The sequence below is a fragment of the Streptomyces sp. NPDC058650 genome (genome assembly GCF_042717315.1).
GTDB lineage: Bacteria > Actinomycetota > Actinomycetes > Streptomycetales > Streptomycetaceae > Streptomyces.
On the sequence record NZ_JBHXRL010000030.1, the window covers coordinates 1 to 57,671 of the forward strand.

Annotated in this window: 45 protein-coding genes and 3 pseudogenes (1 of these 48 running past the window's edge); 31 read left to right on the forward strand and 17 right to left on the reverse strand. The window is 70.1% G+C overall.

The window, feature by feature from the left end:
• Positions 1-221 precede the first annotated feature (221 nt).
• Positions 222-986 (forward strand): MerR family transcriptional regulator, encoded by a 765-nt coding sequence (locus ACFWWU_RS34600; protein ID WP_384152397.1) that lies wholly within the window; start codon positions 222-224, stop codon positions 984-986.
• 29 nt (positions 987-1,015) lie between these two features.
• Here the strand turns inward: ACFWWU_RS34600 and ACFWWU_RS34605 are convergent.
• Positions 1,016-1,295, reverse strand: a pseudogene (locus ACFWWU_RS34605) (IS5/IS1182 family transposase); the annotation flags it as partial.
• A 185-nt stretch (positions 1,296-1,480) separates the two neighbouring features.
• Complete coding sequence (locus tag ACFWWU_RS34610; RefSeq protein ID WP_384152239.1) at positions 1,481-2,713, reverse strand: lipase; 1,233 nt, start codon at positions 2,711-2,713, stop codon at positions 1,481-1,483.
• A gap of 501 nt (positions 2,714-3,214) precedes the next feature.
• Between ACFWWU_RS34610 and ACFWWU_RS34615 the strand changes: the two genes are divergently transcribed.
• Positions 3,215-4,003, forward strand: a complete 789-nt coding sequence (locus ACFWWU_RS34615) for a class E sortase (RefSeq protein ID WP_384152242.1) — start codon at positions 3,215-3,217, stop codon at positions 4,001-4,003.
• A 353-nt stretch (positions 4,004-4,356) separates the two neighbouring features.
• Positions 4,357-4,575 carry a hypothetical protein gene (locus ACFWWU_RS34620; protein ID WP_384152245.1) on the forward strand — a complete coding sequence of 73 codons (219 nt, stop codon included), beginning with the start codon at positions 4,357-4,359 and terminating at the stop codon, positions 4,573-4,575.
• Here ACFWWU_RS34620 and ACFWWU_RS34625 read toward each other — a convergent pair.
• The gene (locus ACFWWU_RS34625) at positions 4,572-5,630 is read right to left on the reverse strand and encodes a phosphotransferase family protein (RefSeq protein ID WP_384152248.1); all 1,059 of its coding nucleotides are present in this window, start codon (positions 5,628-5,630) and stop codon (positions 4,572-4,574) included. The genes ACFWWU_RS34620 and ACFWWU_RS34625 overlap by 4 nt on opposite strands.
• Positions 5,631-5,898: 268 nt before the next feature.
• Between ACFWWU_RS34625 and ACFWWU_RS34630 the strand changes: the two genes are divergently transcribed.
• The 3 genes from ACFWWU_RS34630 to ACFWWU_RS34640 all read left to right on the forward strand — a co-directional run bounded on the left by ACFWWU_RS34630 (position 5,899) and on the right by ACFWWU_RS34640 (position 9,427).
• The gene (locus tag ACFWWU_RS34630; RefSeq protein ID WP_384152251.1) at positions 5,899-6,135 is read left to right on the forward strand and encodes a hypothetical protein; all 237 of its coding nucleotides are present in this window, start codon (positions 5,899-5,901) and stop codon (positions 6,133-6,135) included.
• A gap of 252 nt (positions 6,136-6,387) precedes the next feature.
• Positions 6,388-6,546: a hypothetical protein gene (locus ACFWWU_RS34635; protein WP_384152254.1), complete on the forward strand. Its 159-nt coding sequence runs from the start codon at positions 6,388-6,390 to the stop codon at positions 6,544-6,546.
• Between the two features lie 10 nt (positions 6,547-6,556).
• A complete protein-coding gene (locus ACFWWU_RS34640) occupies positions 6,557-9,427 on the forward strand; it encodes a bifunctional serine/threonine protein kinase/MFS transporter (protein ID WP_384152256.1) in 2,871 nt (956 codons plus the stop codon).
• A gap of 320 nt (positions 9,428-9,747) precedes the next feature.
• Here the strand turns inward: ACFWWU_RS34640 and ACFWWU_RS34645 are convergent, their stop codons facing one another.
• The 3 genes from ACFWWU_RS34645 to ACFWWU_RS34655 all read right to left on the reverse strand — a co-directional run bounded on the left by ACFWWU_RS34645 (position 9,748) and on the right by ACFWWU_RS34655 (position 12,008).
• Complete coding sequence (locus ACFWWU_RS34645; protein WP_384152259.1) at positions 9,748-10,140, reverse strand: DoxX family protein; 393 nt, start codon at positions 10,138-10,140, stop codon at positions 9,748-9,750.
• A gap of 70 nt (positions 10,141-10,210) precedes the next feature.
• Positions 10,211-11,101: an NAD(P)-dependent oxidoreductase gene (locus ACFWWU_RS34650; protein WP_384152262.1), complete on the reverse strand. Its 891-nt coding sequence runs from the start codon at positions 11,099-11,101 to the stop codon at positions 10,211-10,213.
• Positions 11,094-12,008 (reverse strand): NAD(P)-dependent oxidoreductase, encoded by a 915-nt coding sequence (locus tag ACFWWU_RS34655; RefSeq protein ID WP_384152265.1) that lies wholly within the window; start codon positions 12,006-12,008, stop codon positions 11,094-11,096. The genes ACFWWU_RS34650 and ACFWWU_RS34655 overlap by 8 nt, the downstream gene beginning before the upstream one ends.
• A 131-nt stretch (positions 12,009-12,139) precedes the next feature.
• On the opposite strand from ACFWWU_RS34655, the gene ACFWWU_RS34660 reads away from it, so the two are divergent.
• From ACFWWU_RS34660 to ACFWWU_RS34675, 4 genes and pseudogenes are all read left to right on the forward strand, one after another.
• Positions 12,140-15,262: a BTAD domain-containing putative transcriptional regulator gene (locus ACFWWU_RS34660; RefSeq protein WP_384152268.1), complete on the forward strand. Its 3,123-nt coding sequence runs from the start codon at positions 12,140-12,142 to the stop codon at positions 15,260-15,262.
• A gap of 219 nt (positions 15,263-15,481) precedes the next feature.
• Positions 15,482-15,700 (forward strand): hypothetical protein, encoded by a 219-nt coding sequence (locus ACFWWU_RS34665; RefSeq protein ID WP_384152270.1) that lies wholly within the window; start codon positions 15,482-15,484, stop codon positions 15,698-15,700.
• 106 nt (positions 15,701-15,806) lie between these two features.
• Positions 15,807-17,609 carry an ABC transporter ATP-binding protein gene (locus tag ACFWWU_RS34670; RefSeq protein ID WP_384152273.1) on the forward strand — a complete coding sequence of 601 codons (1,803 nt, stop codon included), beginning with the start codon at positions 15,807-15,809 and terminating at the stop codon, positions 17,607-17,609.
• A gap of 64 nt (positions 17,610-17,673) precedes the next feature.
• A pseudogene (locus tag ACFWWU_RS34675) lies at positions 17,674-17,796 on the forward strand (SigE family RNA polymerase sigma factor); the annotation flags it as partial.
• A gap of 172 nt (positions 17,797-17,968) precedes the next feature.
• Here the strand turns inward: ACFWWU_RS34675 and ACFWWU_RS34680 are convergent.
• Together ACFWWU_RS34680 and ACFWWU_RS34685 are read right to left on the reverse strand one after the other, a co-directional pair.
• Complete coding sequence (locus ACFWWU_RS34680; protein ID WP_384152276.1) at positions 17,969-19,219, reverse strand: DUF418 domain-containing protein; 1,251 nt, start codon at positions 19,217-19,219, stop codon at positions 17,969-17,971.
• Positions 19,220-19,399: 180 nt separating this feature from the next.
• Positions 19,400-19,939 (reverse strand): hypothetical protein, encoded by a 540-nt coding sequence (locus tag ACFWWU_RS34685; protein WP_384152279.1) that lies wholly within the window; start codon positions 19,937-19,939, stop codon positions 19,400-19,402.
• A gap of 376 nt (positions 19,940-20,315) precedes the next feature.
• Between ACFWWU_RS34685 and ACFWWU_RS34690 the strand changes: the two genes are divergently transcribed.
• Both ACFWWU_RS34690 and ACFWWU_RS34695 read left to right on the forward strand, forming a co-directional pair.
• The gene (locus ACFWWU_RS34690; protein WP_384152400.1) at positions 20,316-20,942 is read left to right on the forward strand and encodes a response regulator; all 627 of its coding nucleotides are present in this window, start codon (positions 20,316-20,318) and stop codon (positions 20,940-20,942) included.
• Positions 20,939-22,060 (forward strand): sensor histidine kinase, encoded by a 1,122-nt coding sequence (locus ACFWWU_RS34695; RefSeq protein ID WP_384152282.1) that lies wholly within the window; start codon positions 20,939-20,941, stop codon positions 22,058-22,060. The genes ACFWWU_RS34690 and ACFWWU_RS34695 overlap by 4 nt, the downstream gene beginning before the upstream one ends.
• A 347-nt stretch (positions 22,061-22,407) precedes the next feature.
• On the opposite strand, the gene ACFWWU_RS34700 is transcribed toward ACFWWU_RS34695, so the two are convergent.
• The 9 genes from ACFWWU_RS34700 to ACFWWU_RS34740 form a co-directional block, all read right to left on the reverse strand.
• A complete protein-coding gene (locus tag ACFWWU_RS34700) occupies positions 22,408-23,889 on the reverse strand; it encodes a non-reducing end alpha-L-arabinofuranosidase family hydrolase (protein WP_384152285.1) in 1,482 nt (493 codons plus the stop codon).
• On the reverse strand, positions 23,889-24,632 hold the full coding sequence (locus ACFWWU_RS34705) for a cupin domain-containing protein (protein WP_384152403.1): 744 nt from the start codon (positions 24,630-24,632) through the stop codon (positions 23,889-23,891). Before ACFWWU_RS34705 ends, ACFWWU_RS34700 begins: the two co-directional genes overlap by 1 nt.
• The gene (locus ACFWWU_RS34710; RefSeq protein ID WP_384152287.1) at positions 24,629-25,489 is read right to left on the reverse strand and encodes a PmoA family protein; all 861 of its coding nucleotides are present in this window, start codon (positions 25,487-25,489) and stop codon (positions 24,629-24,631) included. Before ACFWWU_RS34710 ends, ACFWWU_RS34705 begins: the two co-directional genes overlap by 4 nt.
• Positions 25,486-26,532 (reverse strand): Gfo/Idh/MocA family protein, encoded by a 1,047-nt coding sequence (locus ACFWWU_RS34715; protein ID WP_384152290.1) that lies wholly within the window; start codon positions 26,530-26,532, stop codon positions 25,486-25,488. The genes ACFWWU_RS34710 and ACFWWU_RS34715 overlap by 4 nt, the downstream gene beginning before the upstream one ends.
• The gene (locus ACFWWU_RS34720; RefSeq protein ID WP_384152293.1) at positions 26,529-27,587 is read right to left on the reverse strand and encodes an endo-1,4-beta-xylanase; all 1,059 of its coding nucleotides are present in this window, start codon (positions 27,585-27,587) and stop codon (positions 26,529-26,531) included. Before ACFWWU_RS34720 ends, ACFWWU_RS34715 begins: the two co-directional genes overlap by 4 nt.
• A gap of 26 nt (positions 27,588-27,613) precedes the next feature.
• Complete coding sequence (locus ACFWWU_RS34725; RefSeq protein WP_384152296.1) at positions 27,614-28,999, reverse strand: glycoside hydrolase; 1,386 nt, start codon at positions 28,997-28,999, stop codon at positions 27,614-27,616.
• 69 nt (positions 29,000-29,068) lie between these two features.
• On the reverse strand, positions 29,069-29,899 hold the full coding sequence (locus tag ACFWWU_RS34730; protein ID WP_384152299.1) for a carbohydrate ABC transporter permease: 831 nt from the start codon (positions 29,897-29,899) through the stop codon (positions 29,069-29,071).
• Positions 29,896-30,792 (reverse strand): carbohydrate ABC transporter permease, encoded by an 897-nt coding sequence (locus tag ACFWWU_RS34735; protein WP_384152406.1) that lies wholly within the window; start codon positions 30,790-30,792, stop codon positions 29,896-29,898. The genes ACFWWU_RS34730 and ACFWWU_RS34735 overlap by 4 nt, the downstream gene beginning before the upstream one ends.
• 97 nt (positions 30,793-30,889) lie before the next feature.
• Positions 30,890-32,182, reverse strand: coding sequence for an extracellular solute-binding protein (locus tag ACFWWU_RS34740; protein WP_384152302.1), 1,293 nt, complete (start codon positions 32,180-32,182; stop codon positions 30,890-30,892).
• A 261-nt stretch (positions 32,183-32,443) separates the two neighbouring features.
• Between ACFWWU_RS34740 and ACFWWU_RS34745 the strand changes: the two genes are divergently transcribed.
• The 19 genes and pseudogenes from ACFWWU_RS34745 to ACFWWU_RS34835 form a co-directional block, all read left to right on the forward strand.
• Positions 32,444-33,457, forward strand: a complete 1,014-nt coding sequence (locus ACFWWU_RS34745; protein ID WP_384152305.1) for a LacI family DNA-binding transcriptional regulator — start codon at positions 32,444-32,446, stop codon at positions 33,455-33,457.
• A 9-nt stretch (positions 33,458-33,466) separates the two neighbouring features.
• Positions 33,467-35,686 carry a glycoside hydrolase family 3 N-terminal domain-containing protein gene (locus ACFWWU_RS34750; RefSeq protein WP_384152308.1) on the forward strand — a complete coding sequence of 740 codons (2,220 nt, stop codon included), beginning with the start codon at positions 33,467-33,469 and terminating at the stop codon, positions 35,684-35,686.
• Positions 35,683-35,886 (forward strand): annotated as a pseudogene (locus ACFWWU_RS34755) (family 43 glycosylhydrolase); the annotation flags it as partial. The gene ACFWWU_RS34750 and the pseudogene ACFWWU_RS34755, both read left to right, overlap by 4 nt.
• A gap of 563 nt (positions 35,887-36,449) precedes the next feature.
• On the forward strand, positions 36,450-37,898 hold the full coding sequence (locus tag ACFWWU_RS34760) for an endo-1,4-beta-xylanase (protein ID WP_384152311.1): 1,449 nt from the start codon (positions 36,450-36,452) through the stop codon (positions 37,896-37,898).
• Between the two features lie 95 nt (positions 37,899-37,993).
• Positions 37,994-39,295: an RICIN domain-containing protein gene (locus tag ACFWWU_RS34765; RefSeq protein WP_384152409.1), complete on the forward strand. Its 1,302-nt coding sequence runs from the start codon at positions 37,994-37,996 to the stop codon at positions 39,293-39,295.
• A 435-nt stretch (positions 39,296-39,730) separates the two neighbouring features.
• Positions 39,731-40,747, forward strand: coding sequence for a zinc-binding dehydrogenase (locus ACFWWU_RS34770; protein ID WP_384152314.1), 1,017 nt, complete (start codon positions 39,731-39,733; stop codon positions 40,745-40,747).
• A 242-nt stretch (positions 40,748-40,989) separates the two neighbouring features.
• Positions 40,990-42,072 carry an aldose epimerase family protein gene (locus ACFWWU_RS34775; RefSeq protein WP_384152317.1) on the forward strand — a complete coding sequence of 361 codons (1,083 nt, stop codon included), beginning with the start codon at positions 40,990-40,992 and terminating at the stop codon, positions 42,070-42,072.
• 529 nt (positions 42,073-42,601) lie between these two features.
• The gene (locus tag ACFWWU_RS34780; protein ID WP_384152320.1) at positions 42,602-43,603 is read left to right on the forward strand and encodes an ABC transporter substrate-binding protein; all 1,002 of its coding nucleotides are present in this window, start codon (positions 42,602-42,604) and stop codon (positions 43,601-43,603) included.
• A 70-nt stretch (positions 43,604-43,673) separates the two neighbouring features.
• Complete coding sequence (locus tag ACFWWU_RS34785) at positions 43,674-45,236, forward strand: sugar ABC transporter ATP-binding protein (protein ID WP_384152323.1); 1,563 nt, start codon at positions 43,674-43,676, stop codon at positions 45,234-45,236.
• Positions 45,233-46,348 (forward strand): ABC transporter permease, encoded by a 1,116-nt coding sequence (locus ACFWWU_RS34790; protein WP_384152326.1) that lies wholly within the window; start codon positions 45,233-45,235, stop codon positions 46,346-46,348. The genes ACFWWU_RS34785 and ACFWWU_RS34790 overlap by 4 nt, the downstream gene beginning before the upstream one ends.
• Positions 46,345-47,352 carry a galactofuranose ABC transporter, permease protein YjfF gene (gene yjfF, locus ACFWWU_RS34795; RefSeq protein ID WP_384152329.1) on the forward strand — a complete coding sequence of 336 codons (1,008 nt, stop codon included), beginning with the start codon at positions 46,345-46,347 and terminating at the stop codon, positions 47,350-47,352. Before ACFWWU_RS34790 ends, yjfF begins: the two co-directional genes overlap by 4 nt.
• 135 nt (positions 47,353-47,487) lie before the next feature.
• The gene (locus tag ACFWWU_RS34800; protein ID WP_384152332.1) at positions 47,488-48,570 is read left to right on the forward strand and encodes an aldose epimerase family protein; all 1,083 of its coding nucleotides are present in this window, start codon (positions 47,488-47,490) and stop codon (positions 48,568-48,570) included.
• 133 nt (positions 48,571-48,703) lie between these two features.
• The gene (locus ACFWWU_RS34805; protein ID WP_384152335.1) at positions 48,704-49,750 is read left to right on the forward strand and encodes a LacI family DNA-binding transcriptional regulator; all 1,047 of its coding nucleotides are present in this window, start codon (positions 48,704-48,706) and stop codon (positions 49,748-49,750) included.
• A 346-nt stretch (positions 49,751-50,096) separates the two neighbouring features.
• Entirely contained in the window at positions 50,097-51,803 is a 1,707-nt protein-coding gene (gene araB, locus ACFWWU_RS34810; protein ID WP_384152338.1) for a ribulokinase, read from the forward strand.
• 70 nt (positions 51,804-51,873) lie between these two features.
• Positions 51,874-53,382, forward strand: coding sequence for an L-arabinose isomerase (araA, locus tag ACFWWU_RS34815; protein ID WP_384152341.1), 1,509 nt, complete (start codon positions 51,874-51,876; stop codon positions 53,380-53,382).
• A gap of 40 nt (positions 53,383-53,422) precedes the next feature.
• On the forward strand, positions 53,423-54,172 hold the full coding sequence (gene araD, locus ACFWWU_RS34820; RefSeq protein WP_384152343.1) for an L-ribulose-5-phosphate 4-epimerase AraD: 750 nt from the start codon (positions 53,423-53,425) through the stop codon (positions 54,170-54,172).
• Positions 54,173-54,256: 84 nt separating this feature from the next.
• Positions 54,257-55,825, forward strand: coding sequence for an RICIN domain-containing protein (locus tag ACFWWU_RS34825; RefSeq protein WP_384152346.1), 1,569 nt, complete (start codon positions 54,257-54,259; stop codon positions 55,823-55,825).
• 212 nt (positions 55,826-56,037) lie between these two features.
• Complete coding sequence (locus ACFWWU_RS34830) at positions 56,038-57,144, forward strand: ricin-type beta-trefoil lectin domain protein (RefSeq protein WP_384152349.1); 1,107 nt, start codon at positions 56,038-56,040, stop codon at positions 57,142-57,144.
• A gap of 345 nt (positions 57,145-57,489) precedes the next feature.
• On the forward strand, positions 57,490-57,671 hold the start of the coding sequence (locus ACFWWU_RS34835) for a beta-galactosidase (protein ID WP_384152352.1). Its footprint extends 1,804 nt past the window's final position; 182 of the gene's 1,986 nt are visible here — the first part of the coding sequence; it begins with the start codon at positions 57,490-57,492; its stop codon lies off the right edge, out of view.

A 57,671-nucleotide genomic window follows, 5' to 3' on the forward strand; every position in this document is an offset into this window, starting at 1 on the left:
CGCCCACTGGTCATCTGAAAGATCCCCTCGCCCCACACCGAGATCATCACGGCACGAGGCGAGACACGGACCCCAGTTCTAAAACACGCCCTAGGGCCTGTCCCACGGATCAGGCCCTGGTGCATGTCCCACAGGGCTTCGGGCTTGCGCTTTCCGTTGCGGCAACTTCTACGGTCATGTGTGTGGCCGGAGAGACCGGCCCGGCGAGGGAGGCACCGGCGATGGCCTGGTCGATCGCGGAGGTGGCGCGGATGTCCAAGGTGACATCGCGGACGCTGCGGCATTACGACGAGATCGGCCTGCTGCCGCCCGCATGGATCGGGAGCAACGGACACCGCTACTACGAGGAGGCCGATCTGCTGCGGTTGCAGCAGATCCTGCTGATGCGGGAGCTGGACCTGGGGCTGCGCGAGATCCAGGCGGTCCTGGACAGCCAGCTCGACCAGGTGGCCGTGCTCCGCGAGCACCATCAACGGCTGCTCGCGGAACGGGACCGGCTGGAGACGCTGGCCCGTACGGTCGGCCGCACCATCGCCGAACTTGAAGAAGGTAAGGACACGGGCCGTATGACGAAGATCAACAAGCCGGAGAATCTGTTCGAGGGGTTCCAGACCCCCTCCGAGGCCGAGGCCGAGGTACGGGAGCGGTGGCCGCAGGCGTGGGAGCAGTCCCGGCAGGCCGTCGAGGCGATGACCTCCGAGGACACGGAGCGCTGGCAGCGTGAGGTGACGGCGCAGATGATCCGTATGGCGGAGTTCATGGTGGCCGGCACGCCGGTATCCGACCCTGCGGTACAGGCCGAGGTGGACGTCAACTACCAGGGCATCTGCCGGTTCTGGACCCCGACGGCGGCCGCGTACAAGGGAGTGGGCCGGACCTATGTCGACGACCCGCAGATGCGGGCCAACTTCGACAGGATCGCCGACGGTCTCGCCGTCTACCAGCGCGATGCGATGACCGTGTACGCCGATGCCCGGCTGAGCTGACCGCACGCGGCCAAGGGCTGTTCGGCGGGTCATGAGCGCAGCCAGAGGCGCATGGCTGCGACGGTCACGGTGCCGTGGAAGATGTATGCCCTCCTATCGACATCGGGTGGCTACGGCACGGAAGCCCTTGAGGGCGTTGATCGTTCGCTCGACTTCATGACGGGATGAGTACGCCTCATCGCCGCTGAGGTGATCAGGCCGGGTGCGCGGGTGACCGCCACCCGGCCGTGGTACGCGAACGCGCTCAAGGACCGGGGGCAACTGAGGTGCGTCGCCCCACTGCCCTGGCGTGATCAGCACCGGCAGGGGCGCGGCCGGCAGCCGCCATCTGCTGCCGCAGGGCATCAAGGCGGGCCGTGCACGGGGTGCTGGCATGGCCCCGGCGGCAGCTGATGGACGGCATGCGATGGCGAAGCCTTCCGGGACGCGGGCGAACGGCTCGACGCCGCGGCCCTGGCAGACGAAGCAGAGACCGCGGAACCGGGGCGTTCCGGTCATCGCCGGCGCAGCTCACCGAACCAGCGCACGATCGACGACGTGGCTGCCACGTTGGACCCCAGGTGACGGGATCCGCGGTAGTCGACATCGCCCACATCGACGACCGGGGCGTCCACGCCATTCCTGAGCAGGGCCGCCTGGCAGTGTTCGGTGTTGTCGGTGACGGCCTGCTCGTCCCCCGTCGCCATGTAGAGCCGCACCGGGGCGCGGGGGGCCCAGTCGGTGCATACGGCATCGGTAGCGCGCAAGGCCTCCGCCAGGGCCCCCGCCGGCTGCGCGAGCAACGCGCGGCCGTGCTCGGTCAGCAGCTCGTCCAGAGCCCCCGGGGTGCCCCGCATCAGCTGCTCCCCCGTGTGGGCGCCGTCGAAGAGTGCCTCGACGGTGCTGTCGTAAGGGGCTCGGAAGACCTCGCCAGGACTGTCGTAGACGCGGTGGAGCCGGTTGAACGCGACCAGGGTGTACGCCGCGTACAGCACACTGGACTTGGGCTCCAGCCTGCCCTCGAGCAGCGCGGGCAACTCCGCGCCGCCGAAGTCGTACGCGCCGCTGACCGGTGCCAGCGCGCCCAGCCTGAACCAGCGGTCCTCACCTGCCTCCAGAGCGCGGCCGAGCCCCAGCGCCGCCGAGGCGCCCTGCGAGAAACCGGTGACCATGACCTCGCGCTCCAGCACGTGTCCGGTGCGGGGAGCGAAGGCGCGGGCCGCCCTCAGCATGTCCAGGGATGCCGTGGTCTCGGATGCGATGTCCATCCAGGGGTGCAAGCCGGGTCCCGTACCCATGCCCAGGTAGTCGGGCGCGATCCCCGCGGCACCGGCCGCCGCATGCGCGATCACCGGCGCGGACACGAACGTGGCACGCCGCATCGACGGAGAATCGTCTTTGTGGCTGCCGGTGCCGTGCGCGAAGGAGACTGCCGTCAGCCGTCGCTCGCTGTGGAGCGGCAGCACGAACAGCCCGCTCGCGGTGGTGGGCCGTCCGTACGCGTCAACGGTCCGGTAGACCAGCCGGTACGCGACCACACCGTGCCGGACGGTGTCGTCGTCGAACCCGGCCGCACCCAGATCGGCGGACACCGCCTGCGGGGTCGCGAGCGTGTACAGCTTCTCGGCGGAAACCAGCGCGCCTCGGCCACGCCCCTCGTGCTGCCCCTGGGCATGGGCGACGGGTGGGGTGGCGGCGGTGGCGACGGCCGGTGCGCTCAGCAGCAGGGCGCAGCAGACGGCTGCCACCTGCGCACGGCGACCGCGGCGGTGGCGGGTTCCGTTGCGCGACGATATCGAGGTGGAGATGACCACGAGTTCCCCCAAGTGCGAATCGATGACGGCCTCTTCAGCCTCACGGGTCGCGAACTTCGGCGCACGGGTGCAGGCCCCCGGACCTTCCTGATGCCTGCACCCGCTCACATTGCCGCCCGAAGGCAGCCGCAGCTCGGGATTCGCAGGAGCCTCTGGCTCCCTTGACGCTCCGGATCCGAATCCGCTGTCCAGCTTCCGCGCGCAGAGCGATGCCGGCGTGGTCAGCCCGGACTCGCCGTCCTGGTGAGCCGGGACGGTGTCGACGTGCGCCGGCCGGAGGGCGAGGAGTGGCCCGGCATGAGACGGGCGGGCGGACGCTCGTCAGAGCGGCTCCGGCCTGACGCGCCCGGGCGGTGCGGCTCGTCGTGGCCCGGCGCGCGGCGTCCGCCGTGGGTGCCGTGGCGTGGGGGGTGGGGCGTGGGCCATCCTGGGGGTATGGGTGCCAAGCGTCGTGGGTCCCTGCGTAAGGGCCGGCACGGAGGCCGCGGCCTCCGCTGGGCTCTGCTCGCCGCCGTCACAGGGGTCGCCGCAGTGGTCGCGGTCGTCGCCGCGCTGACCGGCTGCGCGGGGGGCAGCGGCAGCGGTACGTCCACGGGCGTGCACGGTCCGACGTCGGCGGCCCCCTCGACCTCGTCATCGGCCCCCTCGGCCAAGCCCCCGCCCATCACAGCCTCCGTCACTCCGGCCACGTCGCCGGCCCCCTCGCCGCGGGAGCCCGTCGCCGCCGAGATGTCCATACCGTCGATCGGCGTCGAGAACCTGGACGTCACGCCGTACGAGGGCACGACCGACGACCGCGCGGGCACCCTCATCCAGGATCGCGGCGTGGCGGCGAGCCCGTACGGCAAGCGCGGTGGCGTGGGGCCGGGCGAGATCGGCAACTATCTGGTGACCGCCCACCGACTCTCAGCCGGCGGGCCCCTGCGTGAGCTGCCTTCGGTCGAGGTCGGGGACCTGGTGCACGTCACCGCTGAGGGCACCGTCTACACCTACGAGATCGTCGAGACCCGGACCACATCCTTCCGCTCCACCCGCTCACTCGCCGAGCAGCGGGCCGCGGTGCCGGGTGAGCCTGGCGAGAAGCCCACCCGGGCCATGATCACGCTCTCCACCTGCGCGACGCCGGAGGACAACGCGGCCGGCAATTTCTGGCGAGACGCCCAGAACAACCCCGAGCACCGGATAGACAAGATCGGCGTCCTGACCTCGACGCGATCGGCGTAGGGGGCGTCTTGTCGATCGTGTGTGGGAGGTGCCGCGCGCGCTGGCAGCGGACTCCCTGCGCGCCGCTCCGGGTGACAGGGTTGCCCTATGGTGCCGCCGTCCGCATGGGAGTGGGTTGGAGAGGGGCTCGCCTTCGCGTACCTGGGGTTCGACTTCAGGCACGGGCCCGCGCTGCTGCCGGCGGCTGCCGCCGGTGACAAGGAACGTCAACGGCCGCCCCTCTCCGTCGCAGGCCAGGTGGATTTCGCTGGTCAGCGCGGCGCGAGAGCGTCTGAGGCCGCGGTCGTCGAGCCCCCTTTGGACAGACTCGCCGTCCGCTTCGACGCCTCTGTCCTGATCGCCGCGATCTGCGCATGGTGACGACCAGCCGGGGCGGGTGGTTCGCCTCGGTGGCAGTTCTGGACGAAGAAGGCTACGAGATCGTCTGCCGCGACGCCGCCCGCAACGGGCATGAGGTCACCACAGCGGCCGGCGTCCACGGCTGCGCCCGCGGCCTCACCATCTGGAGGGCCGCCCGCGACTTGCCCAGGCGGCCGACCGGGCAGGTCAGCGAGTTCAAGAACACGGTCTAGTACCAGGGACGGGCGTCATGTGTGGGCAGGGGACGCAGCGTCGGCCAGCGTTCGAGCAGGCGGCCGGCCAGGGTGGAGCTGAGGCGGCCGACGGCGTGCAGGTGATCGTGGTCGCGGGTCATGTCGGCGACCACGCCCAGGCGGTGGACAAGCCGCTCACGGGCGGAGACGTAGCCCCACTCGAAGTCCTCGGCCGGCACCCGGGCAAGCTGATCGACCGTCCCGCGGTGGGCCCGCTCGACGAGCGCGTCGCCCTGGATCAGCCAGCCTGCGCACGCGTCGGCGAGGTCACCCGGCACGTCCTTCCCGGTGAGGCCGCGCCAGGTGGTCCGGTAGACGTCCTCGACCTCCGTGAGCGGGGCCGCGGTGACCGACATGGCACACCAGCAGGTGGGGAAGCCGATGCGGAAGTAGGCGAGTTCGATCAGGCCATTGCCGAGCGAGGCCCGCTCGAAGTCGACGAAGCGGACGCCGTCGGCGGTGCGCAGATCATTGCCGGGGCAGGGGTCGCCGTGCAGCAGCGCATGGTGCGGGGTGGGGTCCAACCGCTCCAGGAGACCGGCGAGTTCATGGGGAACCGTGGACGGTACGGGCACGTCGAGCGCCCTGGCCAGGGTGAGGAAGGACTCCGCGTCGGTGGCCGTGGGCCCCGACCACACCGGTAGTGCGCCCGCGTCGGCGGGCCCGGTCAGGGCGTGCAGCCGGGCGAGCGACTCGGCGTACCCCGGCATCCAGTCGTCCGTCCTGCCGAGGTCATCCACGCACTCGAGGACCATCACCCGCGAGGGCGGGTCCGTGGCGAGCACCGCGGGGGCCACGGCGGGCCCGGAGGCCCGTCCCGCCAGGCGCAGCCCGGCGACCTCCCGCGCGAAGCGCGTGTCCGCGTCAGCGCCCGTGTCCCCGCCGTCGGTGATCTGCTTGACGATCACCTGCCGCCGGTCGGCCAGCCGCACCCGCCACACCCGTGACCGCGGACTGCTGTCCAGGAGCTTGGCCTGCTCGGGAGTGCCCACGGTGGAGAGCAGCGCTTCATTGAACGGAACACGGTTCAGCATGCCGACGAGCGTAGCCGCAGTTTCGCACGCGCGAGCGAACGCCCTGACCTCGACCGACCGAGGTCGCGGAGGTCTCCCTCAGGTAGGCCCAGTCCGACTCGGTGAGTCCCGCGGTCGTACCGGGAATCCACTGCGGACCGAAGACAGCCGCCTGACCCTCCTGCTTCGCACCCGCGTCGGGACGGCGGGACGAGGCCGTGCGGGACACCGACAGACCGAACAGCCTCAGGCCGGCTCGTCCGCCCCCTCCGAGCACGTTGGGAGGGGGTTGGGCTCCCCGATCGCCGCGTGCCAGCGCCTGGCCATGCTGTGCCTCCGCTCGCCGCGTCAGTTGCGGCGGCGTTCGGGAGGCGACGAGAGATTTCTCTGCAAGGGCACCGCGCCGCCGTCTGCCCGGGCCTCCGCCCTCGCCCTCGCCCTCGCCCTCGCCCTCAAGGCCGTCTACAGCTCGCACTCCGGAAGGCTCACGCCGCTGCGCGGCCAACGCCCGCCGCGCCGAAAGTGAAGCAGCTCCGGGAGCGCACCGAGGAGCTGCGCAAATCGTGCGGCCCCGGCCGCCGGCACCGACGCGACGGCACCACCCGCCCGTGCCACCCTCGCGACCTGCACCTTCGGGTCACGCTTCGTCCTTACCCGTGATGCGGAGTACGAGGCGTCGCCGGCCAATGGTCCGGGTCTTCTTTACGGCAACCCAGGGCAGCGCGACAGGTAGTTGCTCTATTTTGGATCTACTCAGCCGTCGACGGGGGATCGCCACATGGCCATGGACGAGATCACGCACATCCGCACCGAGCGCAAGTTCAACGGCTCCCAGCGGAGGTCCACGACCCCGGGATCTTCGAGTGCGTTCAAGATCCCCCACCTCGACCTCATCGTGAAGCTGTGCCATCAGCTGAGCCCCGACATGAAGGGCTGACCTCTTCACCGTGGAACAGCTGACGGAGCAGGACCCGACACACATCGGCCCCTATCGTCTGATAGCCCGCCTCGGCGAGGGCGGAATGGGCCTGGTCTACCTGGGCCGGTCCGATCTCGGCCGTACGGTCGCGGTGAAGGTCGTGCAGGCCGACCACGCCCATCACCCGGAATTCCGCAAGCGGTTCGCTCGCGAGGTCGCCGCGGCCAGGCGGGTGGGCGGCAACTGGACGGCTGCTGTCCTGGACGCGGACACCGAGGCGGCCGTTCCCTGGGTCGCGACCCAGTACATACCAGGCCCCGACCTGACCACCGTGGTCGGCAAGGACTTCGGTCCGCTGCCCGAGCACTCGGTTCACACCCTCGCCAACCGTCTCGCCCTCGCCCTGCAGGCGGTGCACGAGGCGGGCCTGATCCACCGCGACCTGAAGCCCTCGAACGTGCTGGTGACCGTCGACGGCCCTCGGGTCATCGACTTCGGGATCGCCCGAGCACTCGACAGCATCGGCGGGGACAGTCTGCTCACCCGCACCGGCATGCTGATCGGCTCCCCCGGCTTCATGTCTCCGGAGCAGGTCCGGGGCCACGAACTCACCCCGGCCAACGACGTGTTCTGCCTGGGAGCGGTCCTCGTCTACGCCGCCACCGGACGCCTTCTCTTCGGCGCCACGGACACCGGACTGAACGCACATCTGTTCCGGATCGCCGAAGAGGAGCCGGACCTCACCGGCGTACCCGATTCACTCGTCGCTCTCGTGCGCGCGTGTCTGGACAAGGACCCGTCGAAGCGCCCCACGCCCGCGCAGGTGATCGAGCGCACAGCCACGGACGGGGCCGAGGAGTGGCTGCCCGGGTCCGTATTGGCCCACCTGGGGCGCCGGGCAGCAGAGTTGCTGGACTTCACCCCGCAGGCGCGAGGCGCGCAGCCGGACCCACGGGCCCAGGCCGCCTCCTCAGCCGCTCAGCCCCAGCCGACCTCGTACCCCCTGCCGCCGGCGCCGTCACCGGCTCCGTACGCCCCGAACCCGTACGCTCCGACGGCCCCGGCGAACTCCGGCCCCGCAGCGGGATTCGGACCACCGACGACCCCGCCGCCCGGCCCCCGGCCCGCACCCGCGTCGTTCGGTCCGGCGCAGACCAGGCGCTGGTGGGGCCTTGCGATCGGCATGATCGCGCAACTGGCCGTGCTGTTCGACGTGTCGGCGACCACGCCCCGGCTGATGCTCGGGATCAGCGCCGACATGGGCATGGACCTCTCTTACGAGCAGTGGATGTACGTCGGCTATGCCCTGGCCTTCGGTGCGCTGCTGCTCGTCGGCGGGCACCTCGCGGACCTCATCGGCCGCAAGCCGACGCTGCTCATCGGCCTGACCGGTTTCGCGGTGAGCGCCGCCATCGGCGCGGTGTCCCCCTGGTCCGCCGCACTGCTCTGGAGCCAGATCCTCAAGGGCGTCTTCGCCGCCCTGATCACCCCGGCCTCCCTCGGCCTGATCGCCGCCCAGTTCACCGAGCCGAGGGCACGCAGGAGGGCCGTCGGGATCTACTCCGTGATCGGCCTCGGCGGTTCCGCGCTGACCGTGTTCCTCGCGGTGCCGCTCACCTATGCGCTGGCCTCCTGGCGCGTGTCCATGTACGTCACCGTCCTGCTGGCTCTCATCGCCCTCATCGGCACTGCCACCCTGGTCCGTGACCCGTCCGGCCGCCGCACTCCCGCCGGCTTCGACACTCTCGGCGCGCTGTTGAGCGCATTCGGCGTCGCTGCCCTCGTTTTCGGCTTCGCGGAGTCCGGGGCCGCCGGATGGGGAGCTCCCATCCCGTCCCTGTCTCTCGCGTGCGGCGTCCTCCTGATCGCGGCCTTCGCCCGGCGGCAGTCGAAGGCCCGGAGCGCGATCCTTCCGCCCTACCCAACCAGGACCCGCGACACTTTCGGCGCGTCGCTCACCTTGTTCATGATCGGGGTTGCCCTATCGACCGTGATCGCGCCCCTCGTCGACTTCCTGGGCGCCAACGTCGGACCGGTGCCCACGGTCGGGGCCTTCGTGCTGATGGCCGCCTCGTTCCTCGTCGGCTCCTTGCTGATCTCCGCCAGGCTGCTGCCGCGCGTCGGGCCGCCCGCCCTGCTGGTCTCGGGACTGCTCGCCGCGGCGGTCGGGCCGCTCATTCAGCTGGCCATGGGCGGCTCCGTCTCCAGCACCTACATCACCGTGATCTGCCTCGGCATCGGCGTCGGCATGGCCGGCACGGTGCTCTACTCGACCATCATGGATGGCATCGCCGCGCATGACTCCGGCGGACGGGCCGGTCTCATCATGGTGAACCAGCACGTGGGCGCCGAGCTCGGTTTCGCGCTTCTCGCCGGAGCGGCCGGGCACAGAGCCGGGTTCCTCTTTCTGGTCGGCGACGCCGTGCTCCCGTACCTGGAGGCCGGGTCCCTGCTGGTTGCGGCGCTGGTCGGAGGACTGATGGTCAGGTCGAGGCCCTCGGAGGGCTACGCGGACAACGCGCCGACGCCGTACCCGCCGGGCCGGTCCGCCCCCACCCGGACGACGCCGGACCGCAGGGGAGCGAACGGACTGCTGCTCGTGAAGAACCATCGCGTCACACGCATACCGACGGAGCTTCGCGGGATGGATCTGCTGCAGGAGATCAGCCGCCTGCTGCGAGCCGAGAACGTCACGATGACGAAGCTCGGCACGGACCTGACCCTCTGGCATGTCGCCGGCGCCGGGCCACCCAATCCGGTCGCGAGCCGTCTCATGGCCGAGCACGGCTTCGAGCCTGTCACCGGGGCTGCGATCGTGGCCGGACGCATGATCGGCCATATGCCGTTCCCGCTGGGCAGCGATGCGGCCGACGGCCTCGCGCTCAGGCTGGAACAGTAGCCGGCCGGTGACCAGCCCCTTCCCGCCCTTGTTAGCAGGCCCCTCGGCGACCTGCACCCGGCCCGGGTCGAGACGCGCTTGACGGCGCGGGTCACGGAGTCGGGGACCGCCACCTGTGACATGGCCGCAGCGGTCGGGCTCGTCGATGCCGACGAACGCAGGCGTCGGCGGGTCGGCCCCGGCGCGGGACCAAGGCGCTGCCCGCCGCGGTGATGACCATGTATCAGTGCCTTCCCCTTAGAGTCCCTGAGCCCTCCTTCACGGCCGGCGCCACGGCGCCGCTCTGAGCGGCCCTGCCCTGTTCGCAGGGCCGCGGTCGGTCAGCTGATGATGGTGAAGGGCTCGGGGCCGAAGCGGCCCCACGCCACGAAACCGGCCAGGATGACATAGGCCAGGTCCACCACCATGAACGTGGCTTCGTGACGCCGGATTCGTGTGACCGTCGCACCCATCATGAGCATCACCAGACCGAGGGCAGCCAGCGGCACCAGAACCGGCGCGATGTCGAGCGCGGCGGGCAGGACCAGTGCCACCGCGGCCAGGACCTCGAGGGCTCCGATGGCCTTTACGCCGCCGCCACTGAAGTCTTCGACCCATCTCGCGCTGGGCCCACTGGCGGCTATCTTCTCCTTCGGCGTGATCATCTTGAAGCAGCCGCCGAGCAGGTAGGCAACGGTGAGCAGCCCGGCGACGATCCACAGAGCGAGGTTCATGAGTTTGTCCTTCCAGGGTTGTCGGGGGACACCGGTTGTGTTGTCGGCGTGTGTGACCCGCGCTCTGTGTTCATCGCTGCGCGGTGCCTCGTGATCTCAGCAGCTCGAACACGCTGGAGAAGCTGTCCTGGCCGTGGCCGTCGGCCGACCGCCTGTCGAGCAGGACCTTCAGCGGCTCGTGGACGTCGACGGCCATGCCACCGGCTCTGCTGAGCTGGATCAGGCTGTCGACCGCGGCCCGGTTCAGGTCGACCGTGGAGACCCCGTCCGCATAGTCTGCGGATCCTGCCTCGCGCGCCAGCTCGGGCAGGAACTCGGCCATCCCACGCAGCCATCGGGCCGCCAGCGGGGCGAACACCTCAGGGGTGGTGCCCACCGAGTCGAGCAGTGCCGCGGCGTGCAGGAACCCGGTGAGAGCCGCGTAGCCGGTGCCCAGCAGGGCCAGATCGTGGACTTCCGCAGACCCGGGGTCCGTACCGAAGTAGTGGGCCGGCGCCATCACTTCCAGCTCGCGACGGTAGGTGGTGAAGGCACGCTGGGATCCGCTGTAGAGGAAGAATCCATCCGGCGTGGCGACTGTCTCGGGAAGGGCCATCATGGCGCCGTCGAGGTAGTCGGCGCCGTTCCCGGCGGCCCAGGCGGCCAATTCACGGGCGTGGTCGGGGGTGCTGTTGGCGAGGTTGACCAGGGTGCGCCCCTGCAACGCGGAGGCGGTGGGTCCGAGGGTGTGCCGTACCGCGTCTTGGTCGAGGAGAGGCGCGATCACCAGCGAGCCTGCCGTGACCGCCTCGATGACGGTTGTTGCGCGGCCGGCGCCCTGTGCGACGAGTGCGTCGGCTTTGGCGGCGGTGCGGTTCCATACTGTGGTCGGGTAGCCGGCGTCGAGGAACGCGGAGGCGATCGGGGTGCCCATCCGGCCGAGGCCCAGGACCGTGACGTGGGGCTTCGTCCGCTCAGGCATTCCGCTCGCCCTTCGTGATCGTGTCGATGACGCTGGCGATGCCACTGGATCCGTGTCCGGCGGCCGCCGCCCGGCCCAGCAGGTTTCCGATCAGCTCCGGCACGTCGCTGCCGATGCCATGGGTCCTGCTGGTGTGCAGGAGGTGCTCCATCGCCGCCGCGTGCACCTCCACGGTGCCGTCGTCGTCCGGGAAGCGGCCGTCCTGAATCTGGCGGGCGTGGTCGGCCATCAGCGAGGTGACGAACGGCATGTGCTCCGTGGCCACCGCCGCGAAGGCGGCCGGGTCGACGCCCGTCGCGCCCACCAGGGCGACGGCGTGGTAGAAGCCCGCCAGCGCCCCCCAGGCCAGTCCGAACAGCGCCGTGTCGTACACCGGGGCCAGCGCCGGATCAGCGCCGAGGTGTACGGAGTTTCCCAGGCTCGCCAACACCGTCCGATGGGTGGCGAAGGCCTCCGGGGAGCCACTGAGGACGAACAGCGCCTCGGGACGCCCGACAAGCCGTGTGCCGCTCATGGCGGCGCCGTCGAGATAGTCGGCGCCGTGCCCGGCCGCCCAGTCGGCCGTCGTGACGGCTTCCTCCGGAGTGCCGGAGGTCAGGTTCACCAGAGCCCGGCCGCGCAGGCGCTTCGCCACTGGCCCGAGCAGACCGCTCACGGTCGCGTAGTCCGGCAGGCAGACCACGACCAGGGGACTCGCGGAGACCGCCTCTTCCAGCGTCGCCGCACGGACGGCGCCCTGGGGAACGAGTGCGTCGGCCTTCGCGGCGGTGCGGTTCCATACAGTCGTGGCATGGCCGGCGGCGAGGAACGCCTGGGCGAGCCGGGTCCCCATCTGCCCCAGGCCGATCACCGACACCGCGGACAGTTCCTGCTTCTGGTTCTGGTTCTGGTTCTGCTTCTCCAACATGAGGTGACTCCTGATTCCTTGTTCCTTCGACTGACCGCACCGGCCGGTTCGTTCGGTGTGTTCTCACTGTGCCGACCGGCGCTGGCGGAACTCTGTCGAGCCGCTGTCGGTCGGCCGGATACCGTGCAGACATGTACTTCTCCGTGCTCGGCCCACTCACCGCCTGGACGGCTGCCGGAGACGCGGTCGACATCCCCGAAGCGAAGGTGCGCGCACTGCTGGCCGCTCTGCTGGTCCACGCGGGACAGATGGTCTCGGCCGATCGGCTCGTGGACGATCTATGGGGCGAGCGGCTGCCCGGAAACCCGGCCGGTGCCCTGCAGACGAAGGTCTCGCGGCTACGCCGTGCCCTGGCGCGCGCCGAACCCGGGGCCGAGACGCTGGTGGAGTCGAAGGCACCGGGCTATCTGCTGCGCATCGGTCCTCAGGACGTGGACTCCCATCGGTTCACCGACCTGACCGCCACCGCGTACGGCACCGAGGACCCGCGCACCAGGACGGACCTGCTGACAGAAGCGCTGGCGCTGTGGACGGGGGATGCCTTCGCCGACCTGCGTGACATGGAGTTCCTGCGCACCGCGGCCGGCCGCCTTGAGGAGCAGCGCCTGACCGCCCTGGAAGCGCTGGGCGAGACCCGCCTTGAACTGGGCGAACACCACGCGATCGTCGACGAGTTGAGCGAGCTGGCGGTCCGCCACCCACTGCGGGAGCGGCTGCGCGCCGTGCAACTGCGTGCGCTCTACCGGGCCGGGCGCCAGTCCGAAGCACTGGCCGTGTACGACGAACTGCGCAAGCAGCTGGCCGACGAACTGGGCGTGGACCCCGGGCCAGAACTGACCACCCTGCACCGGGCGATCCTCGAACACGATGCGGGCCTTGAGGCCGCCCCCACCCCCTCAAAGGGGAGGTGGGGCGACCTGGCGGCGCCGCTCACCGGCCTGATCGGCAGGAGGGAAGCGTTGCCGGCGGTGGGTCAACTGCTCGCCACCCACCGGCTGGTGACGCTGACGGGACCCGGCGGGGTGGGCAAGACCCGCCTTGCGGAAGAGACTGCCAGACGGGCGGCCGGCGCCTACCCCGACGGCGTACGGATGGTCGGCCTCGCCGGCTCCACCGAGGCGGCCGAGCAGCTCAGCGCCGCCCTGGGCGTACGGGAAGAGGGGGCGGTGGGACTGGAGGACGCCCTGCGTTCGCGGCGACTCCTGCTGGTCCTCGACAACTGCGAGCACGTCATCGACTCGGCGGCCGACGTCGTACGCCGGATCCTGGCCGCCGCGCCCGGGCTGAGCGTTCTGGCCACCAGCAGGGAACCTCTCGGTCTGGCCGGAGAGGTGGTGTGGAGCGTGCCGCCGCTGCCGCAGGCCGACGCCGAGAAGCTGTTCGCCCTGCGGGCCGCTGCCGCCGCACCCGGTTTCGCCGTCACCGAGGACAATGCGGAGGCCATCTCGACGATCTGCCGCCGCCTCGACCGGATACCTCTCGCGCTGGAACTGGCGGCCACCCGGGTCCGTGCGCTGGGAGTGCACGAGTTGTCCGCCCGCCTCGACGACAGGTTCCGTCTCCTCGCCGGCGGCCACCGCGGCGTGCCACCCCGCCAGCGCACCCTCCGGGCGGTGATCGACTGGAGCTGGGATCTGCTCGACGACGACGAGCGGACCCTCCTGCGCCGGCTGGCCGTCTTCGCCGGCGGCTGCACCCTCGAGACGGCCGAGGCTGTGTGCCGCGGAGAGGGCCAGGACGTTCTCGACCCGCTGATCCGCCTCGTGGACCGCTCACTCGTCGCCGTGACCGACAGCCGTCGCTACCAGCTGCCGGAATCGGTAGCGGCCTACGCCCTTGAACGCCTCGCGGAGGCGGGCGAGTTCGAAGCCCTCGCACTGCGACACCAGGAGTACTACACGGAGCTCGCCGAGCAGAGCGCAGCCCGACTCCACGGCCCTGAACAGCAGAGCCGGCTGACCCGCCTCGACCAGGAGAGCGCGAACCTGCGCATAGCCCTGGACCGCGCCGTGCGGCGGAATGATGCCGGCACGGCCCTGCGCATGGCGCTCGCCTCGACCTGGTACTGGTTCCTGCGCGGCCGACTGAGCGAGGCCCGGCGCTCACTGGACGCGACGCTGCGCATCACCGGCGGCGCCGATACGGTCCTGCGTTCCCAGGCCGCCCTCTGGTATGCCGGATTCACCCTGCTGGCCGGAGAGGGACGGGACGACACGGTCCATCCGGCCGCGGTGCCGGTCGACGGCCGAACCGATGGCGCACGTGCCACCTGGTTCCTCGGCCATGCCTCGCTCAGCGCAGGTGAAGACCTGTCCCTCAGCGAGTCCCTGGTGGAGCGTGCCCTGACCGACTGTCGTACGGCCGGCGACCGTTGGGGCATCGCCGCGGCACAGAGCACCCGGGCCACCCAGGCCCTGCTGAGGGGGGACCTCGCCGCACTGCGCCGGAGTGCCGAGGACGGCCACGCGCTGTTCGAAACGCTCGGCGATCGCTGGGGACAGCTGCAGACCACCTATCCCTTGGCAGCACTCGCCGCGATCACCGGCGACTACACGCGCGCCGCACGACTGCACCAGGACGGTCTTCACCTGGCCGAGGAGCTGGGTTTCTGGACAGACGCCGCCGACCGGCTCACCGGGCTGGGCAGGATAGCCCTCCTGACCGGTGACTTCCCTCACGCCACACGGCTCCACCGCAAGGCGATGGCCCTGGCCGCCGAACACGGCTACGCGGCGGGCGAAATCCACGCCGAGATCGGCCTCGCCCTCGGAGCCCGGCGCGAGGGCGACCTCGACCTCGCCGACAAGCACCTCCGCAGAACCCTCGCGTGGCACCGCGAAGTCGACTTCGGCCCCGGCCCCGCGCTCCTCCTCGCCGAACTCGGCTTCCTCGCCGAACAACGCGACGACGCACCCACGGCCCTCACCCTGCACCACCAAGGCCTCTCCGTCGCCCGTGCCAGCGGCGACCCCCGGGCCCTGGCCCTCGCCCACGAGGGCCTCGCCGGGGCATACGCGCTAGCGGGCCGACCCGTGCGGGCCGCCCGCCTCCTGGGCACCGCCACCCGGGCCCGGGAGTCCGCCGGCGCCCCTCTCCCGGAGGCCGAGCGCGGCGATGTCGAGCGCATCATGGCCAAGGTCCTCAAGACGCTGGGCACAGAGACGTTCGCTGCCGAGTTCTCCGCCGGTATCGACGACGATCCCCACCTGGGAAGCCATGGCGGGGCGACGGCTGGCGAGGACTGGGGAACCTGACACGGTCGTCGCGGCAACGGCGGCCGCGGTGTCGTCGGCGACGGACACGATGGCCATCTCGGGGCCAGGCGGAGCCGCGAGCACGGCCAGGGCGTTCTCGACGCTGGACGTCAACCAGCCTCTTCCCACCGACAGGCGATCTTCTCCAGCCACTCGGCGGGGGTCCACCCGACGATCGCCGGGTGGCCGAAGAAACATCCGGTCTTCCACGCTGGTGGCATGACACGCCGTGCACAGGAGCCGGAGCTCACCACCTCGCATCGGTCACCGGCCGGTGCGACGGGCCGTCGTGACGCCGGGCGACGCGGCAGCGAGGTACGGGAGTTCCTCGGCATGGCGCTGGTGGCGAGCGGTCTGTGTCTCGCCGTCATCCGTCCCGAGTTCTGCGATGCCGTTGTGCGCACGCTCGCCACGAGGGCTGCCGAACTGGCCGGTTGAGCCGAAGCCGCTCGCCACGTGGAGCCCCGAGGGATCGCACGGACCCGCGACCGCCGAGGCGGTGCGCGCCCTGCCACAGCGGCAGACCACGTAGGAAAGGAATCCTGTGAACACCGCATCCGCCCCCGAGGCGACGGGTGCCGACTCCCCCCGCGCCCGCGAGACGCTCAAGGCGCTGTACGGGTATGTCCGCCCGCATCGATGGGCCGTCGCACTCGGCCTGCTGCTGGCGCTGGTAGGGGCGGCCGGCGGGCTCCTCCAGCCGCTGGCCACGAAGGCGCTGGTCGACCGGCTCTCGTCCGGTGGCACGATCGCCACCATCCTGGTGGCCCTGACGGTGCTGGTGCTGCTGAGCACGGTGGCCGAGGCATTCGGTGCCTATGTGCTGGAGCGGACGGCGGAGTCGGTGGTCCTGGCCGCTCGCCGCAGCCTCATCGGTCGGCTGCTGCGGCTGCGGCTCGCGGAGGTGGACCGGATGCAGCCGGGCGATCTGATGTCACGGGTGACCTCCGACACCACGTTGCTGCGGGCCGTCAGCACCCAGGCGGTGGTCAACGCCGCGACCGGGACGGTCACGCTGATCGCGGCGGTCGTGGTGATGGCGTTCCTGGACGCCGCCCTGCTCGGCGTCACACTCGTCGTGGTCGCGGTCGTCGGCGCGGGCAGCGCCCTGGTGATGCCGAAGATCGGGCAGGCGGCCGAGCGCTCGCAGGAGGCCGTCGGGGAGATGTCCACCGGCCTGGAGAGGGTCTTCGGCGCGTTCCGCACGGTGAAGGCGTCCGGCGCCGAGGAGCGGGAGACCGCTCGCGTCGAGGCGTCGGCCCGGCGCGCGTGGCGCCACGGCGTGCGCGGCGCGAAGTGGGAGGCCCTGCTGGGAACGGCGGACAACCTCGCCATCCAGCTGGCGTTCCTCGCGGTGCTCGCAGTCGGCGGGGCGCGGGTGGCGTCCGGGGACATCCCCGTCTCCACGCTCATCGCCTTCCTGCTGTACCTGTTCTACCTGATGGAGCCGGTGTACAAGCTGATCGAGGCCGTCTCCAGCTACCAGGAGGGCGCGGCCGCGATCTCCCGGATCACCGAGGTCGACCGCCTGTCGACAGAGCCGTCGGCCCCGCACCAGCCGACGGGGAATCGAGATCGGGCCGTCGTGCAGGACCCGGCGTCGGTCCGCTTCGAGGACGTGTCCTTCCGGTACGGACCCGGGCTGCCGTACATCCACCAGCAGGTGGACTTCGAGGTACCGGGCGCCGGGATGACGGCTTTCGTCGGCCCCTCGGGAGCGGGCAAGTCGACGCTCTTCACGCTCCTTGAGCGGTTCCACGAGGCGTCCGGCGGCCGGATCCTCCTCGACGGCAAGGACGTACGGCAGTGGCCGCTGCCCGAGCTGCGGTCCACCATGGGGTACGTCGAGCAGGACGCGCCGGTGCTGGCCGGCACTCTGCGGGAGAACCTGGTCTTCGCCGCGCCCGGCGCGACGGACGACGACATCCACGCCGTCCTCGCCCGGACCAGGCTCGACACCCTCGTCGACCGTCTCCCGCACGGCCTGGACACCCTGGTCGGGCACCGCGGCTCAAGACTGTCCGGCGGTGAGCGCCAGCGCGTCGCGATCGCCCGGGCCCTGCTGCGCAAACCCCGGCTGCTGCTCCTGGACGAGGCGACCTCGCAGCTCGACGCCGTCAACGAGCTGGCGCTGCGGGACGCCATCGCCGAAGCGGCACGTACGACCACCGTGCTGGTAGTGGCGCACCGTCTGTCGACGGTGACGGACGCCGACCGCATCGTCGTCATGGACGCGGGGAGGGTCCTCGCGGTCGGCACTCACGAGGAGCTGGTGGCCAAGGACGAGTTGTACGCACGGCTCGCCGCGACCCAGCTCCTGGCCCCGGCGGAGCGCCCCGGCGCGTGAGACGGGCCGAACCGGAGCGCGGCGACACCATCGTCCACCGACACGATGGAGTCGGAGTCCCCATGCCCGTACACATGGCCAAGGGCCGGGTATCGGCGACAAGGAGCGAGCCGACGCGTAGGTACGCCGCGCCGTGATCAGCCTCAGGACCGAGTGGTGGCGTGCACGCAAAGCCGAAGAGGTGCCGCGTGCGGGTCCTGCTTCCAGCACTCGCCCCCGAGCGGCCGGTCCGCGCCAAGAGGGCCTGGTACGGGACCGCCGGGCGCACGGCCGAAGCCCGCAAGGGCTGATCCCCTCGCGGGCCACGAAAGCTGTCGAAGCCGGGGCGGGATACGTAGGCCGACCGCCCCGGCCCGGCCTCATCGGACGTACTTCGCCGGCTTGGTGGCGGCGTTGAGCAGAGACTCCAGCGGTCCGCGGCGGAAGAAGCGGGACCAGACCGCGGCGAACCCGATCGCCCCGAGGACGAACGTGAGCACGGGCACCCAGGAGACCTGGCTGCTTTCGCCGGTCGGTAGGCCCACCACGGACTGCACGACGAAGTGGCCGACGTAGGCCGTCAGGGACATGGCGCCCACGGCGATGATCGGTTTCGCCAGGCGGCGCAGGAACGGCAGACGGTCCATCAGCACCGTCGCGCACACGATCACGAGGATCGCGACGCCCACGCTGCCGATGATGTCGAACGTGGTGCCGCTGTGCGGCCCGGCGGACAGCAGATCCGAGGCCGACCGCTGAGCCTCGAAGGATCCGCTGCCGGAGGACGCCGCCTCGGAACCGGCGGACGACTTCCCGCCCTCCGCCATGCTCCGCAGCGCGTCCTTGCCCGCCAGCAGCAGGGACATGCCGTACGCGGCCACGGTGAGGGCGGCGCCGAGCGCGGCCAGGCGCCGCTGGACGGCGGGGGCGGACAGGTCGAGGCGGGCCAGCGCCATCCCCGCGACCACGAACGGCATCCACGTGATCGCCGGATAGAAGCCGGTGAGCAGCAGATCGAGCACGCCCACGTCGCCGAGCGCCTTGAGCGGGTCGTAGGCGTTGACGCTCTGCTGGACGGACTCGCTCAGCAGCGAGTTCAGGACGAACGCCAGCTGCGGGGTGACCAGTGCGAGCCCGGCCGCGATCACCGCGAGCGTCCCGGCGCGCAGTCGCACCAAGGGCAGGGCGAGGAGGAAGTAGACGCCGTAGAAGGCGAGGATGATCACACCCCCGTACTCCATCGCCAGCGCGGTGCCCAGCGCCAGCAGGACCACGGCGCGGATGGCGATCCGCGCTTTCGCCTGGCGGCCGGCCAGGCCGGTCTTCGGCTCCCGGCGGCCGGCGATCAGCATCAGCGACAACCCGGCGAGGGTGGCGAACAGGACCGACGAGTGGCCGTCGGCCAGGTACCGGACCCAGCTGGCGACGCCGTCCGTGGCCGAGAGCGGGGGGCCGATGTGGACGATGTACATGCCGAACACCGCCAGCGCGCGGGCCACGTCCAAACCGACCAGGCGTCCCAGCGACGGAGCGGCCGAGGCGGGCACGGCGGGCTCGGGCGAGGTGCGGGGCCGCGGAGGCGAGTGCTCCTGCGGAGCTGATGTCTCGTGCGGCGGCTGCGTATGTGTCATGCGGACAACCTCGTGGTGACGCCAGGAGACGGACCATCCGGCAGCCCTCGGTAGCCGCCCCGCCGGTCGGCCGGGCCGTCCCCGCCGACCGGCGGGGCCGGACCGCGGCCGCCGCCTCGGAACACGTCACTCGCAGCACCGGAGCAAAGCCGCCCGCACCCGCCCGGCCAACCAACGTCCCTACTTGATAACGGCGTTGGCCACCACGACAGCCAGGCCGAGCAGCGCGTCCGCCGTGCCGATCTTCAATGAAGAGCCCCAGGTGCGGCCTCCGGCGCGGGCGGCAAGCAGCCCCCAGGCGAAAAGCAGCCCCACGTTCACGGCCAAGGCCACGCCCTCGATGGCCCGCGAGGGCCACCAGCCCCATGCCGCGCCGAGCAGCAGGAACAGCGTCGGCGTCGTCGCCAGGACCAACGGCCACTCGGACAGCAACAGGCGCGCCGCGGCGCGCACACCGCGGACTGTCTGGTCGCCGCGCCGGGCTATCAGATGCGCGTAACCGTGCGCCAGGGCGGAGGCGACGGCCGTGACCACAAGCCACTTCGCGCTGCTGAGCGCGTCGGCGGGCGCGGTCGAACCCTGTTCGGTCAGGGCGGCCACCATGGAGCTGGCCAGCACGGCCCCGTACACACCACCGAACAGCACATGGGGCCGCGCCGCCCAGCGACGCGTAACGAGAGCGGACTGGTGCAGGCGCAGGCGCAGAGACGAGCGGGGCATGAGCAGGTGGTCCTCGAATGGTACGGATATCGGTTGTGGCCCGCCGTTCGGGCGGGCCACCAATCGATCCCACCGGAGAAGGGCCACAGACTCCATCCGCCGAGGCTCGTCCACCTGCCCGCCGAAGGGCCGGAGCGCTCCCCCCGAACGGCTGGAACCGGCCTGCCGGGTGGCGGGCGTCCCCTCGCGGTCGCGCCGTGGCGCGCCGTGGCGGACGTACGCTCGACAGCGAGCGATCACCGTACGAGAGCCAGATTGCCCTGCGCTGCGTAGGGGTCGCCGAGAACCAAGACAGGGCAGACGAGTGTGAGGCGGAACGCCGGTGATCCGGGTAGTGGTGGTGGACGACGAGGCGCTGGTGCGATCCGGCTTCCAGATGATCCTGAACGCGTCCGACGGCATCCAGGTCGTGGCGACCGCGGAAGGGGCGCAGGCGGCCGACGTGATCCGACGCGAGATGCCGGACGTCGTGCTCCTCGACATCCGCATGCCGGACGTGGACGGCCTGACCGTCCTGCGGCAGATCCAGACACTGCCCGAACCACCGCACGTGGCCATGCTGACCACGTTCGACACCGACGAGTACATCCTGACCGCGCTGCGCTCGGGGGCCGCCGGCTTCCTCCTCAAGGACACCGAGCCCGAGCAACTCGCCCAGCTGGTGCGTACCTTGGCCGCGGGCGGGGTGGTGATGTCCCCGAAAGCCTCACGTGCCCTGCTGCGCAGTCATCCGGGGGTGGGAGCACCCCAGGACGCGGACGTGGCGCGCGTGGGCCTGCTCAGCGACCGGGAACGCGACGTCCTCGTCCTGATTGCGGAAGGACTGTCCAACGCCGACATCGGCACCCGCATCCATCTGAGCGCGGGCACCGTCAAGGACCACGTCAGCTCGATCCTGACCAAGCTGCGGGTCTCCAGCCGTGTCCAGGCGGCACTGCTCGCGGAGCGGGCCGGACTGCTCAGCAAGAACGGCGACGACGCGGCACGGGACGACGGGCGATGAGCACGGGCCGGGCGCTGTGGAGGCGGGTGCCGACCTGGGCGGTCGACGCGGGCCTCGTCGCGCTCGCCGCGCTCGACGCCTGGATCAACCTCTTCGGCGAGGCAACCCCCCTCATGTGGGCCTGCGCCGCCATCGGCTGCGCGGGGCTGTTCCTGCGCAGACGCTTCCCGCTGACCGTCTTCCTGCTGACGCTGCCCATGACTCTCTTCATGGACGTGGCGGTCGCGCCGGTCGCCGCCCTGTACACACTGGCCGCGTCCACCCGCAACCGTCGGCTGCTGGTCGGCTGCGCCCTGCTGGGCGCGGCCACAGACACCCTCGTCTGGCCCCTGTCCGACACCTTCACCGGCGACCGGACCTGGACGCTCATCCAGTTCGTCTACACGCTGGCCACGGCCTTCGCCCCTGTCCTGGTCGGCCAGCTCGTGCAGGCCAGGCACGACGTGGCGCGCCAGCTCGCCGAGGTGGAAGAGGCCCGCGAACACGAACGCGCCCTGTACGCCCAGACCGTGCTCGCCCGCGAACGGGCTCAGCTGGCCCGCGAGATGCACGACGTCGTCTCCCACCAGGTCAGCCTCATCGCCGTGCAGGCCGGAGCGCTCCAGGTCGCCGCCAAGGATCCCGATGCCCGCGAGGCCGCCCGCACCATCCGCTCCCTGAGCGTGGACACCCTCGACGAACTCCGCCACATGGTGACCCTGCTCCGTGCCTCCGGCGGCAAGGAGACCGAACTCGCCCCCCAGCCCACCCTCGCCGATCTCCAGCAATTGATCGCCAACAGCGGCATCGAGACGACCCTGACCGGCGAACTCCCGCCCGACATCAGCACGACCGCGCAACGCACGGTCTACCGCACGGTCCAAGAAGCCCTCACCAACGTGCGCAAACACGCCCCCGGGGCCCGCGCCGAGGTACGCCTGTGGCACGACGCACACCACTTCGGCGTCACCGTGACCAACACAGCACCCACCCGCCCGGCCGTCGCCCTGCCCAGTTCCCGCCAGGGCCTGATCGGCCTGCGAGAACGCGCCGAACTGCTCCACGGCACCTTCACCGCCGAACCCACCCCACAGGGCGGGTACGAGGTCGAACTACGAGCCCCCGCCCAGCCCGACTGAAACCCGGCCCGCCTGAAACCCGGCCCGCCTGAACCCGACCGCTGTCGGGCCTGCTCGAAGGCCGGCCCCTTTCGGTTCTCGTAGTCCGTCATGCGCTGCGTCGCCGCATGCGCGTCGGCCGCTTCGCGTGACCGTGGCGGGGGGGGGGGGGGGGGCGCCCCCCCCCCCCCCCCCGCCCGCGGGGCGGTCGGGGGGGCGGCGGGGCGGGGCGGGGGGGTGACGGGACCGCGGGGGGGGGGGGGGGGGGGGGGGGGGGGGGGCGGGCGGGGGGGGGGGGGGGGGGGGGCCGGGCCCCCCCCCCCCCCCCCACGCCGGCTCCCTTCCGGAGCCGGATCCGGGTCACGTCGTCAGCGCTGCAGTGTCAGCAGTCCAGGCCGGTAGGGCCACTGGCCGTATTCGCCGCCGGAGTTGGGGTCGCGTCCCTGATAGAGGAACTGGAGGTTGCAGGGATCGACGGTGAAGGTCTGATCGGCGCTGGTGCGGATCAGTTCGCCGTGGCTGATGTCGTTGGTCCAGGTGGCGCCGCTGTTGGCCTTGCCGGCGAAGGGGTTGCTCTCGGTCGCGGCCTGGGGCGTCCACGAGCCGTTCAGACTGGTGGCCGTGAACGAGCGGAAGTACCGGCCCTGCGAGCCGATCGCCTCGACGATCATGAGGTAGCGGTCCTGGCCCTGGAGCTTGTAGACCTGCGGGGCTTCGAACAGGTTGTTCGTCGTGTCGCTCATGATCGTTGTGTAGGTCGAGCCGAAACTGCCCGGGAAGTTCCCGATCGGCATGCTGGCCCGGTAGATCTTGCCGTTGTCACCGGCGAAGAACAGGTACATGTTCGTGCCGTCAGCGATGAGCGTCTGGTCGATGGGTCCTGTCGTGGAGCCGGTGATGCTTCCGGAGAAGAGCACCTGCTGTGATGACCAGCCATTGGGGTTGGTGGGGTCGTTCGACGTCCGGTAGGAGAAGGCGCTCCCACCTCCCCACTGGTAGGCGAGCACCCAGATGTTCTTCGGCGCGAAGTAGAAGAGCGTGGGCGCGACGACGGAGTTCGACATGGTGTTCTGGCCGGCCGAGGCCATCTCCGACCAGTTGCCGAACAGGCCGAAGTTCATCGAACCCCAGCCCGCTCCCGTTCCCGCGGCGCCGTGCGTCGTCGCATAGACGAGGTGCTTGCCGTTGTAGGGGGCGACGGTGAAGTCCTTGAGCGAGGCCCAGCCCGACTTGGGCTGCGCCAGCGCGCCCGTCGACGTCCAGCGGTACGACGACGGAAGGGCGCACTGGCCGGGGGTGCCGGCGCCGACCTTGACGAGCTGCCACTGCTGGTTGGTGCCGCCCCAGTCGTCGTACTGGACGACGTTCGCGTTGTCGGCGGTGGAGCCGCCTTGCACTTCGAGCGCCTTGCCGCTGTGGCGCGCGATGAGCCTCACGTGGCCGTCCGGGCTGTCGGCCAGCCGCCACTGCTGGTTGGTGCCGTTCAGGTCGGCCCACTGGACTATCGCGCCGCCGTTGGCGGTGGACCCGTTGTGGACGTCCAGCACCTTGCCGGAGTGGCGGGACTTGATGCGGTAGTGGCCGCCGCCGGAGTCGACGAACTGCCACTGCTGCTGGTTCTGGTCGTTCCTGGACCACTGGGTGATGCGGGCACCGTCATTGGTCGCCAGGTTGTAGACGTCCAGGGCCTTGCCGCTGTTGCGGTTGACCAGCACGTACGAGGCGTTGGTGTCGATGATCGGCGCGGCGCCGGCGGGCTGGGCGCCGAGGTAGGCAGCCAGGAACAGCAAGGGCACAAGGACGGCGAGCAGGCCTCTCAGGTGGAACGGGGACGGATGGCGAGACCACATCAGAAGAGCTCCTTTGGGGGACGGGGGTGAGGTGACCCCGACGAACCGCAGACCGGCCGCGTCGGGGGGTCGGGGACGGGATAGGTGTGCAGGCGGCCGCACATGCCGAAGCGTTGGTGCTCCGGGCACTCCAGTCGTGACACTTCGCCGTGGTCGAGGTGGGAGAGGTCTCCGGCCTTCAGCCGTTCCAGCTGACGGCCGGTCGTGACGGCCGCGGCCAGGGGGCCGTCACGCCAGCGGATCCGCCAGGCGTCCAACAGCTCACTTTTCAGGCGGTGGGCCGCGATGTGGAACTCCCGCAGCCCGCCTTCGCGCAAGGCCAGGAATCCCTCGAGTGCCAGGTCGCGGCGGCGGCGCGCTGCCGCGGAATGGTCGCCGGTCAGGGCGGCCGCCTTCCGGTAGGCGTGGGGATTGGCCAGCACAGGAGCAGGGAAGGTGAAGACGGCGTCGCCCGCCTCGGGGAGTCCGCTGTTCTGCATGAGCACCACGAGGCGCAGGCCGCCGGCGTTCACGAGGCGGTGGATCGTGCCGGGGGTGAACCAGACGACATCGCCGGGAAGCAGCGGGGTGTCGGCGAACCCGGAGGTGGTGAGGGTCTGGACGCTGCCCGCGCCGCCGATGACGACGTAGGCCTCGGAACAGACGAGGTGCATGTGGGGCGTGCCGCCGCACAGCCCGTCGGCGGCCTCCCAGTCGTACACGGTCAACCCGGAGATCCCCACGCCGCCGGGGAGCGGGGTCACCACGAGTGTTCCGCGACATGGCGGGACAGGCGCCCGGAGGTCCATGCTCCGTCGGCCACGACGATCCGGTACCGGCGCGACAGGGTGTCGCCCGGAGCCAGCGGCAGTTCTTTGTCGAAGGCCAGGGACGGGTTGACTGCGGGGATGGGCTCACTGCGGACGAACCATTGGCAGGGGGCGTCGGGATCGTCCAGGAACAGGAGTGTGGAGGAGCGGTCGACCTCGTCGTGCGTGCCGATGAAGGCCAGCCAGTCGCCCCGCTCGCCCATCGCGGGGCCGATCACGTCGCCGCCGGTGAAGTCGCGCGGGCCGCGCCAGAACAGGCCGGAGTATCCGGCGAGCTCTCTGCCCTGTGTGCCGGGGCTGCCGAACATCAGGTCGGTGTCGCGGACGTTGGTCAGCGAGGTGGTGACGTCCAGGGTCCAGGAGTCGGCCCCGACGCCGTGTGCGGTCAGCGTGCGGCGCTCGTCGATCCAGCGCTCCCCCGCCATCGTGTGCCAGGCCAGGTCCTCGGTGATCACGGCGCGGCCGTGGCCCGTTTCGGCGGACACGGTGATGCTGCGCATCGTGCCGAGGTTCGGCAGGTCCACGTAGCCCTGGCCGCGCACGTAGGTGCCGCCGCCCCAGAAGTTCTGCCCCGACACCCACGACGCCGTGATCTGGATGCCCTTGTGCCAGCGGTGGTCGTGCGGCCGATACCCGGTGACCACGTCGCCGGCGAGCGTGCGCACCGGATGCAGGTAGGGCTTCGGCGCCTCGAAGGGGTCCGTCACCGGCCGGTGCACGTAGTGGAAGAGGTCGACGTCGCGAGCCCGGACGATCAGCGAGTCCTCGTTCTCGAGGAGTTCGAACGTCATCGGAACACCCCCGGGTGCCCTCCGTTGAGCGAGCCGTAGAACGGGTCGGCGGCGTCGATCTCTCCGCGCCGGACCGGCAGGCCGGTGATCGCGGCCTTGTACAGGGCGGTGACCAGTTCCATGGTGGGCCGTCCGAGGTCGGGCCGGATCCCCGCCTCGTAGCCGTCCAGGAAGGCCGCGAGCTGGGCGGTGTGCGAGCTGGGCACGTCGTCCGGCGGCTCCCACTTCACGCCGGGCGACCTGGTGGTGAACGTCCAGTCCGCGTTGGAGTAGCCGTACAGATGCCGCAGCTCGACCGTGGCCTCGATGAGATCGAACCGCAGGTAGCTCTCCTCGCGTGGGGAGAGGACGCTGTTGACGACCGTCGCGATGGCTCCGTTCTCGAACCGGACCAGGGCCGCGGACACGTCCTCGGTCTGGACGTCGCGCTCGAGGCGGCCGGCCATCGCGCGTACCTCGGCCCATTCACCGAGTACGGCGAGCATCAGGTCCATCTGGTGGATGCCGTGGCCCAGCGTCGGGCCACCCCCCTCGCTCTCCCAGGTGCCGCGCCAGGGCACGTCGTAGTAGGCGTCGTCGCGGTACCACGCCGTGACGCACTGCGCGACCAGCGGACGGCCCAGCGTCCCGGCCGCGATCCGGTCGTGCAGGTACCGGGCCCCCGAGCCGTACCGGTGCTGGAACACCGCGCCCGCGGCGGCGGGCCCCTCGGCGGCGCGGATCCGGTCGAGCTCGGCCAGCGACAGGGCCACCGGCTTCTCGCACCACACCCACGCCTGCGACTCCAGGCAGGCCACGGCCTGGTCGGCGTGCAGGAACGGAGGCGTGCACAGGTGCACGAGGTCCGGACTCTGCTCCTGGAGCATCGTGGGGAGGTCGGTGTAGACCGCGGGAATGCCGTGTTCGGCCGCGAACGCCTCGGCGCGCGCGGCGTCCACGTCGACGGCTGCCACGATCACGGCCCGATGCGCCTGCGCCCGGAGGGCGGGTATATGGCAGATGCCCGCGATCCCGCCCGTTCCGACGATCGCCGTCCTGATCATCCGCCCAGCACCTTCCTGATGGAGTGATAGGCGGGCTTGGGCAGCAGGTTCTCGTCGTAGGGCAGCGCCGCGCCCTCACCGGGGAAGACTGAGGGGATCCACGAGTACTTGTCCGTGTAGTCCCAGATGGTGATGCCGACGCACTTCCTGACCGCCAGGCAGGCCTTGACGTAGTCGGCGTACCAGGTGGCCTGGGTGGCGAGCTGCTCCGGGGTCGCGGGGAGGTTCATCCGGATGTCGAGCTCGGTGATCGCGACCTCGACCCCGAGGTCGGCGAAGCGCTGCATGTTCTGCCGGACATCGGCGGGGAAGCCGTACTGGAGCGCCAGATGGCCCTGGATGCCGAAGCCCTCCACCGGGACGCCGTCGGCCTTCAGCTGCTTGATCAGGGTGTAGTAGGCGTCGCTCTTGGGGCCGATCCCGTCGACGTTGTAGTCGTTGAGGTACAGCTTGGCGTGCCGGTCGGCCTCGTGAGCCCAGCGCAGGGCGTCGGCGATGTAGCCGGGGCCGAGCGTCTTGTAGAAGAGCGACTCGCGGTACGTGCCGTCCTCGTTGAAGGCCTCGTTGACGACGTCCCAGTGGATCACCTGGCCCTTGAAGTGCCGGACCACCGTCTGGATGTGGTTCTTGAGGATGGCGCGCAGCTCGTCGGCGGTCCAGGTGCCCTCGGTGAGCCAGGCGGGGAGCTGGTTGTGCCAGACGAGGGTGTGGCCGCGGACCTTCTGGTGGTGGGCCTTGGCGAAGGCCACCACCTCGTCGGCGGCGGTGAAGTCGAAGACGCCGCGCTCGGGCTCGGTGGCGTACCACTTCATGGCGTTGCCGGGGGTGGTCTGCCCGAATTCGCTGCCGAGGAGCTTCAGATAGGCGGCGTCGGTGAACTCGGGGTTGTCGGTGGCGGAGCCGAAGTACTTGTGGTGCTTCTTGGCCAGTTCGCCGAGCGTCCTGGGACGGGGCTCGGCGGCTGCGGGCGCGGCGGCGAGGCCGGCCGCGAGGCAGGCGGCTGCGGACAGGGCGGTGAGAATCCGGGACGCGGTATGAATCCGGGACTTGGGCATGACGGACTCCTCGTGGGGTGGGTGTTTCAGTCAAGGACGATCGTGGTGAGCGCGCGCGGGGCGAGCTTCGCCGTTAGGGTCGTGCCGTGCGTGGAGACGATGTCGGCCGGGGTGATCGAGCGGGTCTCGTCGGTGACATAGCCGTCGGGGTGCCGGTCCTGCCCGCCCCGAAGAGAGAACTCGGCGGACTTGTCGGTGGTCGCGGTGTTGAGGATCTCGATCACGCGGCTTCCGTCGGTGTTGCGGAAAGCCGTGATCTGCAGTGCCGGGTCGGCGTTCGTGGCCGGCACGCGGACGGCGCCGGGGCGGATGAACCGGCTGAAGGCGGCCAGCGCCCAGTACCGCTTGGACACCCGGTAGTCGTCACCGGGGTTGGCGAGCTGGATGAGACCTCGGGTCGCGCCGAGGGACGCGCCGGTCCAGTAGACGTAGGCATTGGCGTTGCCGACGGTCAGGGTGTTCTGGATGTCGGCCGCGACGGTGAAACCGTCGTAGCCGCTGCCGTCGTCCCAGTTCTCGTTCCAGGTGGTGCCGTCCGGCGACCATTCCGACATCCACACGCGCTTGTCGGTCGGCTGCGGGACGTCGGTCGGACCGCTGTAGCGGTGGCCGGTGATGGTCCGCACGGCCTTGTCGGCCGCGGGGTCCGCCTCGATGGCCTCGGTGTAGGTGGCCTGCCGGTCCCAGCCCGCCGCGTCGCAGCAGACCACCCCGGTCCTCAATCCGGACGCGCGCACGGTCGGCCCGAGCACCTTGAGGAAGTCGACGGCCTGCTGCGGGGTGAACCGCATCGAGGCGTACGTCGCCGTCCAGTCGGGTTCGTTGGTGAACCCCAGGTCGGTGATCCCGATGCCTTCCTGCCGGTAGAACTTCGCGTACTGGACGAGGTAGTTCGCGTAGGCCTGACGCCATTCGGGCAGGAGCTCGCCGCCGTCGTTCTCGCTTCCGTTGGTCTTCATGAAGGCCGGGGCGCTCCAGGCGTCGGCGAAGAACCGTGTGACGCCGTAGGCCTTGGCCTCCTTGGCGAGCCAGACCTGGCCGCCGTCCCAGCCGTCCCAGACGTACTTCGGGGTGGCGTCCGGCCCGCCGGGATCAGCCGGCAGGATCGTCGGCATGTGGTCGTAGACCCTGTCGGTCGACGACCCGATGCCCAGGCGCAGGATCGAAAGGCCCGCGCCTTTGTCCTTGCTGAGCAGCAGGTCGAGCACCTCGCGCCGCTTGGCCGGGCTGAGGCCGCGCGCGCCGTGCAGCAGGTCGGCCCGCTGGAAGGCCATCGAGAAGCCGAATCCGTCGATGGGCTGGAGTTCGGCGCGGAAGTCGATGGCGGGTCGGGCGGGGTCGGCGGCGGGTCGCGCGGGGTCGGCGGCGGGTCGCGCGGGGTCGGCCGCGGTCTGCGATGTGAGCGCTAACATCAGGACGGCTGTCAGTGCGGTCAGGCGTTTCACAAGGTCTCCTCGGGGGTGGAGGTCACACGGGACGGGTCAGCCCTTGGTGGCGCCCGCGGTGAGGCCGCCGATCAGCTGGCGCTCGGCGACGGCGTAGAAGGCGAGGGCGGGGACCATGGCGAGCACGATGTAGGCGAGGACGAGCGCGTAGTCGGTCGAGTACTGGCCCTGGAACTGCTGGACGCCGACCGGGATCGTCTGCCATTTCGGGTCGTTGAACACCAGCAGCGGCAGGAAGAAGTTGTTCCAGCTCGCGACGATCGCCAGCACCGAGACCGTGCCGAGCGCCGGACGCGCCATCGGCAGCAGGATCTTCCAGAAGAAGCGGAACTTGCCGCAGCCGTCCATGATGGCCGCCTCCTCGACCTCCGCCGGGATGGTCCGGAAGAAGCCGCGCAGAATGATGATCGTCATGGGAAGCCCGAAGGCTGCCTGCGGGAGGATCACTCCGAGCGGGTTGTCGAGCAGGTCGAAGTTGCGCAGCAGCAGGAAGAGCGGCAGGACGGCCACCGCGAACGGGAACATCAGCCCGATCGTGAAGAGCGTGTAGAACAGCTCCCTGCCCCGGAAGGCGTAGCGGGCCAGCACGTACGCCGCCATGGCGGAGGCCGCCACCGTGCAGCAGGTGGTGCCGATCGCGATGCCGGCGCTGTTGGCGATCTGCCGCCAGAACATTCCGTCGCCGAGAATGCCGGTGTAATTGCCGGTCTTCCAGTGCTCCGGCAGCCCGAACGGATTGGTCGTCAGCTCGCCGGTGCTCTTGAACCCGGAGATCACCGCGTAGATCAGCGGCACGACGACGAACGCGCCGATCAACCAGACCACGGCGTGCAACGACAGGCCGCGTGCCGCCTTGCGGGCGTTCATCGGCCACCTCCCGTCGTGACGGCCCCGCTCAGGTCACGGCGGAGCACGTACCGCTGGTAGAAGAGGGAGAAGACCAGACTGATCATGAAGAGCACCACGCTGATCGCACTGGCGTAGCCGACCTGGTAGCGCTTGAACCCGAACTGGAACATCGAGATGGCCATCGTCTCGGAGGAGTGGTTGGGGCCGCCCGCGGTCATGACCCAGACGAGGTCGAAGAGCTGGATGGCTCCGATGACCGAAAGGAAGACACTGATCCGGACCGTCGGGCCGAGCAGCGGCAGCGTCACGTACCGGAAGCGCTGCCAGGCGCCGGCGCCGTCGATGGAGGCGGCGTCGAGGATCTCGCGCGGGATGCTCTGCAGCCCGGCGAGGAAGAGCATCATGTGGAAGCCGAAGTACTTCCAGGTCATGACCACGAACAGGGTCGGCATGACCGTCGAGGGATCGGCGAGCCACTTGCCCTGCAGCCCCTCCAGGCCGAGGGCCCCGGCGAGATGGTCGGCCATGCCCTCGCCGGGAAGGAAGATCATGGTGAAGAGGACCGCCGTGACCACCTCGGACAGGATGTACGGCGCGAAGAACAGCATCCGGTAGACGGCCCGGCCGCGCAGCTTCTGGTTGAGCAGGACCGCGGTGAACAGCGCGAACGGCAACTGCACCGTGATGGACAGGACGATCAGGTAGAGCCCGCGCCCCATGTCGCCGAGGAAGACCTGATCGGCGAACAGCCTGGCGTAGTTCTCGAAGCCGACGAAGTCGTCCATGGGGCCGATCCCGCCCCACTTGAAGAAGCTGGTGTGGACGGCGACGGCGATCGGGGCGAGGACGAAGACGAGGAAGAGGACCAGAGCCGGGACGAGGAACCAGGCGACCGACGCCCAGCTTCCCAGCTCGCGCCGGAGTGACCGGGCCGGGGCGGGCGGGTGCACCGGTGCGGCGTCCTCCGTCCGCGCCTCGGTCGGGTCCTTGGTCGGGATGGCCACGGAGCTAGGCACCCTTCGCAGCCTCGGTGATCGACCGGGTGACCTGCTCGGGCGTCTTCTTGCCCGCGATGAGGTCGGCCACGCTGTCGTTGACCTCCTGGCCGACCGCCGGCGGGTAGGCCTGATCGAGGAAGAGCTGGAAGCCCGTCGCCTTGATCAGGCTGTCAGCCACCACCTTCTTGTTGGCGTCGGTGAGTTGGCGTTCCGCGCCCTTGACCACCGGCAGGTAGCCGTTGGAGGCCAGCAGCTTGGACTCGTTCTCCAGAACGAAGAACTTCAGGAAGTCCAGCGCCTCCTTCGGGGCGCCCTTGCGCAGTGCGAAGCCGCCTCCGCCGCCGAACACCTCGGTGGCCTGGCCGACTCCGCCGTCGACCGTTGGGAAGGGGAAGAAGCCCAGGTCCGCTCCGAGGTCGGCACCCGCGTCCTTCTGCACCGACGGTGCCCACTGCCCCATCAGCTCCATGGCGGCCTTGCCGTTGCCCATGGTCGCGGCCTGGCCGCCCGGGGTGGCGTAGCCGGCGCCGAGGAAGGCCGCCTGGAACGGCTGGAGGTCGACCAGCTCCTTGAGGTGGGCACCGGCCTGAACGAAGCCGGCGCCGGTGAAGTCCTTGGTGGTCGCGGCCTGCTGCAGCGCGGGGAGGCCCGCGACGCGCATCGCGAGGTAGGCCCAGTAGTAGTGGCCTGGCCATTTCTCCTTGCCCGCGAGGGCGATCGGAGTGACGCCCGCCGCCTTGAGTTTCTTGACGTCTTCGAGGAACTCGGCCCAGGTGGCCGGCGGCGCAGTGATCCCGGCCTTGGCGAAGAGCTTCTTGTTGTACCAAAAGCCGACCATGCCGATGTCGTAGGGCACCCCGTAGGTCCGACCCCCGATCTGATAGGCCTGCAGCGACACGGGGGTGAGATCGGACGACCAGCCGAACGCGTCGGTGAGGTCCTCGACCAGCCCCGCGTCGACCTGCTGCTGCAGCACGCCGCCGCCCCAGGTCTGGAAGACGTCGGGGAGCTTGCCGGACGAGGTGGTGGCGGTCAGCTTGGACTTGAACGCCTCGTTCTCCAACGAGGTCGTCTCGATCCTGATGTTCGGGTGAGCGGCCGTGAACGCCGAGGCGATCTGGGGGAAGAGGGACTTGCCCGGTTCCGTCGTGGCGATGTTCCACCACGCGAAGGTCACCCTGCCGTCGGCCGCCGGTCCGTCGCCGGATCCGCCACCGCCGCAGGCCGCGGTCAGCGCAACGGACAGTGTGGTCAGGCCCGAGAGCGCCAGGAAGCGTCGGCGGCTCGGGGGGGTGCTGGCCATGGGACCTCCGGGGTGGGGAAATGCCGATTCGGGCTCGAAAATGTTGCGTAATGCTCTCGAATTCTGTGCTGCCACAAACTAGGAAAGCGGGGCCACTCGGTCAAGACCTGTCACCGATTTACTCAAAAGCAGCAGCTCTTGCGCTTGACAAGCAGGTCGCGCCGACCGGAAACTCTTCGAAAAGTTTGCGGTACTTGTCACCGCCCCAGGCGTCCGCAGGCCTCCCCAGGCATCCGCAGGCGTCCGCACAGAGGAGAGAAGTTGAGCGAGCAGCGTCCGACCCTGGCCGTCATCGCCGCGGAGGCAGGGGTCTCCCAGGCCACCGTGTCCAAGGTGATCAACGGCCGCTCCGATGTCGCACCCTCGACACGCGAACGCATCGAGACGCTGCTGCGATCCCACAACTACCTCCAGCCCGGCCGGCAGGGCAGGGCCCGCAGGTCGGGCCTGGTCGACTTGATCATCGGCGGTCTGGACAGCGCGTGGGCGGTGGAGATACTGCGCGGCGTCGAGGCCGAGTGCGCCCAGCGGAGCGTCGGCACCGTCGTGTCGCTCGTCCCGCCGGGCGAGGCCACGCCGTCGAGCTGGGCCGCACTGCCGGTCCTGCACCACAGCGACGGCGTCATCCTCGTCACCGCCTCGGTCACCCAGGCCCAGCGCGCCCAGGTCGAACGGGCCGGGGTGGCGCTGGTCGTCATCGACCCGATCGACCTGCCGGGCAACGGTGTGCCGAGCATCGGCGCGACCAACTGGGCGGGCGGCCTCGCCGCCACCGAACACCTGCTGGAGATGGGGCACCGCCGGATCGCCGCGATCGGCGGACGCAAGGAGATGCTCTGCAGCCAGGCCCGCATCGACGGGTACCGGGCCGCGCTGGAGCGGGCCGGGATCGAGGTGGACCGCGACCTGATCCGGTTCGGCGACTTCCAGCACGAGGGCGGGTTCCGGCGCGCCCAGGAGCTGCTCGCCCTCCCCGAGCCACCGACCGCCATCTTCGCCGGTAGCGACCAGCAGGCGATGGGCGTCTACGAAGCCGCCCGGCAGGGCGGGCTGAGCATCCCGCAGGACCTCAGCGTGGTCGGCTTCGACGACCTGCCGATGTGCGAATGGCTGTCACCTCCGCTGACGACGGTGCGTCAGCCGCTTGAGGAGATGGGCCGGCTCGCCGCCCGCACACTGTTCCAGCTTCTGGAGGGCCAGCCCCTGGTCAGCCCCCGGATGGAGCTCTCGACCGAGCTCAAGGTCCGGCTCTCCACCGCCCCGCCTCGCCCCTAGGAGAAAACCTTGACCGAGCCCTGGCGTGACCCCCTCCTGCCCGCGTCCGTGCGCGTCGCCGATCTGTTGAGACGGATGACGCTGGAGGAGAAGGCGGGGCAACTCGCCGGCTTCTGGGCGTTGCCCTCGAATCCGGGAGCACCCGTCGCGCCGATGGAGGACGATTCCGGCGAGTCCGCGCCCGGCCTCGACGACATAGTCGCCCACGGGCTCGGCCAGCTCACCCGGGTGTACGGAACCGCGCCGATCACCGCGGAAGCCGGGATGGAGCGGCTCGCCTCGCTCCAGCGGCAGGTGACCGGATCCGGCCGGTTCGGGATCCCGGCGGTCGCTCACGAGGAATGCCTGACCGGGTTCATGACGTTCGGGGCGACGGTCTTCCCCGGACCGCTTGCCTGGGGTGCGTCCTTCGATCCCGGGCTCGTGCGGCAGATGGCCGCCGCCATCGGCGCGGGGATGCGGCGGGTCGGTGTCCACCAAGGGCTGGCTCCGGTCCTCGACGTGGTCCGCGACTACCGGTGGGGAAGGACCGAGGAGTGCATCGGCGAGGACCCCTATCTCGTCGGAGCGATCGGCACCGCCTATGTGCAGGGCTTGGAAAGCGCCGGGATCGTGGCGACGCTCAAGCACTTCGCCGGGTACTCGGCCTCGCGCGGCGGCCGGAATATGGCCCCCGTCGCCTCGGGGCCGCGCGAGTTCGCCGACGTGCTGGTGGAGCCCTTCGTACGGGCACTGCGAGAGGGGGGCGCCCGGTCGGTGATGAACAGCTACACCGACGTGGACGGTGTCCCGGTGGCCGCCGATGAACGGCTGCTGACCGAACTGCTCAGAGGTGAGCTCGGTTTCAGCGGCGTGGTCGTCGCCGACTACTACTCCGTCTCCTTCCTGGAGACCCGGCACGGCGTCACCGGATCGCGCGGCGCGGCCGGCGCGCTGGCGCTGACCGCCGGAATCGACGTCGAGCTGCCCACGGCCCGCTGCTACGGCGAGCCGCTGACCGAGCTCGTGCGGTCGGGAAGCGTACCCGAGGCGCTCATCGACCGGGCCGCGGAACGGGTCCTGCTGCAGAAGGCCGAGCTCGGCCTGCTCGACCCCTCCTGGGAACCCGTCAAGCCCGAGCCGGTCGACCTCGACCCGCCGGAGAACCGGGCCCTGGCCAGGCTGCTGGCCGAACGGTCCACCGTGCTGCTCGCCAACGACGGCACCCTGCCGCTGCGGCCGTGCCGGGTCGCGATCAGCGGGCCGTACGCCGACGACCCGCAGTCCTTCCTCGGCTGCTATTCCTTCCCCAATCACGTCGCGCTGCCCGGCGACCTCGGGCTTGAGATCCCGACGCTCGGCGAGGCGCTCACCGCTGCCGGGTTCACGGTCACCGCGGACGATCCGGACGTGAACGTGCTGGTGCTCGGGGACCGGGCCGGCATGTTCGGCCGGGGCACCTCCGGGGAGGGTTGCGACGCCGAGACCCTCGACCTGCCCGGCGACCAGGCCGCACTCGCCTCCGCCGTCCTGGACTCCGAGGTGCCGACCATCCTGGTCCTCGTCTCCGGACGGCCGTACGCGCTCGGCACGCTGGCCGAGCGCGCATCCGCCGTGGTGCAGGCCTTCTTCCCCGGCGAGGAGGGCGGGACGGCACTCGCGCGGATCATCAGCGGGGCCGCGGAACCGTCCGGGCGGCTGCCCGTCTCCATCCCCCGCCAGGTCGGCGGACAGCCCGGCACCTACCTGCACTCCAGGCTCGGCGGGCACACCGACTGGAGCTCGGTGGACCCGACCCCGCTGTTCCCTTTCGGACACGGGCTGAGCTGGACCAGCTTCACCTGCTCGGACCTCTCGGTGGATCCCGTCGCCCCGACGGACGGAGCAGTCTCCGTCGCGCTGACCGTACGCAACGTCGGCGAGGTGGCCGGGACCGAGGTCGTCCAGCTGTACCTCTCGGACCCTGAGGCGTCCGTCGTCCGGCCGCAGCGGTGGCTCGCCGGATTCGGCAGGGTCGAGCTGGAGCCGGGCGCGGCGGCCCGGATCACCTTCTCCGTCCATGCCGACCGGACCTCTTTCACCGGGGTCGATCTGCGGAGAAGAGTGGAGCCGGGGGAGATCGGCGTGGCCGTCGGACGGTCCAGCGGCGATCTTCCGCTTCAGGGCTCGTTCACTCTGCATGGCCCCGTACGTCACCCGGCGGCCGACCGGGTGCTGTCCGTGCCGGTCGAGATCGTCCCGTTTCCATGACCACATTGTTCGGTGATCCCGTGCTGCCCGGGTTCCGACCCGTCACGTCCGTCTGCCGAGTGGGAACGGACTCCTACCTGGTGATGTCCAGCTTCGAATGATTCTCGGGCCTTCCCGTGTTCCACAGCCGCGATCTCGTGAACTGGCGGCGTCTCGGCTCCGCGCTCGACCGGCCGTCTCAGCTCGACCTCGACCTCGACCTCGACCTCGACCTCGACCTCGACCTCGACCTCAACCTCGACGGATGCGAGCCGTCACGCGGCCCGCACCGGCTGGACGGCGAAGGCAATTGCACGTGAAGTCACGCTCGCAGTTTCTCCGGGGTGGCCGCTCTGGGGCGACGGAATTCGGCGTCCCAGAGATGCGAGCCGAATAACAGACTCGTTTATGGCGGCATCTCTCCTCGGGAGCCGCCATTCAAATCCAGCGCCCACCTATCGGCGCCGACATCCCTGACCGGCCCGGGTTCCTGCGATCGTCATCGAAAGTCTTTCGGTGACTCCTTGTGCAGCCTCAGCCGCTACTCGGCCGCCCCTGAGGGAAAGATTCTCGAAAGCATTTCGAAACTGTTGACATGTTTCCGTCGAGTTTCCACACTGAGTCCCAAGACGGCGTCGCCCGTCCGTCCCGGTGCCGCGTGCCGGCCTTGGATCGTTACGCCCTGGCGGTGAGCGTCCTTTGCCTATGGCCGTGGGCGCCGCTGACGCGGATTCATTCCGCCGCGCTCCAATCCTTCCGTGATTTCTGTCCTGGAGGCTCAGTCATGCGCTTAAATGCCGTTCCCCCAACCACCGTCCGCCGGAAGATCGGCGGCCTGTGCGCGGCCCTGGTCGTCGGCGTCCTCGGTTCGGCCGCCGTACTGGTGGCGCCACTGACCTCACACGCCGCCGAGAGCACACTCGGCGGCGCGGCGGCGCAGAGCGGCCGCTACTTCGGGACCGCCATCGCCTCGGGCCGGCTCAACGACTCGGCGTACACGACGATCGCGGGCCGCGAGTTCAACTCGGTGACGGCCGAGAACGAGATGAAGATCGACGCCACCGAACCCCAGCAGGGCCAGTTCAACTTCACCGCGGGTGACCGCGTCTACAACTGGGCGGTGCAGAACGGCAAGCAGGTGCGCGGCCACACCCTGGCCTGGCACTCCCAGCAGCCCGGCTGGATGCAGAACCTCAGCGGCAGCGCGCTGCGCCAGGCGATGACCAACCACATCAACGGCGTGATGGGCCACTACAAGGGCAAGATCGTCCAGTGGGACGTCGTGAACGAGGCCTTCGCCGACGGCACATCGGGAGCCCGGCGCGACTCCAACCTGCAGCGCTCCGGCAACGACTGGATCGAGGTCGCCTTCCGTGCCGCGCGCGCCGCCGACCCGGCCGCCAAGCTCTGCTACAACGACTACAACGTCGAGAACTGGACCTGGGCCAAGACCCAGGCCATGTACGCCATGGTCAAGGACTTCAAGCAGCGCGGCGTGCCGATCGACTGCGTCGGCTTCCAGTCGCACTTCAACAGCGACAGCCCCTACAACAGCAACTTCCGCACCACCCTGCAGAGCTTCGCCGCCCTCGGCGTCGATGTGGCCGTCACCGAACTCGACATCCAGGGCGCCTCGGGCACGACCTACGCCAACGTGACCAACGACTGCCTGGCCGTCCCGCGCTGCCTCGGCATCACCGTCTGGGGTGTGCGCGACACGGACTCCTGGCGACCGGAGCACTCGCCGCTGCTGTTCAACGGCGACGGCAGCAAGAAGCCCGCCTACACCTCCGTCCTCAACGCACTCAACGCCGCCTCCCCCACCCCCACACCCACTCCGACCCCCTCGGCCGGTTCTGGACAGATCAAGGGCGTCGGTTCAGGCCGTTGCCTCGACGTGCCCGGCGCCAGTACCACCGACGGCACCCAGGTCAGCCTGTGGGACTGCAACAACCGCACCAACCAGCAGTGGACCCACACCGCCGCAGGCGAGCTCAGGGTCTACGGCAACAAGTGCCTGGACGCCGCCGGCACGGGCAACGGCACCAAAGTCCAGATCTACAGCTGCTGGGGCGGCGACAACCAGAAGTGGCGCCTCAACTCCGACGGATCCATCGTCGGCGTCCAGTCCGGCCTCTGCCTTGACGCCATCGCCAACGGCACCGCCAACGGCACCCTGATCCAGCTCTACTCCTGCTCGAACGGCGGCAACCAACGCTGGACCCGCACCTGACCCGCCACCAGCGAAAGGGTGAATCGATGAAGACCTACGGTGCGGCTTCCCCCGCCCCTCCGCAAGGACATCGCTGGTGGTCCCGGATCGCCGCAGTGGTGGCGGCGACCCTCGCGATCGGCATGCTCGTCGCGGTGAGGCCGACGCCCGCCCAGGCGGCGACGGTGGACACCAACGCCTGGTACGTCCTGGTCAATCGCAACAGCGGCAAGGCGCTCGACGTCTATGGAGCGTCCACCGCCGACGGCGCGCGGGTCAGCCAGTGGACGCGCAACGACAGAGCCAACCAGCAGTGGCAGTTCGTGGACTCCGGCGGCGGCTTCTACCGGCTCAAGGCCCGGCATTCGGGCAAGGTCCTGGACGTGGCCGGCGCCTCGACCGCCGACGGTGCCGCGATCGCACAGCGGGCCGACGGCAACGGGGCCAACCAGCAGTTCCGCCTGGCCGACTCCGACGCAGGCCACGTCCGGCTGATCAACCGCAACAGCGGCAAGACCGTGGAAGTGCAGGGCGCCTCCACCGCCGACGGCGGCAACGTCGTCCAGTACACGGACTGGGGCGGCGCCAACCAGCAATGGCAGATGATCAAGCTGTCGTCCGGTGGCGGCGGTGCGTGCGGCAGCGCCCCGACTCTGGCGAGCGGTACGCACACGATGCAGAGCAGCGGTAAGAGCCGCAGCTTCATCCTCAGGGTTCCCGCCAACTACGACAACAGCCACCCCTACCGGCTGATCTTCGCGTTCCACTGGCGGGGCGGAACCGCCGGCGATGTCACCTCGGGCGGAACGAGCGGGACCGCCTGGTCGTACTACGGCCAACAGGAACAGTCGAACGACAGCGCGATCCTCGTCGCCCCCCAGGGCCTCGGCAACGGCTGGGCCAATTCGGGCGGTGAGGACGTCACCTTCGTCGACGACATGATCCGGCGAATCGAGGGCGGCCTCTGCGTCAACACGGCTCAGCGGTTCGCCACGGGATTCAGCTGGGGCGGCGGTATGAGCCACGCACTCGCATGCTCCCGGGCGAACGTCTTCAGGGCCGTCGCGGTCATCTCCGGCGGCCAGATCAGCGGGTGCAGCGGCGGCACCCAGCCCATCGCCTACTTCGGAATCCACGGCATCAGCGACTCAGTCCTCACCGTCGCGCAAGGACGGTCCCTGCGCGACAGATACGTCGGCAACAACGGCTGCGCTCCCCAGAGCCCGCGCGAGCCCGCGCCGGGCAGCCGGACGCACGTCACCACCACCTACTCGGGCTGCCGTGCCGGGTACCCGGTCCAATGGGCCGCGTTCGACGGAGGCCACATACCCGGTCCGGTCGACGGCTCCCCCAACGAGAGCGGCGTCGCGACCTGGACCAAGGGAGAGATCTGGAGGTTCTTCGCACAGTTCCAGTGACACGCCCGCACCTTGGAGTGGAGCCAGGATGATCCTGGCTCCACTCGGTCGTCGTCCCTCTCAGGTCGGTGTCTCGCATCGGCGGCGCGCGGTGAACGCACCGGCCGCGGTGATGGCGGCATGACCTGGCCGCCCAGGGCGGGGCGTTGTGTGCCCATGCCGCGAAACTCCCTGTGGGGGCTGGCCGTTGACACCCCCGCGCGGCGCTTCGTACTGTCGCGGCAAGATTTCGAACAGCATTCGATATATCGAACAGTGAGGGCTCGCCCACGTGCACATCACTCGGTTTGGCCCCTGTGAAAAGAAGACACCACGGCGAAACCTGTCGCACGTTCCGGCCCCCGCCGAGCCTGGGCCGACAGAGCTCGGCGAGACGCGCCCGCATAGCCTCCGGCCCCGAGGCCGGGAGCGTCGCACCCCAGGAGGTGCGCACCGGTGAGCCCTCGAAAGCAGGCCGTCGTCCTTGAGGCCCCTGGGGCTTTTCGCCTCGTCGAGCACACCCCCGCACCGCCGGGTCCCGGAGAGGCCCAGGTACAGGTTCACGCCGTCGGACTCTGCGGCCGTGATCGTGCCGTCTACCGGGGCGATCACCCCCCGGAGTACGTTCACTATCCGGTCACTCCGGGCCATGAGTGGTCGGGCACCGTCACCGCCGTAGGAGAGGGGACATCCGCGTCCCTGATCGGCCGCAAGGTGGTGGGCGAGGGCCTGCGCAACTGTGAGACATGCGACCGCTGCCGCGAGGGCGAGACCCACCTGTGCACCGGTGCCTACGAGGAAACGGGGTTCACCCATCCCGGCGCCATGGCCCCCACGGTGACGACTCCCGCCCGCCTGTTGCATACCCTCCCGCCAGACGCCGACCTCACCGCCGCCGCACTCCTCGAGCCCGCCGCCTGCGCGGCCGCAGCTGTCCTGAAGGCGCGTCCGCAGCCCGGTTCGCGAGTGGCCGTCATCGGAACCGGCTCCGTCGCTCTCCTCGCCGCACAGCTCCTGGGCGCCTACTCCCCCGGGGAAGTGCTGGTCCTCGGTTCGAGCCCCGACCGTGCCGGGCTGTCCCACCGTTTCGGGGCCACCGCCTATGGGACATGGGACCGTGGTGCCGGCCCTTCCGACTTCGACGTGGTGATCGATGCCGTGAGCGCGGCCTCGACCGCACGCGCCGCCATGTCCCTGCTGCGGCCGGGAGGACGCCTGGTCCTCACCGGCATCCCCGCCCACGGCGCGGAGGCTCTGGATCCCGTCCACGTCATCCAGCGACAGCTGTCCATCGGAACCGTACTCGGCGCCTCCGCCGCCGCCTGGATCTACGCCGTGCGCGCCTTTTCCACCGAGCGACTGACTCCACTGGCGCTTCTCACCCACGAGCTGGGCGTCGATGAATTCGCCCGCGCCATGGAACTCGTCGGCAGCAGTGATCCCCGGGTCGGGAAGGTCCTCCTGCGACCCTAGGGGATGCCTTGTGGATCACGCCGCGAGCCCGGCCTGATCGGCAAGACACCCACTGGGCGTCAACCGGAGCACGACCCTTCCTGCCCCCAGGGCAGGCCCCGGTCCCTGATCCCTCCGAGCTTGAGGTGCCTCCATGCACGCGCGGACAGAACGCGCCGTCGCCACCCGGTTCGCCGCTTCCCGGCCCGCCGAGCGGATCCCTGGCGACTCCTGATTCACCGACGACATCCGGATCACGAAAGATGACAGACCAGCGCTACCAGGCCCGCCCGCCCGTCTCGGAACCGTTCGGCCATCTGCCCGACGGCACGAAGGTGCGCCGCTGGTGGCTGGAGAACGGCGGAACGTGCCTCGGGGTCCTCAGCTACGGGGGCATTGTGCAGTCCCTGGAGATACCCGACCGGGACGGCCGACGCGTGAACGTGGCGCTGGGCTTCGGAACGCTCGACGCCTATCTCGCCCAGCACTCCTACCTCGGCGCCCTGGTGGGCCGCTACGGCAACCGGATCGCGCGTGGACGGTTCGATCTGGACGGCACACGCCATTTCCTGTCCGCCGCCGGAGGAGAGCACACCCTCCACGGCGGCGTGCGGGGGTTCGACCGGCACAACTGGACAGTGCACGGGTTCGTCCGCACCCCTGACGTCGGTCTCGTCCTTACCCATACCAGCCCCCACGGTGACATGGGCTTTCCCGGAACCCTCCGCACACGGGCGGTCTACACGCTCACCGAAGGAGGCGACTGGCGCATCGACTACCAAGCCGTCACGGACCGGCCCACCGTCGTCAACCTGACAAGCCACGTCTACTGGAACCTTGCCGGCGAGTCCGCCGGTTCCGTCCACAGCCACGAACTGTCCCTTGCGGCTTCTTGGATGACGCCCGTCGATGCCGGCCTGATCCCGACGGGCCGTCTGGCCCCCGTCACCGGCACACCGTTCGACTTCCGCACGGCCCGGCCGATCGGGTCGCACCCGCTGACCGCAGATCCCCAGCTCCGACACGCGGGGGGCTACGACCACAACTGGGTGCTCGACAAGGGGGCCACCACGACACCGGAACTCGTCGCCTCGTTGCGCGAGCCCGTCTCGGGCCGCGTTCTGCGCGTCGCGACGACCGAACCCGGTATCCAGTTCTCCTCCGGCAACTCCCTCAGCGGGACCGCCACGGGAAGCGGCGGCCGTCCTTACCGCCCCAGGGACGGGCTGTGCCTGGAAACACAGCACTTTCCCGATTCCCCCAACCGCCCCGAATTCCCCAGTACGGTCCTGCGCCCCGGCGAGACCTACCGGTCCTCGACCGTCCACTCCTTCACCACAGACTGAACACCGTCACCGTGAGCGCGGGAACGGTTCCCGGTTTGGCGGCCGAAGATACGTCGGCAGACGGTGCGGACGCGGCGGAGCCGCATCGTGTGAGTCTCCTCCGACTCGCGAGCACGAATGACACACTGAGTGTTAACGCTCACAAGTACGGGGTCAAGACCTGGACATACTGTCGCCGAACGGGGCCAGGGGAGCCCGAGGTACCGACCCGGACGAAGCCCGCAGGACGATGGAGAAGGTGAATCCGTCCCCGGCAACCCCATGCCCTGACCGGTCCCTGGACCGTTTCACCGCACAGCCAACGGGATCGCTCCCGTCTATCAAGAACGGGTAACGGCCGTACGAGGCCTTGAGTTACGTCCAAGTTAGCGCTCACAATGTGACGCGTTCGCACGGCTCGCCGGCCGTCGGGGCCGGCGCTTCGTCTGCCTCGCCCGCCACATCCGTCCCACGCGCAGCCAGACCTCCACCGGGCCCCTCGCCTTCAGAACCTTGCCTGGTGTTACGCACGTTCGAGAGGAAACACGTCATGGCCCACAGAGCCCTCCGCATCATCGCCGCCGCCGCTCTGGCCGGCAGTGTGCTGACCGCCTGCACCACCGAGCCCGCGACCACCGGCAGCACCGGCGGCGCCGGCAAGGGCTCCTCCGACGGCGAACTGGTGCTCGGGTTCGCTCAGGTAGGAGCTGAGAGCGGCTGGCGTACCGCCAACACCAAGTCCGTACGCGAGGCGGCCGAGAAGGCCGGTATCACGCTGAAGTTCTCCGACGCGCAGCAGAAGCAGGAGAACCAGATCAAGGCGATCCGTACCTACATCCAGCAGAAGGTGGACGTCATCGCCTTCTCCCCGGTGGTGGAGTCCGGTTGGGACACCGTCCTGAAGGAGGCCAAGAGCGCCGGCATCCCGGTGATCCTCACCGACCGCGCGGTCGACTCCCAGGACACCTCCCTCTACCAGACCTTCCTCGGCTCCGACTTCGTCAAGGAGGGGCAGGAGGCCGGCAAGTGGCTCGTGAAGGAGTACGAGGGCACCTCCGCGCAGGTCAACGTCGTCGAGCTCCAGGGCACCACCGGCTCCGCGCCCGCCAACGACCGCAAGGCCGGCTTCGCCGAGGCCATCAAGGGCGACCCCAAGTTCAAGGTCGTCGCTTCCCAGACCGGCGACTTCACCCGCGCCAAGGGCAAGGAGGTCATGCAGGCCTTCCTCAAGTCCCACGAGGACATCGACGTCCTGTACGCCCACAACGACGACATGGCCCTGGGCGCCATCCAGGCCATCGAGGAAGCGGGCAAGAAGCCGGGCGTCGACATCAAGGTGATCTCCGTCGACGGCATCAAGGACGCCTTCGTCGCCATGCAGGAGAAGAAGATCAACGTGGTCGTCGAGTGCAACCCGCTCCTCGGCGACCAGCTCATGGAACTCGCCAAGAAGGTCGCGGCGGGGGAGAGCGTCCCGCGACGGGTCGAGGTCAAGGAGGGTGTCTTCACCCAGGACCAGGCCGCGGCCGCCCTGCCCGGCCGGCAGTACTGACCGTCCCGCCCGTACGAGACCGGGGGCGGCTCTCACGCCGCCCCCCGTTCCTCTCAGGAGAGGAGGGCTGATGGCAGCCCCACCCACCCCCCGCACGCAGACCCGCACCGACCGGCCGGTGCTGGAGGCCCGCGGCATCCGCAAGTCCTTCCCCGGAGTCCTCGCCCTCGACGGCGTGGACCTGAGGCTCTTCCCGGGCGAAGTCCACGCTCTGATGGGCGAGAACGGCGCCGGCAAGTCGACCCTCATCAAGGTGCTCACCGGGGTCCACCCGGCCGACGCGGGAACCATCTCCGTCGACGACAGCCCACAGCGGTTCACCGAACCGCTGGAGGCCCAGCACGCCGGAATCAGCACGGTCTACCAGGAGGTGAACCTGTGCCCCAACCTCTCGGTCGCCGAGAACATTCTCATCGGCCGTGAGCCGCGGCGGCTGGGCCTGGTCCACTGGTCGGCCCTCCACGAACGCGCGGCACAGCTCATCACCGAACTGGAGCTCGACCTCAACGTCCGGCTGCCGCTGAGCGCGCACTCCCTCGCCGTCCAGCAACTCGTCGCGATCGTACGCGCCGTGGACATCAAGGCGAAGGTGCTCGTCCTCGACGAACCCACCTCCAGCCTCGACCGGGACGAAGTCGCCCAGCTGTTCGCCCTGGTGCGCAGGCTGCGCGACCGGGGCGTCGCGATCCTCTTCGTGACCCACTTCCTCGACCAGGTCTTCGACCTGTGCGACCGGGTGACCGTCCTGCGCAACGGACGCCTCGAAGGCGAGTACCGGATCGACGAGCTCACACCCGTCACCCTGGTACACCGCATGGTCGGCAGCGAACTGCGCACCCTCGACGAACTGGCGGAGACGTCTCACACCGGTACCGCCGCCGCCTCCGGCCCCGCGGACACCCCCTTCCTGAGCGCCCGCGGGCTCGCCCGGACCGGCTCCATCGAGCCCTACGACCTGGACATCCACCGCGGCGAGGTCATCGGCCTGGCCGGACTCCTCGGCTCCGGACGCACGGAGGCGGCCCGGCTGCTCTTCGGCGCCGACCACGCCGACGGAGGCGAGCTCCGGATCGACGGCGAACGCGCCGTCCTGCGATCCCCGCGCGCCGCGATCGCCCGCGGAATCGCCTTCTGCTCGGAGAACCGCAAGGCGGAGGGACTGATCGGCGAACTCACGGTCCGCGAGAACATCGTGCTCGCCCTCCAAGCCGCACGCGGCTGGATCAAGCCCCTCTCGCGCGCCCGACAGGACGAGATCGCCGCCCGGTGGATCGAGTTGCTGGACATCCGCCCTGCCAGCCCCGACGCACAGGTCCGCAACCTCAGCGGAGGCAACCAGCAGAAAGTGCTGCTCGCCCGGTGGCTGCTCACCGACCCCCAGCTGCTGATCCTGGACGAACCCACCCGGGGCATCGACATAGGCGCCAAGACGGAGATCCAGAAACTGGTCACCCGCCTGGCCGCGGAGGGCACCGCGGTCCTCTTCATCTCCGCTGAACTCGAGGAAGTGCTGCGGTTGAGCCACCGCGTGGGCGTCCTGCGCGACCACCGGCTCGTCGCCACCCTTCCCAACGACCCGACCCTGACGCCCGACCGAATCCTGGGCGCCATCGCCACCGGAGCCACCTCATGACCCCACCTGACGAAACGGGCGCCGGGACGCGTCCGACCCCGGCGGCGGGCGCCCGGCGGCTCACCGAGCACCGGCTGTTCTGGCCCGCCGCCGTTCTCGCCGCCCTGCTGCTGGGGAACGTCGCCCTCACCCACGACTTCTTCGCCGTCCGCGTCCAGAACGGACACCTGTACGGCAGCCTCATCGACATCCTCCAGTTCGGTGCCCCCCTGATCCTGGTGTCGCTCGGCATGACGCTGGTCATCGCCACCCGGGGCATCGACCTCTCGGTCGGCTCGACGGTCGCCATCGCCGGCGCCCTCGCGTGCGAACACATCGCCACCGCCGAGGACCCCGGAAGCCTGGGCACGGTCATGTCGGCGATCGCGATGGCGGTCGGTGTCGCCGCCGCGATCGGACTGCTGAACGGATTCCTCGTCGCCCGGCTCGGTGTCCAGCCCATCGTCGCCACGCTGGTCCTCATGGTCGCCGGGCGCGGCGTGGCCCAGCTGATCACCGACGGTCAGATCATCAGCGTGTCCAGCGGTGCCTACAAGATGATCGGCGGCGGCTACTGGCTCACTCTGCCCTTCGCCGTCCTGCTGGCCGCGGCCCTCGTCGCCGTCACCTCCCTCGTCACCCGTCGGACCGCGCTCGGCATGCTGATCGAATCAGTGGGCGGCAATCCGGTCGCGAGCCGACTCGTCGGCATCAGGGCGGCCGGACTCCTAGTCATGGTCTACGTCGTCAGCGCCGTGTGCGCAGCGGTGGCCGGCCTGATGATCAGTTCCAACGTCTCCAGCGCCGACGGCAACAACGCGGGTCTGTGGATCGAGCTGGACGCGATCCTCGCCGTGGTCATCGGCGGCACCGCTCTGACGGGAGGCCGTTTCTCCCTCGGCGGAACGGTCCTGGGCGCGCTGATCATCCAGACTCTCTCGACCACGATCTACACCCTCGGCGTTCCGCCGGAGACCACGCTCGTCTTCAAGGCCCTGGTCGTCATCGTCGTGTGTCTCGTCCAGTCGCCCGCGTTCCGCGCCCGACTCTCACGCCGTCGCGGTCCGACCGCCCCGGGCACGGCCACCGCGGCCGGTGGCGTGGCAACCCGTAAGCAGGAGGTCCACCCGTGAGCAGCACTGTCGCCTCCCTCGCCAAGCCGCTCCAGCGGCTCTCGGCCCGGCACGCCACCCGCCTGCCGCTCGTGGTGACGGCCACCCTGCTGGTCGCGATGTTCTCGATCGGCTCCCTTCAGTACGAAGGCTTCTTCTCCGCGCAGGTCCTGCTCAACGTCCTGATCGACAACGGCTTCCTGCTCGTCGTGGCGATCGGCATGACGTTCGTCATCCTCACCGGCGGCATCGACCTGTCCGTCGGTTCCATGGTGGCCCTGTCGACCATGCTGACGGCTTGGCTCGTCGAACAGAACGGCCTCCCGCTGGCCTTGGCCGTGCCGCTGGTGCTGCTGGTGGGTGCCGGAGGCGGCGCGCTGATGGGCTGGGTGATCCACGCCTTCGAGATCCAGCCGTTCATCGCCACCCTCGCGGGCATGTTCCTCGCACGGGGTCTCTGCTACATGATCAGCACGGAGTCCATCTCCATCACCGACCCGACGGCCACCCGGATCGCCCAGACACGGGTCCTCCTGCCCGGCGGCCTGTTCGTCTCACTCGGAGTGGTCGTCGCCCTGGTCGTGCTGGCGCTCGCCTTCCTCGTCCTGCACCACACCCGCTTCGGCCGCACCGTCTACGCCCTGGGCGGCAACGAGTCCTCGGCCCGTCTCATGGGCCTGCCGGTGGGACGGACCAAGGTGGCGGTCTATGCCGTGAGCGGCCTGTGCTCCGCCCTGGGCGGTCTGCTGCTGACCTTCTACATGCTGTCCGGCTACGCCTTGCATGCCGTCGGCATGGAACTCGACGCCATCGCGGCGGCCGTCATCGGAGGGACGCTGCTGACCGGAGGTTCCGGTTTCGTCCTGGGAACCGCGCTGGGTGTGACGGTGCTCGGCCTGATCCAGACCGTCATCAGCTTCCAGGGCACGCTCAGCTCATGGTGGACCCGCATCGTCATCGGCGGCCTGCTGTTCGTGTTCATCCTTCTCCAGCGCCTCTTCGGCGGCTCCCGCCCGGCCGAGTAGCGCCTCCCCCGTCGAACCCCCGCGTCCGTAATCCCGCGTCGAGACCCCGCGCGGCCCCGAGCACCACCCGGCTCGGTCAGGGGCCGGGCCCCTTCCCGGCCCCTGACCGACCGCGTCCCAGCGAAGAGGACCCCCATGAACCCGTCCCCGCCCCCTTTCACCGGAGGCCCACCGATCTGCCGCTCCGTCACGGACCTCGGGCAACGATGGACCTTCGGATTTCCCGACGGCCTCGTGGCGGAGGTGGACACCCGCGGTGCCCGTCTTCATGGCCTGTGGGTGCCGGACCGGCACGGTGTCCCGGCCGACGTCGTCCTCGCCCCCCGGGACCTGTCACAGACGACCGCCGCGGCCCGGTACTTCGGCGCCACGGTCGGCCGATACGCCAACCGCATCGCGCGTGGCCGGTTCACGCTGGACGGCAAGCCGTACCAGCTCACCACGCAGGACGACGGCCACTGCCTGCACGGCGGGACCGACGGGTTCGACAACCGGATCTGGGAAGCCGAGAGCGTGCACACCCCGCAGCTGACCGGTGTGCTCCTGCACCTCCGCAGCCCCGACGGCGACCAAGGGTTCCCGGGAAACCTGGACGTCACCGTCAGCTGTCTCATCGGCCGGAACAACGAACTGACCTTCTCCTACGCGGCGGTCACCGACGCGGCCACCCTGGTCAACCTGACCAACCACGCCTACTTCAACCTCGAGGGCGAAGGCGCCGGCGACATCCTCGACCACGAACTGTCCGTCGACGCCACCCACTACACACCGGTCGACGAGGACCTCATCCCCCAGGGGGACCACCGCCCCGTCGACGGCAGCGCGTTCGACCTCCGTCAGCCGCTCAGGATCGCCGAGGCACTGGACCGCCCCTACGGCCGGCCCGTACAGGCGGGCGGCGGGTACGACCACAACCTCGTACTGCGCCCCGACGGCACCGACAGGCTGAGGCCGGCCGCCGTCCTTCACGCGCCGGCCACCGGCCGACGCATGGAGGTGTTCACCACCGAGCCGGGACTCCAGGTCTACACCGCAGGCCAGTTCGACGGATCCGTCGTCGGAAAGAGCGGTACGCCGTACAGGGCGGGCGCCGGCATCGCGCTGGAGACCCACCACTTCCCCGACTCCCCGAACCGCCCCGGTGACCCCTCCCCGGTGCTGCGTCCCGGGGACGAGTACCGGTCGAAGACCGTCCTGCGGTTCAGCCCCCGCGGCTGATCGCGGTGACAGCACGTCGAGACCAAGCCCCAACCGAGGTGAATTGTTAGCGCTCACATCAATGTGATACAAGAGGCGCTAGGCTTCTTCTCACATCGATACGCAGCCGTGAGCGCATAGAAGGGAGGCAAACGTGGCACATTCCGCGGAAGACGTCCGCCCGCCGACGATGGCCGACGTCGCACGAGAGGCGGGCGTGTCCCACCAGACCGTCTCCCGGGTGTTGAGTGATCACCCCAATGTGCGTGCGGCCACCCGAGAGCAAGTCAGTCTGGCCATCGAGCGGCTCGGCTACCGGCGCAACTCGGCCGCGCGCGCGCTGGTGACCCGCCGCACGAGAACGCTGGGCGTCATCGCGGTCAACACCGCCCTCTACGGTCCGGCCAGCACCTTGACCGGCCTCCAGGAGGCGGCCCGGGACGAGGGCTATCTGGTCTCGACCGTCAATCTGCGCTCCGGAGAGGGACAGGGGCTCAGGGACGCCATCGACCACCTCGCGTCGTGGGGCGTCGACGGTGTCGTCGCCATCACCCCCCGCCGCTCGCACGTGCAGGCCCTCGCCGAACTCGACGCACCCTTCCCCGTGGTCACCGTGGAGGGCGGCCACCAGCTCGACCTGCCCGGGGTCTCCCTCGACCAGGAGCTCGGCGCCCGCCTGGTCACGGAACACCTGCTCGCCGCCGGGCACAGCACCGTCTGGCACGTGGCGGGCCCCGAGGACTGGCTGGAGAGCGAGGCCCGCACCGCGGGATGGCGCGCCGTCCTGGAGGAGAGCGGCATCGAGCCTCCACGCGTACTGGCGGGTGACTGGAGCCCGCTGTCCGGGTACCGGGCGGGTCAGGAACTCGCGGGGCTCGTCCTGGCCCGCCGCGGAGCGACACCGGTCACCGCCGTCTTCGTCGCCAACGACCAGATGGCCCTCGGTGTCCTACGGGCGCTGCGCGAAGCCGGCATCCACACCCCCGGACAGATGGCCGTCGCCGGTTTCGACGACATCCCGGAAGCCGAGTTCTTTCCTCCCCCGCTGACAACGGTCCGTCAGGACTTCACCGCCATCGGGCGCCGGAGCATCGGACTCCTGGTGGACCACATCGAGGGGCGCGCCCGGAAGGGCGAGCACCTTCTGGTGGAACCGCAGCTCATCATGCGCGCGAGCACGCGACCTTCGAACGAGGCCTGACGAGACGGGCGGCCCCGCCGCCCCTCTCGCAGCCCTTCTCGCAGCCTTCCTGGCCGCCCTTCTCGCCGCCCTTCCTGGCCGTCTGCGACAGGCCGCCCGCCCTGCCGGCGCACTCGCCGTCGCCCACCCGCGCGGCACCCTGCCCACGGGCCCACCTCCTGCCGACCGCGCTGGGCGCGGTGCGGCAGGTCACCCCTGACACAGAAGTGAGCGCTCACTTTAGTGGGGTGATTCCCCTCCGAACGATCGACAGAAGCGCACGTAGCTCTTGTCGAACCCGAATATGAGCGCTAACAATCAGCGGGGACGCTTCTCTGCCCCCTGCCATGACGAGAGAGAGCGCATCGTGACCACACACGCCACTTCCGGCCCCGCAGGCCGTCACGACCCCGAGGCCTGCACGATCGGAATCGACTTCGGCACCCTCTCCGGGCGCGCTGTCGTGGTCAGGGTCCGGGACGGCGCCGAGCTCGGTTCGGCGGTCCACGAGTACCGCCACGCCGTCATCGAGGAACGCCTCCCTCACACCGGCACCCCCCTCCACCCCGACTGGGCCCTGCAACACCCCGAGGACTGGCGCGACGTACTGCACACCGCCGTCCCGGCAGCGGTCGCCGACGCCGGAGTCCACCCCACCCGCATCATCGGCATCGCCACCGACTTCACCGCCTGCACCGTCCTGCCGACCACCCCGGACGGCACTCCCCTCGCCCTGACACCGGAGTGGGCCGACCACCCGCACGCCTGGCCCAAACTGTGGAAGCACCACGCGGCCCAGGGCCAGGCCGACCGCATCAACGCCCTCGCGCACGCACGGGGCGAGAAGTGGATCGCACGGTACGGCGGCAAGATCTCCTCCGAGTGGCAGTACGCGAAGGCCTTGCAGGTCCTGGAGGAAGACCCCGCCGTATACGCCGCCTGCGCCCGCTGGATCGAGGCGGCCGACTGGATCGTCTGGCAACTGACCGGCACCGAGTCACGCAACACCTGCACCGCCGGCTACAAGGGCATCTACCAGGACGGCGCCTACCCCTCGCCCGATTTCCTCGCCCGACTCCACCCGGACTTCGCCGACTTCCCCGCCACGCGCCTGGAGCACCCGCTGTCACCGCTGGGCTCCCGTGCCGGCGTTCTGAGCGGCCGGGCCGCGCACTGGACCGGCCTCCCCGAGGGCATCGCCGTCGCCGTCGGCAACGTCGACGCCCACGTGGCCGCGCCCGCGGCGGGCGCCGTCGAGAACGGGCGGATGCTGGCCATCATGGGCACCTCCACCTGCCACGTCCTCAACGGCGCCGCCCTCGCCGAGGTCCCCGGCATCTGCGGGGTCGTCGACGGCGGCATCGTCAAGGGTGCCTACGGCTACGAGGCCGGCCAGAGCGCGGTCGGCGACATCTTCGCCTGGTGGCTCCGGCAGGGCGTCCCGGACCACTACCGCGCCGAGGCAGCGGCGTCCGGCGAGGACCTCCACCAGCTCCTGACCCGCAAGGCCGTCGACCAGCCGGTCGGCGCGCACGGCCTGGTCGCCCTGGACTGGATGAACGGCAACCGCTCCACCCTGGTCGACCACCACCTGTCCGGAGTCATCGCCGGCCTCACACTCGACACCCGGCCCGAGGACGTCTACCGGGCCCTGCTCGAATCCACCGCCTACGGCACCCGGATGATCGTCGAGGCGTTCGAGGACGGCGGGGTTCCCGTCGAGGAGTTCATCGTGACCGGGGGCCTGAAGCAGAACGCCCTGCTCATGCAGATCTACGCCGACGTGCTCCGCCGCCCCGTCTCCCTCGGCACCTCCGAACAGGGTCCCGCGCTCGGCTCGGCCATCCATGCCGCCGTCGCCGCGGGCGCCTACCCCGACGTCCGCTCCGCCGCCTCCGTCATGGGAAGCGTCCAGCGGCACGCGTACCTACCCGACCCGAAGCGGGCGGACGCCTACGACGCGCTGTTCCACGAGTACCGCTCCCTGCACGACCACTTCGGCACCGGCGCCGACCTTCTCCTGCACCGCCTCCGACGGATCCGCAACACCGCACGCAGCGCGACCATCGACTGACCGCGCCGTCTTCCCGGCACCACCAACCCCCGGCCTCTCCGCCCCAGCCCCTCCGAGGAGCACACTCGACATGACGCCCGCCCAGCCCGACCGCGAGATCTGGTTTCTCACCGGCAGCCAGGCCCTCTACGGCGACGACACCCTGGCTCAGGTCGCCGACCAGTCCCGCGCCATCTGCGAGACCCTCGCCGACCAGCCCCAGATGACCGTTCGTCTCGTGTGGAAGCCGGTCCTCACCGACGCGGCCGCCATCCGCGCGGTCTGCCTGGAGGCCAACGCCGACGACCGCTGCATCGGCCTGATCGCCTGGATGCACACCTTCTCCCCGGCCAAGATGTGGATAGCCGGCCTCGACGCCCTGCGCAAGCCGCTGCTGCATCTGCACACCCAGGCCAACCGCCAACTTCCCTGGTCCACCATCGACATGGACTTCATGAACCTGAACCAGGCCGCCCACGGCGACCGTGAGTTCGGCTTCGTCCAGACCCGCCTCGGTGTCCCTCGCAAGACCGTGGCCGGCCACGTCTCCACCCCCGACGTCGTCGACCGCATCGCCGGATGGGCCCGCGCTGCCCTCGGCCGCTCCGAGCTGACCACCCTCAAACTCGCCCGTTTCGGCGACAACATGCGCGACGTCGCCGTCACCGAAGGCGACAAGGTCGAGGCACAGCTGCGGTTCGGGGTCTCGGTCAACACCTACGGTGTCAACGACCTCGTCGCCGCGGTCGACGCCGCCCCCGACGACACTGTCACCGCGCTCGTCAAGGAGTACCAGGACCTCTACGCCCTCGCGCCCGAGCTGCGGCCCGGCGGCGAGCGCCACGAATCCCTGCGCTACGCCGCCCGGATCGAAGCCGGCCTGCGCACCTTCCTCACCGAAGGCGGCTTCCGCGCCTTCACCACCAACTTCGAGGATCTCGGCGGCCTACGCCAGCTGCCCGGTCTCGCCGTGCAGCGCCTGATGGCGGACGGTTACGGCTTCGGCGGTGAGGGGGACTGGAAGACCTCCACCCTGCTGCGCACGCTCAAGGCGATGGGGCATGGCCTGCCCGGCGGCACCTCCTTCATGGAGGACTACACCTACGACCTCACACCCGGCCAGGAGCTCATCCTCGGCGCCCACATGCTCGAGGTGTGCCCCTCCCTCACGACGGCCACGCCCACCTGCGAGATCCACCCGCTCGGCATCGGCGGCCGCGAGGACCCGGTCCGGCTCGTCTTCGACGCGGCCCCAGGTCCGGCCGTCGTCGTCGGCATCGCCGACATGGGCGACCGGTTCCGCCTCGTCGCCAATCACATCGACGTCGTCGCCCCGCCCGAGCCGCTGCCCCGGCTCCCCGTCGCCCGGGCCGTCTGGCGCCCCCGCCCCGATCTGCGCACCTCCACCGAGGCTTGGCTGACGGCCGGAGCACCGCACCACACCGTCATGACCACCGCTCTCGGCGGCGAGGAGCTCGAAGACCTCGCCGAGATGCTGCGGACCGAGCTCGTCGTCATCGACCAGGACACCAGCATCCGGCGCTTCACGCGGGAACTGCGCTGGAACCAGGCCTACCACCGTCTGGCCCAGAGCCTGTGACCGCCACCGCCCGCATCTCCTCCGCCCCGCAGGGGCGCACATGACCGCTTCCACCGCCACCAGGACGGAGCATCCCGTGAGCACGACGGTTTCCCAGGAGCTGCGCCGCGAGGTGCTGGAGGCCAACCTCCGCATCCCCCGAGCCGGGCTCGCCACGCTCACCTGGGGAAACGTGAGCGGCGTGGACAGACAGGCCGGTGTGTTCGTCATCAAGCCCTCGGGAGTGGCCTACGACGTCCTCAGCGCGGAGGACCTCGTCGTCGTCTCCCTCGCCGACGGGCGAGTCGTGGACGGCCGGCTGCGCCCGTCGACCGACACGGAAACACACCGCAGCCTCTACCTGGCTTTCCCTTCCATCGGAGGCGTGACCCACACCCATTCCACGCATGCCGTCGCCTTCGCCCAGGCCCGACGTCCCATCCCGGTGCTCGGCACGACCCACGCCGACACCTTCAACGGACCGGTCCCCGTCACCGAAGCCCTCACTCCGCAGCAGTGCGCCACGGACTACGAGTACAACACGGGCCAGGTCATCGTGGATCTGCTGGAGCGTGACGACACCAGGGCCGGCGAGATACCCGGCGCCCTGGTTGCCCACCACGGCCCCTTCACCTGGGGTGCCGACGCCACCAAGTCCCTGGAACACGCCATCATCTGCGAAGCGGTGGCCGAAATGGCCCTCCGCACCATCGCCCTGGGCGCCGTCGAACCCCCGCAACACGTACTCGACCGACACTTCACGCGCAAGCACGGGCCGGACGCCTACTACGGCAACCCACCCAGCGTGTGACCACACCGGCACGGCCGCGGCGACGAGCACCCACCCGCGCGCCGCGGCGTGAGGCGGCAGCCGCACCCGACCAAGGAGAGACAGATGAAGGGCGTGCCCACGGCAAGCAGGGTCCCGTGGTGGCGACGTGGGAGGCGTACGGGAGTACTCGCGGCGGTGATCGCCGTGACGGCGACGCTCCTGACCGGGATCGGTGCCGCCGCCGGGGCGGCGGAGGCGGCGACGGTGGATGCGAACGCGTGGTACGTGTTGGTCAATCGTGGCAGCGGCAAGGCGCTCGACGTGTCGGGAGGGAGCACGGCCGATGGGGCGGCCGTGTCGCAGTGGGCCCGTCATGACGGGCCCAACCAACGGTTCCGGTTCGTCGACTCGGGTGGCGGCTACTACCGGTTGAAGGTGCAGCATTCGGGCAAGGTGCTGGACGTCTACGGCTTCTCCACCGCTGACCATGCGGAGATCGTTCAGTGGGGCGATGCGGGTGGTGTCAACCAGCAGTTCCGGCTGGCGGACTCGTCGGACGGCTATGTCCGGTTGATCGGCCGCAACAGCGGTAAGGCCGTCGAGGTCCAGGGCGCCTCCACCGCGGACGGCGCCAAGGTCGTGCAGTTCACCGACTGGGGCGGGACCAACCAGCAGTGGCAACTGGTCCGCGTCTCGGGAGTGCTGGCGCAGGTGCACACCGCGGGGCGCGTCAAGGACGCCGGAAGCACCGTGCAGTACAGCTGGCCCGGCGTGTACTTCGAGGGCCGCGTCAGCGGCACCGGCGTGGGCGTCGTGCTCAACGACCCGGCCGCCGATTACGACGTCCAGGTCGACGGAACCACGGTCGCCACACTCGTCACGCCCGGCAACACCACGCACTGGATCAACGGGCTGCAGAACCGTGAGCACACCGTCCGGCTCGTCAAGCGCAACGACACCCCAGGGGACACCAGTACGTTCGGGGGCTTCCTGGCCGCGCCCGGTGGCGCCGTACTGAGCAAGCCGACGGCCCGCAGCCGTCAGATCGAGTTCATCGGTGACTCCCTCACGGTGGGCTACGGCAATCTCTCGACCTCCCGCACCTGCACCGGAGAGCAGCTCAAGCGGAACACCAACTCCGATGTGAGCTACGGCGCGCTCGCCGCCCGGCAGCTGAACGCCGACTACCAGATCAACGGCTTCTCGGGCCTCGGCATGGTGCGCAACGTCGGCGGAAGCCAGCCGGGCGTCACGTACCGGACCTTCTACGACCGGGCCCTGCTGAACACGTCGGGCGACGTCTGGCAGAACCCGGGCAGCTGGCGTCCCCAGGTCGTGGTGGTCAATCTCGGCACCAACGACTTCTCCCCCATCGACCCCGGTGAGTCGTGGACGCCCGACAGCCTCGCGGCCGGCTACCGCAGCGCCTACGGCGACTTCCTCCAGAAGCTGCGCGCGCGCCACGGGGCCGGGACGACCATCGTGGCCGTCGGCGCCGGCCAGTTCGCCGGCCATGTCCAGCAGGTGGTCAAGGCACGCAACGACGCCGGCGACAGCGGGGTCCGCTACTGGTTCCTCGACGACTCGGGCCTGGACTTCCTCGGCTGCGACTGGCACTACTCGGCCCGTGACGACCGACTCGTCGCCGACCGCCTCACCCCGTTCATCGCCGGCCTGCCGATCGGCTGGTGACGACAGCGACCGCCCTGCCGTGCCGGACGTCGGTGGCACGACGCCTCTGGGGTTGTTAGCGTTCACAACCCCAGAGGCTCCCGTCCCCGCCGTTCTGTCAGCACGTCAGACGGCCGCTGATGCCAACGAGACCGCACCACGGGCGAGTTGTCCGCTCGCACCGTGATGCACCCCGTTGATTCCGCACTCACTCGTCAAAGGAGGACGCCTGCATGAAAAAGTCTTGGACTCGGTCCCTCATCGCTCTTGTCAGTGCCGCGCTCGCGGTGGCGGCGACCGGTGTGACCCCTGCCTCCGCCGCCTCGACCACGCCCCTGCGGGTGATGCCGTTGGAAGACTCGATCACCTGGGGTGTGGGGAGCAGTACGGGCAACGGCTACCGGGGTCCGTTGGGGGACAAGCTCGCGGCGGACGGCCGTCCGCTGGACTTCGTCGGCACGTTGCGGGGCGGCTCGATGTCCGACCCCGACAACGAAGGCCACTCCGGATACCGCATCGACCAGATCGCCGCGCTCGCCGACGCCTCGCTGACCCGCTACCGGCCCAACGTCGTGACGCTGGAGATCGGCACCAACGACCTCAACGGGAACCACCAGCCCTCCACCGCCGCCGCCCGACTGAAATCCCTGGTGAACCAGATCACCGCCGCCGCCCCCGACGCGACCGTCCTCGTGGCCTCCCTGGTCGTGTCCACCAGCGGCACGGTGGAGCAGCACCGTGGCGCGTACAACCAGGCCGTCCCCCACATCGTGAGCGAGGCACAGGCCGCGGGCAAGCGCGTCGCGTACGTGGACATGAGCGGCCTGACCACGGCCGACCTGGCCGACGCCCTGCATCCCAACGACACGGGCTACCGGAAGATGGCGGACGCCTTCCACCGCGGCATCCAGGCCGCGGACGGCGCGGGGTGGCTGAGGAACCCCGCCCCCGTCGCCGCGCGTGTGGAGTCCGGCACCGCCGGCAAGTGTCTGGATGTCAGCGGCGCCGGGACGGCCAACGGGACCGCTGTCCAGATCTGGGGCTGCAGCGGCAACGCCAACCAGCTCTGGTCCGCCTACACCGGCGGGACCCTGCGCTCCATGGGCAAGTGCCTCGACGCCGCCGGCGGGGGCACCGCCAATGGCACCAAGGTGCAGCTCTGGGCCTGCCACGGCGGCCCCAACCAGGTCTGGCAGCCCTACAACGGCGGCTACCGCAACCCCGCCTCCGGCCGCTGCCTCGACGATCCGAGCTTCTCCACGGCCGACGGCACACGGCTCCACCTGTGGGACTGCCACGGCGGCTCCAACCAGAAGTGGACCACTCTGACCGCCGGATGACCCCCGCGCCCGGGACCTGAGCCCTTTCCGAGCTCCGGTCCCGGGCGCGCTCCGGTCCCGGGCGCGGCGCCCGCCGTGGCTGGAGTGTCGAAGCGCTTCAATCATGCCATCGACTCCTGCGGGCCGTTAACGAACAGGCAAGGAAGGGTGTTTCACGTCAGCACCCTTGTTCCACGCGAAACTTGTCCGTTACCTTGCGCCTGGGAGTGAAGCGCTTCGACAGTGGGGCAGGAAGGCCGCCGCCATGAGTCCGGAGCAGCTCCCCGAGCACCACGCACCCGCCGTCTCCGGCCCCGTGCAGGTCCGTCGGAGCACGACTCGACTCTCCGTAACCGAGGAAGCGTCATGACGACTCGCAGCATCACCGACCGCCTGGGCGGCCTGGCCTTCGGCGGGGACTACAACCCCGAGCAGTGGGACGAGCCGGTGTGGAAGGAGGACGACGAGCTCATGCGCCGGGCCAGGGTCAACCTGGCCACGGTGGGCGTCTTCTCGTGGGCCCTGCTCGAACCGGAGGAGGGCCGCTA

What these genes read in the sequence shown, in the direction of transcription:
- ACFWWU_RS34600 (WP_384152397.1), top strand. Translation starts at nt 222, where the DNA reads ATGGCCTGGTCGATCGCGGAGGTGGCGCGGATGTCCAAGGTGACATCG.
- ACFWWU_RS34615 (WP_384152242.1), top strand. Translation starts at nt 3,215, where the DNA reads ATGGGTGCCAAGCGTCGTGGGTCCCTGCGTAAGGGCCGGCACGGAGGC.
- ACFWWU_RS34620 (WP_384152245.1), top strand. Translation starts at nt 4,357, where the DNA reads ATGGTGACGACCAGCCGGGGCGGGTGGTTCGCCTCGGTGGCAGTTCTG.
- ACFWWU_RS34625 (WP_384152248.1), bottom strand. Translation starts at nt 5,630, where the DNA reads ATGCTGAACCGTGTTCCGTTCAATGAAGCGCTGCTCTCCACCGTGGGC.
- ACFWWU_RS34635 (WP_384152254.1), top strand. Translation starts at nt 6,388, where the DNA reads ATGGCCATGGACGAGATCACGCACATCCGCACCGAGCGCAAGTTCAAC.
- ACFWWU_RS34645 (WP_384152259.1), bottom strand. Translation starts at nt 10,140, where the DNA reads ATGAACCTCGCTCTGTGGATCGTCGCCGGGCTGCTCACCGTTGCCTAC.
- ACFWWU_RS34650 (WP_384152262.1), bottom strand. Translation starts at nt 11,101, where the DNA reads ATGCCTGAGCGGACGAAGCCCCACGTCACGGTCCTGGGCCTCGGCCGG.
- ACFWWU_RS34655 (WP_384152265.1), bottom strand. Translation starts at nt 12,008, where the DNA reads ATGTTGGAGAAGCAGAACCAGAACCAGAACCAGAAGCAGGAACTGTCC.
- ACFWWU_RS34660 (WP_384152268.1), top strand. Translation starts at nt 12,140, where the DNA reads ATGTACTTCTCCGTGCTCGGCCCACTCACCGCCTGGACGGCTGCCGGA.
- ACFWWU_RS34665 (WP_384152270.1), top strand. Translation starts at nt 15,482, where the DNA reads ATGACACGCCGTGCACAGGAGCCGGAGCTCACCACCTCGCATCGGTCA.
- ACFWWU_RS34680 (WP_384152276.1), bottom strand. Translation starts at nt 19,219, where the DNA reads ATGACACATACGCAGCCGCCGCACGAGACATCAGCTCCGCAGGAGCAC.
- ACFWWU_RS34685 (WP_384152279.1), bottom strand. Translation starts at nt 19,939, where the DNA reads ATGCCCCGCTCGTCTCTGCGCCTGCGCCTGCACCAGTCCGCTCTCGTT.
- ACFWWU_RS34690 (WP_384152400.1), top strand. Translation starts at nt 20,316, where the DNA reads ATGATCCTGAACGCGTCCGACGGCATCCAGGTCGTGGCGACCGCGGAA.
- ACFWWU_RS34695 (WP_384152282.1), top strand. Translation starts at nt 20,939, where the DNA reads ATGAGCACGGGCCGGGCGCTGTGGAGGCGGGTGCCGACCTGGGCGGTC.
- ACFWWU_RS34700 (WP_384152285.1), bottom strand. Translation starts at nt 23,889, where the DNA reads ATGTGGTCTCGCCATCCGTCCCCGTTCCACCTGAGAGGCCTGCTCGCC.
- ACFWWU_RS34710 (WP_384152287.1), bottom strand. Translation starts at nt 25,489, where the DNA reads ATGACGTTCGAACTCCTCGAGAACGAGGACTCGCTGATCGTCCGGGCT.
- ACFWWU_RS34715 (WP_384152290.1), bottom strand. Translation starts at nt 26,532, where the DNA reads ATGATCAGGACGGCGATCGTCGGAACGGGCGGGATCGCGGGCATCTGC.
- ACFWWU_RS34720 (WP_384152293.1), bottom strand. Translation starts at nt 27,587, where the DNA reads ATGCCCAAGTCCCGGATTCATACCGCGTCCCGGATTCTCACCGCCCTG.
- ACFWWU_RS34725 (WP_384152296.1), bottom strand. Translation starts at nt 28,999, where the DNA reads ATGTTAGCGCTCACATCGCAGACCGCGGCCGACCCCGCGCGACCCGCC.
- ACFWWU_RS34730 (WP_384152299.1), bottom strand. Translation starts at nt 29,899, where the DNA reads ATGAACGCCCGCAAGGCGGCACGCGGCCTGTCGTTGCACGCCGTGGTC.
- ACFWWU_RS34740 (WP_384152302.1), bottom strand. Translation starts at nt 32,182, where the DNA reads ATGGCCAGCACCCCCCCGAGCCGCCGACGCTTCCTGGCGCTCTCGGGC.
- ACFWWU_RS34760 (WP_384152311.1), top strand. Translation starts at nt 36,450, where the DNA reads ATGCGCTTAAATGCCGTTCCCCCAACCACCGTCCGCCGGAAGATCGGC.
- ACFWWU_RS34775 (WP_384152317.1), top strand. Translation starts at nt 40,990, where the DNA reads ATGACAGACCAGCGCTACCAGGCCCGCCCGCCCGTCTCGGAACCGTTC.
- ACFWWU_RS34780 (WP_384152320.1), top strand. Translation starts at nt 42,602, where the DNA reads ATGGCCCACAGAGCCCTCCGCATCATCGCCGCCGCCGCTCTGGCCGGC.
- ACFWWU_RS34785 (WP_384152323.1), top strand. Translation starts at nt 43,674, where the DNA reads ATGGCAGCCCCACCCACCCCCCGCACGCAGACCCGCACCGACCGGCCG.
- ACFWWU_RS34790 (WP_384152326.1), top strand. Translation starts at nt 45,233, where the DNA reads ATGACCCCACCTGACGAAACGGGCGCCGGGACGCGTCCGACCCCGGCG.
- ACFWWU_RS34800 (WP_384152332.1), top strand. Translation starts at nt 47,488, where the DNA reads ATGAACCCGTCCCCGCCCCCTTTCACCGGAGGCCCACCGATCTGCCGC.
- araA (WP_384152341.1), top strand. Translation starts at nt 51,874, where the DNA reads ATGACGCCCGCCCAGCCCGACCGCGAGATCTGGTTTCTCACCGGCAGC.
- araD (WP_384152343.1), top strand. Translation starts at nt 53,423, where the DNA reads ATGACCGCTTCCACCGCCACCAGGACGGAGCATCCCGTGAGCACGACG.
- ACFWWU_RS34825 (WP_384152346.1), top strand. Translation starts at nt 54,257, where the DNA reads ATGAAGGGCGTGCCCACGGCAAGCAGGGTCCCGTGGTGGCGACGTGGG.
- ACFWWU_RS34830 (WP_384152349.1), top strand. Translation starts at nt 56,038, where the DNA reads ATGAAAAAGTCTTGGACTCGGTCCCTCATCGCTCTTGTCAGTGCCGCG.